The 57,671-nt window shown below is 71.2% G+C and carries 52 protein-coding genes and 1 riboswitch (2 of these 53 only partly in view); of the genes, 36 read left to right on the top strand and 16 right to left on the bottom strand.

The features are described 5' to 3' along the window. Window positions 1–674: the 5' portion of a class I SAM-dependent methyltransferase gene (locus ADK65_RS21560; RefSeq protein WP_053671975.1), read on the bottom strand. The gene continues 28 nt to the left of window position 1, outside the view; the window shows 674 of its 702 coding nt (coding positions 1–674); it begins with the start codon at window positions 672–674; its stop codon lies off the left edge, out of view. Window positions 675–757: 83 nt separating this feature from the next. Further along, on the bottom strand, window positions 758–1,357 hold the full coding sequence (locus tag ADK65_RS21555; RefSeq protein ID WP_053671974.1) for a DUF3043 domain-containing protein: 600 nt from the start codon (window positions 1,355–1,357) through the stop codon (window positions 758–760). A 319-nt stretch (window positions 1,358–1,676) separates the two neighbouring features. Here ADK65_RS21555 and ADK65_RS21550 point away from each other — a divergent pair, with 319 nt between their 5' ends. From ADK65_RS21550 to ADK65_RS21525, 6 genes are all read left to right on the top strand, one after another. Beyond that, complete coding sequence (locus ADK65_RS21550) at window positions 1,677–2,462, top strand: PspA/IM30 family protein (protein WP_260461168.1); 786 nt, start codon at window positions 1,677–1,679, stop codon at window positions 2,460–2,462. Between the two features lie 23 nt (window positions 2,463–2,485). Continuing rightward, the gene (gene pspAA, locus ADK65_RS21545) at window positions 2,486–2,764 is read left to right on the top strand and encodes a PspA-associated protein PspAA (protein WP_053671972.1); all 279 of its coding nucleotides are present in this window, start codon (window positions 2,486–2,488) and stop codon (window positions 2,762–2,764) included. Window positions 2,765–2,900: 136 nt separating this feature from the next. Continuing rightward, a complete protein-coding gene (locus ADK65_RS21540; RefSeq protein WP_053671971.1) occupies window positions 2,901–4,121 on the top strand; it encodes a sensor histidine kinase in 1,221 nt (406 codons plus the stop codon). Then, the gene (locus ADK65_RS21535; protein ID WP_053671970.1) at window positions 4,118–4,801 is read left to right on the top strand and encodes a response regulator; all 684 of its coding nucleotides are present in this window, start codon (window positions 4,118–4,120) and stop codon (window positions 4,799–4,801) included. Before ADK65_RS21540 ends, ADK65_RS21535 begins: the two co-directional genes overlap by 4 nt. A gap of 159 nt (window positions 4,802–4,960) precedes the next feature. Next, window positions 4,961–8,080 carry an efflux RND transporter permease subunit gene (locus ADK65_RS21530; protein WP_053671969.1) on the top strand — a complete coding sequence of 1,040 codons (3,120 nt, stop codon included), beginning with the start codon at window positions 4,961–4,963 and terminating at the stop codon, window positions 8,078–8,080. Between the two features lie 118 nt (window positions 8,081–8,198). Beyond that, window positions 8,199–10,439, top strand: coding sequence for a protein kinase domain-containing protein (locus ADK65_RS21525; protein WP_053671968.1), 2,241 nt, complete (start codon window positions 8,199–8,201; stop codon window positions 10,437–10,439). A gap of 18 nt (window positions 10,440–10,457) precedes the next feature. Here the strand turns inward: ADK65_RS21525 and nadA are convergent, their stop codons facing one another. Further along, window positions 10,458–11,642: a quinolinate synthase NadA gene (gene nadA, locus ADK65_RS21520; RefSeq protein WP_053672260.1), complete on the bottom strand. Its 1,185-nt coding sequence runs from the start codon at window positions 11,640–11,642 to the stop codon at window positions 10,458–10,460. A gap of 282 nt (window positions 11,643–11,924) precedes the next feature. On the opposite strand from nadA, the gene ADK65_RS21515 reads away from it, so the two are divergent. Further along, window positions 11,925–12,281, top strand: coding sequence for a HesB/IscA family protein (locus ADK65_RS21515; RefSeq protein ID WP_031109243.1), 357 nt, complete (start codon window positions 11,925–11,927; stop codon window positions 12,279–12,281). Window positions 12,282–12,369: 88 nt separating this feature from the next. On the opposite strand, the gene ADK65_RS21510 is transcribed toward ADK65_RS21515, so the two are convergent. Both ADK65_RS21510 and ADK65_RS21505 read right to left on the bottom strand, forming a co-directional pair. Further along, window positions 12,370–14,292, bottom strand: a complete 1,923-nt coding sequence (locus tag ADK65_RS21510; RefSeq protein WP_053671967.1) for a hypothetical protein — start codon at window positions 14,290–14,292, stop codon at window positions 12,370–12,372. 146 nt (window positions 14,293–14,438) lie between these two features. Next, on the bottom strand, window positions 14,439–14,645 hold the full coding sequence (locus ADK65_RS21505; protein WP_053671966.1) for a hypothetical protein: 207 nt from the start codon (window positions 14,643–14,645) through the stop codon (window positions 14,439–14,441). A gap of 131 nt (window positions 14,646–14,776) precedes the next feature. On the opposite strand from ADK65_RS21505, the gene ADK65_RS21500 reads away from it, so the two are divergent. Further along, window positions 14,777–15,751, top strand: coding sequence for a carbohydrate kinase family protein (locus ADK65_RS21500; RefSeq protein WP_053671965.1), 975 nt, complete (start codon window positions 14,777–14,779; stop codon window positions 15,749–15,751). An 84-nt stretch (window positions 15,752–15,835) separates the two neighbouring features. Here ADK65_RS21500 and ADK65_RS21495 read toward each other — a convergent pair whose 3' ends face one another. Next, entirely contained in the window at window positions 15,836–17,215 is a 1,380-nt protein-coding gene (locus tag ADK65_RS21495; RefSeq protein WP_053671964.1) for a cysteine desulfurase/sulfurtransferase TusA family protein, read from the bottom strand. 265 nt (window positions 17,216–17,480) lie between these two features. Here ADK65_RS21495 and coxB point away from each other — a divergent pair, with 265 nt between their 5' ends. The 4 genes from coxB to ADK65_RS21475 all read left to right on the top strand — a co-directional run bounded on the left by coxB (window position 17,481) and on the right by ADK65_RS21475 (window position 21,960). Beyond that, window positions 17,481–18,446, top strand: coding sequence for a cytochrome c oxidase subunit II (gene coxB / locus ADK65_RS21490; RefSeq protein WP_053671963.1), 966 nt, complete (start codon window positions 17,481–17,483; stop codon window positions 18,444–18,446). Further along, window positions 18,443–20,179 (top strand): cytochrome c oxidase subunit I, encoded by a 1,737-nt coding sequence (gene ctaD / locus ADK65_RS21485; RefSeq protein WP_053671962.1) that lies wholly within the window; start codon window positions 18,443–18,445, stop codon window positions 20,177–20,179. The genes coxB and ctaD overlap by 4 nt, the downstream gene beginning before the upstream one ends. Continuing rightward, complete coding sequence (locus ADK65_RS21480; protein WP_053671961.1) at window positions 20,176–20,574, top strand: cytochrome c oxidase subunit 4; 399 nt, start codon at window positions 20,176–20,178, stop codon at window positions 20,572–20,574. Before ctaD ends, ADK65_RS21480 begins: the two co-directional genes overlap by 4 nt. 132 nt (window positions 20,575–20,706) lie before the next feature. Continuing rightward, window positions 20,707–21,960 (top strand): L,D-transpeptidase, encoded by a 1,254-nt coding sequence (locus ADK65_RS21475; protein WP_053671960.1) that lies wholly within the window; start codon window positions 20,707–20,709, stop codon window positions 21,958–21,960. Between the two features lie 94 nt (window positions 21,961–22,054). Here the strand turns inward: ADK65_RS21475 and ADK65_RS21470 are convergent, their stop codons facing one another. Further along, window positions 22,055–22,456, bottom strand: a complete 402-nt coding sequence (locus ADK65_RS21470; RefSeq protein WP_053671959.1) for a response regulator transcription factor — start codon at window positions 22,454–22,456, stop codon at window positions 22,055–22,057. A gap of 144 nt (window positions 22,457–22,600) precedes the next feature. On the opposite strand from ADK65_RS21470, the gene ADK65_RS21465 reads away from it, so the two are divergent. The 6 genes from ADK65_RS21465 to ADK65_RS21440 all read left to right on the top strand — a co-directional run bounded on the left by ADK65_RS21465 (window position 22,601) and on the right by ADK65_RS21440 (window position 29,709). Next, window positions 22,601–23,221, top strand: coding sequence for a cytochrome c oxidase subunit 3 (locus ADK65_RS21465; RefSeq protein WP_020272940.1), 621 nt, complete (start codon window positions 22,601–22,603; stop codon window positions 23,219–23,221). A gap of 81 nt (window positions 23,222–23,302) precedes the next feature. Further along, window positions 23,303–24,115, top strand: a complete 813-nt coding sequence (locus tag ADK65_RS21460) for a c-type cytochrome (RefSeq protein WP_053671958.1) — start codon at window positions 23,303–23,305, stop codon at window positions 24,113–24,115. Next, complete coding sequence (locus ADK65_RS21455; protein ID WP_053671957.1) at window positions 24,112–25,185, top strand: ubiquinol-cytochrome c reductase iron-sulfur subunit; 1,074 nt, start codon at window positions 24,112–24,114, stop codon at window positions 25,183–25,185. The genes ADK65_RS21460 and ADK65_RS21455 overlap by 4 nt, the downstream gene beginning before the upstream one ends. After that, window positions 25,182–26,804: a cytochrome b gene (locus ADK65_RS21450; protein ID WP_053671956.1), complete on the top strand. Its 1,623-nt coding sequence runs from the start codon at window positions 25,182–25,184 to the stop codon at window positions 26,802–26,804. The genes ADK65_RS21455 and ADK65_RS21450 overlap by 4 nt, the downstream gene beginning before the upstream one ends. Window positions 26,805–26,941: 137 nt before the next feature. Then, window positions 26,942–28,006, top strand: coding sequence for an anthranilate phosphoribosyltransferase (gene trpD / locus ADK65_RS21445; RefSeq protein WP_053671955.1), 1,065 nt, complete (start codon window positions 26,942–26,944; stop codon window positions 28,004–28,006). Between the two features lie 85 nt (window positions 28,007–28,091). After that, window positions 28,092–28,208, top strand: a riboswitch (SAM riboswitch). Between the two features lie 133 nt (window positions 28,209–28,341). Next, window positions 28,342–29,709 (top strand): aminotransferase class V-fold PLP-dependent enzyme, encoded by a 1,368-nt coding sequence (locus tag ADK65_RS21440; protein ID WP_053671954.1) that lies wholly within the window; start codon window positions 28,342–28,344, stop codon window positions 29,707–29,709. A 10-nt stretch (window positions 29,710–29,719) separates the two neighbouring features. On the opposite strand, the gene ADK65_RS21435 is transcribed toward ADK65_RS21440, so the two are convergent. The 3 genes from ADK65_RS21435 to ADK65_RS21425 form a co-directional block, all read right to left on the bottom strand. After that, a complete protein-coding gene (locus ADK65_RS21435; RefSeq protein WP_053672259.1) occupies window positions 29,720–30,250 on the bottom strand; it encodes a hypothetical protein in 531 nt (176 codons plus the stop codon). A gap of 163 nt (window positions 30,251–30,413) precedes the next feature. After that, entirely contained in the window at window positions 30,414–30,695 is a 282-nt protein-coding gene (locus ADK65_RS21430) for an Lrp/AsnC family transcriptional regulator (protein WP_030848030.1), read from the bottom strand. Further along, window positions 30,692–31,444, bottom strand: a complete 753-nt coding sequence (locus ADK65_RS21425; RefSeq protein ID WP_053671953.1) for a rhomboid family intramembrane serine protease — start codon at window positions 31,442–31,444, stop codon at window positions 30,692–30,694. Before ADK65_RS21425 ends, ADK65_RS21430 begins: the two co-directional genes overlap by 4 nt. A gap of 159 nt (window positions 31,445–31,603) precedes the next feature. Here ADK65_RS21425 and ADK65_RS21420 point away from each other — a divergent pair, with 159 nt between their 5' ends. The 5 genes from ADK65_RS21420 to ADK65_RS21400 all read left to right on the top strand — a co-directional run bounded on the left by ADK65_RS21420 (window position 31,604) and on the right by ADK65_RS21400 (window position 36,987). Next, window positions 31,604–31,843 (top strand): hypothetical protein, encoded by a 240-nt coding sequence (locus ADK65_RS21420; RefSeq protein WP_003989675.1) that lies wholly within the window; start codon window positions 31,604–31,606, stop codon window positions 31,841–31,843. 36 nt (window positions 31,844–31,879) lie between these two features. Then, window positions 31,880–33,229, top strand: coding sequence for an NYN domain-containing protein (locus ADK65_RS21415; protein WP_053671952.1), 1,350 nt, complete (start codon window positions 31,880–31,882; stop codon window positions 33,227–33,229). A gap of 245 nt (window positions 33,230–33,474) precedes the next feature. Then, a complete protein-coding gene (locus ADK65_RS21410) occupies window positions 33,475–34,515 on the top strand; it encodes a C40 family peptidase (RefSeq protein WP_053671951.1) in 1,041 nt (346 codons plus the stop codon). Window positions 34,516–34,755: 240 nt separating this feature from the next. Next, window positions 34,756–35,769, top strand: a complete 1,014-nt coding sequence (locus ADK65_RS21405; RefSeq protein WP_053671950.1) for a C40 family peptidase — start codon at window positions 34,756–34,758, stop codon at window positions 35,767–35,769. 33 nt (window positions 35,770–35,802) lie between these two features. Next, window positions 35,803–36,987 (top strand): hypothetical protein, encoded by a 1,185-nt coding sequence (locus ADK65_RS21400; RefSeq protein ID WP_053671949.1) that lies wholly within the window; start codon window positions 35,803–35,805, stop codon window positions 36,985–36,987. Window positions 36,988–37,009: 22 nt separating this feature from the next. On the opposite strand, the gene ADK65_RS21395 is transcribed toward ADK65_RS21400, so the two are convergent. Beyond that, window positions 37,010–37,540 (bottom strand): PadR family transcriptional regulator, encoded by a 531-nt coding sequence (locus ADK65_RS21395; RefSeq protein WP_053671948.1) that lies wholly within the window; start codon window positions 37,538–37,540, stop codon window positions 37,010–37,012. A gap of 106 nt (window positions 37,541–37,646) precedes the next feature. Between ADK65_RS21395 and ADK65_RS21390 the strand changes: the two genes are divergently transcribed. Then, on the top strand, window positions 37,647–38,969 hold the full coding sequence (locus ADK65_RS21390) for an MATE family efflux transporter (protein ID WP_053671947.1): 1,323 nt from the start codon (window positions 37,647–37,649) through the stop codon (window positions 38,967–38,969). Here ADK65_RS21390 and ADK65_RS21385 read toward each other — a convergent pair. Further along, complete coding sequence (locus ADK65_RS21385; protein ID WP_053671946.1) at window positions 38,930–40,168, bottom strand: glycosyltransferase family 87 protein; 1,239 nt, start codon at window positions 40,166–40,168, stop codon at window positions 38,930–38,932. The genes ADK65_RS21390 and ADK65_RS21385 overlap by 40 nt on opposite strands. Window positions 40,169–40,285: 117 nt before the next feature. Between ADK65_RS21385 and ADK65_RS21380 the strand changes: the two genes are divergently transcribed. Together ADK65_RS21380 and ADK65_RS21375 are read left to right on the top strand one after the other, a co-directional pair. Next, complete coding sequence (locus ADK65_RS21380) at window positions 40,286–41,428, top strand: glycosyltransferase family 4 protein (RefSeq protein WP_053671945.1); 1,143 nt, start codon at window positions 40,286–40,288, stop codon at window positions 41,426–41,428. A 164-nt stretch (window positions 41,429–41,592) separates the two neighbouring features. Next, the gene (locus tag ADK65_RS21375) at window positions 41,593–43,179 is read left to right on the top strand and encodes a GMC oxidoreductase (protein WP_053671944.1); all 1,587 of its coding nucleotides are present in this window, start codon (window positions 41,593–41,595) and stop codon (window positions 43,177–43,179) included. A gap of 13 nt (window positions 43,180–43,192) precedes the next feature. Here the strand turns inward: ADK65_RS21375 and ADK65_RS21370 are convergent, their stop codons facing one another. Beyond that, window positions 43,193–44,989, bottom strand: coding sequence for an AMP-dependent synthetase/ligase (locus ADK65_RS21370; protein ID WP_053671943.1), 1,797 nt, complete (start codon window positions 44,987–44,989; stop codon window positions 43,193–43,195). A 297-nt stretch (window positions 44,990–45,286) separates the two neighbouring features. Between ADK65_RS21370 and ADK65_RS21365 the strand changes: the two genes are divergently transcribed. The 6 genes from ADK65_RS21365 (at window position 45,287) to ADK65_RS21340 (ending at window position 50,464) form a co-directional block, all read left to right on the top strand. After that, window positions 45,287–46,084, top strand: a complete 798-nt coding sequence (locus ADK65_RS21365) for a metallophosphoesterase family protein (protein ID WP_053671942.1) — start codon at window positions 45,287–45,289, stop codon at window positions 46,082–46,084. Between the two features lie 111 nt (window positions 46,085–46,195). Beyond that, window positions 46,196–46,633: an SRPBCC family protein gene (locus ADK65_RS21360; protein ID WP_053671941.1), complete on the top strand. Its 438-nt coding sequence runs from the start codon at window positions 46,196–46,198 to the stop codon at window positions 46,631–46,633. Between the two features lie 93 nt (window positions 46,634–46,726). After that, complete coding sequence (locus ADK65_RS21355; RefSeq protein WP_053671940.1) at window positions 46,727–47,896, top strand: ArsA family ATPase; 1,170 nt, start codon at window positions 46,727–46,729, stop codon at window positions 47,894–47,896. Between the two features lie 105 nt (window positions 47,897–48,001). Continuing rightward, on the top strand, window positions 48,002–48,502 hold the full coding sequence (locus tag ADK65_RS21350) for a DUF5304 domain-containing protein (RefSeq protein WP_053671939.1): 501 nt from the start codon (window positions 48,002–48,004) through the stop codon (window positions 48,500–48,502). A 133-nt stretch (window positions 48,503–48,635) separates the two neighbouring features. After that, window positions 48,636–49,589, top strand: a complete 954-nt coding sequence (locus ADK65_RS21345) for an ROK family glucokinase (protein WP_053671938.1) — start codon at window positions 48,636–48,638, stop codon at window positions 49,587–49,589. 128 nt (window positions 49,590–49,717) lie between these two features. Next, window positions 49,718–50,464: an endonuclease/exonuclease/phosphatase family protein gene (locus ADK65_RS21340; RefSeq protein WP_053671937.1), complete on the top strand. Its 747-nt coding sequence runs from the start codon at window positions 49,718–49,720 to the stop codon at window positions 50,462–50,464. 10 nt (window positions 50,465–50,474) lie between these two features. Here ADK65_RS21340 and ADK65_RS21335 read toward each other — a convergent pair whose 3' ends face one another. Further along, window positions 50,475–51,110: a hypothetical protein gene (locus tag ADK65_RS21335; protein ID WP_053671936.1), complete on the bottom strand. Its 636-nt coding sequence runs from the start codon at window positions 51,108–51,110 to the stop codon at window positions 50,475–50,477. After that, complete coding sequence (locus tag ADK65_RS21330; protein WP_053671935.1) at window positions 51,103–51,900, bottom strand: alpha/beta hydrolase; 798 nt, start codon at window positions 51,898–51,900, stop codon at window positions 51,103–51,105. The genes ADK65_RS21335 and ADK65_RS21330 overlap by 8 nt, the downstream gene beginning before the upstream one ends. A gap of 202 nt (window positions 51,901–52,102) precedes the next feature. Between ADK65_RS21330 and ADK65_RS21325 the strand changes: the two genes are divergently transcribed. The 4 genes from ADK65_RS21325 to ADK65_RS21310 are packed head-to-tail and all read left to right on the top strand — an operon-like array spanning window position 52,103 to window position 55,963. Next, window positions 52,103–52,939 carry a lysophospholipid acyltransferase family protein gene (locus tag ADK65_RS21325; RefSeq protein ID WP_053671934.1) on the top strand — a complete coding sequence of 279 codons (837 nt, stop codon included), beginning with the start codon at window positions 52,103–52,105 and terminating at the stop codon, window positions 52,937–52,939. A gap of 29 nt (window positions 52,940–52,968) precedes the next feature. Next, complete coding sequence (gene macS, locus ADK65_RS21320; RefSeq protein ID WP_053671933.1) at window positions 52,969–54,195, top strand: MacS family sensor histidine kinase; 1,227 nt, start codon at window positions 52,969–52,971, stop codon at window positions 54,193–54,195. Then, the gene (locus ADK65_RS21315) at window positions 54,192–54,881 is read left to right on the top strand and encodes a response regulator (protein WP_053671932.1); all 690 of its coding nucleotides are present in this window, start codon (window positions 54,192–54,194) and stop codon (window positions 54,879–54,881) included. Before macS ends, ADK65_RS21315 begins: the two co-directional genes overlap by 4 nt. Window positions 54,882–54,934: 53 nt before the next feature. Beyond that, window positions 54,935–55,963 (top strand): 6-phosphofructokinase, encoded by a 1,029-nt coding sequence (locus ADK65_RS21310; RefSeq protein WP_053671931.1) that lies wholly within the window; start codon window positions 54,935–54,937, stop codon window positions 55,961–55,963. A 51-nt stretch (window positions 55,964–56,014) separates the two neighbouring features. Here ADK65_RS21310 and ADK65_RS21305 read toward each other — a convergent pair whose 3' ends face one another. Further along, window positions 56,015–57,671, bottom strand: the 3' portion of a protein-coding gene (locus tag ADK65_RS21305; RefSeq protein WP_053671930.1) for an anthranilate synthase family protein. The gene runs 209 nt beyond the window's last position; only the last 1,657 of its 1,866 coding nucleotides appear in the window; its start codon lies beyond the right edge, outside the window; its stop codon occupies window positions 56,015–56,017.

Raw genomic sequence — 57,671 nt, 5'->3', positions numbered from 1 at the left:
AGCGCGGCCACCCCGCGGTACGGATCCGTCCGCCCGGCCTTCTCCTCCACCGCCAGCAGCGTCTCCACGTCGGCCGGCACCTCGGCGCCGTCCGCCGCCGTGTCGGTGAACACGCGCACCCCGTACCAGGCGTGCAGCGGCGCCCCGATCCCCGCGAGCGTCGACGTCAGGTCCTTCAGCCGGTCGGCCCGTACGTCGAGGCCCAGCCGGTTGCGATAGGAGACCGTGTCGAAGGCCGTCAGCGCCCCGGACCAGTCACCGGACAGGCCCGGCCGGATCGCGAGCGCGTCCCCGTTGCGCACCAGCAGGGACAGCAGCCCGCCGGGCGCGAGCATCCGGGCGAGCCCCGCCAGCAGCGGGTCGGGCTCCTCGACGTACATCAGGACGCCGTGGCACAGCACCACGTCGAAACTGCCCGGCAGGAAGTGCACGCCGGTGTCCCGGCCGTCGCCCTCGATGATCCGCATCCGCTCCCGGATGCCCTCCGGTTCCCCGGCGAGTGACTCCCGGGCCACGGCGACCATCGTCGCGTCCTGCTCCAGACCGGTCACCTGGTGCCCGGCCCGGGCCAGTCGCAGCGCCTGCGTGCCCTGGCCCATCCCCACGTCGAGCACCCGCAGGCGCCGGCCGACCGGGAACCGGCCGACTATCTGCTCGTCCAGCTGGCGGGCCACCAGCTCCTGGCGGACGACATCGCGCAGCCCGCCCAGCTTGTCCAGCCAGGCGTCCGCCGCACCCCCGGAGAACGGCGTCGTGGTCAGGGCCGCTCTCCACGCTTGACCTGCGGCTTCGGCAGCCGGAGCCGGCGCATCTGCAGGGAGCGCATCAGGGCGTAGGCGACGGCGCCGCGCTTGTTCTCCCCCGCGAAGCGCTCGTTCAGCTGCTTCTTCAGACGGAACGACGTCACGAACGAGTCGAGCACGATCAGCACGATCACCACGAGCCACAGCAGCAGCGCGATGTTCTGCAGCGCCGGTACTCGCACCATGCTCAGCACGAGGATGACCACGGCCATCGGCAGGAAGAACTCCGCGATGTTGAAGCGGGAGTCGACGAAGTCGCGCGCGAACCGGCGGACCGGCCCCTTGTCACGCGCGGGCAGATACCGCTCGTCGCCGCTCGCCAGCGCCTGGCGCTGCCGCTCCATCGCGGTACGGCGCTCCGCGCGCTGTCGCTTGGCGGCCTCCTTGCGCGTCGTCGACGTGTTGGCCACGCTGCGGCGCTGCGACTGGGCCGCACTGCGCTTGGGCGTGGGGCGGCCCTTGGGGGCCTCGGGGTGACGGGGCTGACTGGAGTCGGTCACCGGCGCCTTGTCGGCGTCCTGGGCCTTCTCATCCTTCGCACGGCTACGGAACACAAAACCCAAGGGTAAGGGCTTCCGGGCATGGACCCCAGCCCGGTGGGGAACGATCCGGCAACACCAGTCGTCAGTAAGGGGACAGAGGGGACGTTGCGTACGCCTCGGGACGTCCCCGCGGGGCGTACGGCTCCGGCGGACCCCGGGGGCCACCTACTCCCTACGCCGGAGCGGGAGCGCACGCAGTCGTCCTTGGGGATGAGCGCATGCGTCCCCGAACAGTGCGGTAATGGATGCAGGGCCCGTACTGTGGGTTCTGTCGCAGGAGCAGCTGCCGGAGTCGGTCAGAAGGGGGCGCGCGAAGCCCATGAGCGGTGTCATGAAGCGTATGGGGATGATCTTCCGCGCGAAGGCGAACAAGGCCCTTGACCGGGCCGAGGACCCGCGCGAGACCCTCGATTACTCGTACCAGAAGCAGCTGGAGCTGCTGCAGAAGGTCCGCCGCGGCGTCGCCGACGTGGCGACCTCCCGCAAGCGCCTGGAGCTGCAGCTCAACCAGCTGCAGTCGCAGTCCGGCAAGCTGGAGGACCAGGGCCGCAAGGCACTGGCGCTGGGCCGCGAGGACCTGGCCCGCGAGGCGCTCTCCCGCCGCGCCGCGCTCCAGCAGCAGGTGACCGACCTGGAGACCCAGCACGCGACGCTCCAGGGCGAGGAGGAGAAGCTCACCCTCGCGGCCCAGCGGCTCCAGGCCAAGGTCGACGCCTTCCGCACGAAGAAGGAGACCATCAAGGCCACCTACACGGCGGCGCAGGCGCAGACCCGGATCGGCGAGGCCTTCTCCGGCATCTCCGAGGAGATGGGCGACGTCGGCCTGGCGATCCAGCGCGCCGAGGACAAGACGGCCCAGCTCCAGGCCCGCGCCGGCGCCATCGACGAGCTGCTCGCCTCCGGCGCCCTCGACGACCCCTCCGGCATGCACAAGGACGACATCCAGGCCGAGCTGGACCGGCTCTCCGGTGGTACGGATGTAGAGCTGGAACTGCAGCGTATGAAGGCCGAGCTGGCCGGCGGCTCGGGCAGCGGTCAGCAGGCCATCGAAGGCGGCTCGAACGGGCAGCAGTCCCAGCAGCAGCCGCAGGACACTCCGCGCTTCGACAAGCAGTAGGGGTCCACGCCTAGGAGGGCGACATGATCGTACGGATCATGGGGGAGGGCCAGGTGAGTCTGGCCGACGGCCACCTCGCCGAGCTGAACAGGCTGGACGACGAACTCCTGGCGGAGATGGAGAACGGCGACGGCCCCGGCTTCCGCCGCACTCTCCAGGCCCTCCTGGCCAGGGTCCGCGACCTCGGAGACCCCCTCCCGGACGACTCCCTCGAACCATCGGAACTGATCCTGCCGTCTCCCGACGCGACCTTGGAGGAAGTCCGGGAGCTCCTGAGCGACGACGGCTTGATCCCGGGTTAGTGGTCCGCGGGCAGCACACCGCTGCGCCGGGCTGCGGACCCACCCGACCTCACCCCGCACGCCGAGCACCTCACAACCAGCCTTGCGACCCCGCCCCCATACCCCCGCACACCCACCCCGGCTACCGTGAACCCCCGTGAGCACCCTCGCGCGGGCCAAACACCAGGCCAAGGCGCACCCCCTGGCCCTGGACGCCGTCCTCGCCCTCGCCGTCCTGGTCTGCATGGTCGCCGGCTCGTTCGTCGAACCCCGCCACCGTGACAGCGTCAGCTGGGCCCTGCGCACCCCCGACCCCCTCAGCCTCGTCCTCATGGCCCTCGGCGCCGCCGCCCTGGTCTTCCGCCGCCGTGCCCCCATGACGGTCCTCGCCGTCACCGGCACCCTCTCCGTCGTCGAGTCCCTCACCGGCGACCCCCGCACCCCCGTCGCGATGTCCGCCGTCATCGCGCTCTACACCGTCGCCTCCACCACCGACCGCCCCACCACCTGGCGCGCCGGCCTGCTCACCATGACCGTGCTGACCGGCGCCGCCATGTCGGCCGGCTCCCTGCCCTGGTACGCCCAGGAGAACCTCGCGATCTTCGCCTGGACCGGCATCGGCGCCACCGCGGGTGACGCCGTCCGCAGCCGCCGCGCCTTCGTCCAGGCCATCCGGGAGCGCGCCGAACGGGCCGAGCGCACCCGCGAGGAGGAGGCCCGCCGCCGCGTCGCCGAGGAACGCCTGCGCATCGCCCGGGACCTGCACGACGTCGTCGCCCACCACATCGCCCTGGTCAACGTGCAGGCCGGGGTCGCCGCCCACGTCATGGACAAGCGCCCCGACCAGGCCAAAGAGGCCCTCGGGCACGTCCGCGAGGCCAGCCGCTCCGCCCTCAACGAACTCCGCGCCACCGTGGGCCTGCTCCGGCACTCCGACGACCCCGAGGCCCCCACCGAACCCGCCCCGGGCCTGGACCGCCTCGGCGAACTCACCGGCACCTTCCGCAACGCCGGCCTGCACATCGAGGTCGCCCGCGCCGACCAGGGCACCACCCTGCCCGCGGCCGTCGACCTGGCCGCCTACCGGATCATCCAGGAGGCCCTCACCAATGTGCAGAAGCACGCCGGGCCCCAGGCCAAGGCGGAGGTCAGCGTCGTCCGCGTCGGACCGCACATCGAGATCACCGTGCTCGACGACGGCGGCGGCGAGCCCGATACCCAGGACAGCGGCGGCGGCCACGGACTGCTCGGCATGCGCGAACGCGTCACGGCACTGCGCGGCACCCTCACCACCGGTCCCCGCTACGGAGGCGGTTTTCGCGTCCATGCCATCCTGCCGGTGAAGAACCGCACACCGACCGGAGAGGACCCCGCATGACCATCCGTGTCCTGCTCGCCGACGACCAGGCGCTGCTGCGCAGCGCCTTTCGCGTGCTCGTCGACTCCGAGCCCGACATGGAGGTGGTCGGCGAGGCCTCCGACGGCGCGGAAGCGGTCCGGCTGACGAAGGAGCAGCAGGCCGACGTCGTGCTCATGGACATCCGCATGCCCGGCACCGACGGTCTCGCCGCGACCCGCATGATCAGCGCCGACCCCGACCTCGCCGACGTCCGGGTGGTCATCCTGACGACCTTCGAGGTCGACGACTACGTCGTGCAGTCGCTGCGGGCCGGCGCCTCCGGCTTCCTCGGCAAGGGCGCCGAACCCGAGGAGCTGCTGAACGCCATCCGCATCGCCGCGGGCGGACAGGCCCTGCTCTCCCCGGCGGCCACCACGGGCCTGATCGCCCGGTTCCTCGCCACCGAGGACCCGGCCGACGACGACCGCGACCCGGGCCGCGGCGAACGGCTCGACTCGCTCACCGTCCGCGAACGCGAGGTGCTCGTCCTGGTCGCCGGCGGGCACTCCAACGACGAGATCGCCGAGCGCCTCGAAGTCAGCCCGCTGACCGTGAAGACGCACGTCAACCGGGCCATGGCCAAGCTGGGTGCCCGGGACCGCGCCCAGCTCGTCGTCACCGCGTACGAGTCCGGCCTGGTCCGTCCAAGGGTGGAGTGAGCCCGGCCCGGCCGTACTGCGGCCGGAGTAGGCGCCGCGTAAGGATTTGGACCTGGGGCCTACGAAACCCGGTCCCCCCATGGCTCAGGGTGTAGGGGCGGGCGCTCATCTGCGCGCCCGCTGCCGCTTCTGCCGTTAACAGAAGAGAGACCCTCACCCATGTCCTGGCTGTCGAGATTCAGCCTCGCGCAACGAGCCCTCATAGGGCTGATGTCGATCATCGCGCTCGTCTTCGGGGCGATCGCGATACCCCAGCTGAAGCAGCAGCTGCTGCCCACCATCGAACTGCCCGTGGTGTCGGTGCTGGCGCCGTACCAGGGCGCGTCCCCGGACGTGGTCGAAAAGCAGGTCGTCGAGCCCATCGAGGACACCCTCGAAGCCGTCGACGGCATCAGCGGCGTCACCTCCACCGCCAGCGAGGGCAACGCCGTGATCATGGCGTCCTTCGACTACGGCAACGGCACCGAGCAGCTGGTCGCCGACGTCCAGCAGGCCGTCAACCGGGCCCGCGTCCAGCTCCCGGACGACGTCGACCCGCAGGTCGTCGCCGGTTCGACGGACGACATCCCGACCGTCGTCCTCGCCGTCACCTCCGGCCGCGACCAGCAGGCCCTGGCCGATCAGCTCGACAAGACCGTGGTGCCGGACCTGAAGAGCATCGACGGCGTCGGCCAGGTCACCGTCGACGGTGTGCGCGACCTCCAGGTCACCGTCACGCCCGACGACGCGAAGCTGGCGAAGGCGGGCCTGACCTCGCAGTCCCTCTCCCAGGCCCTCCAGGCGGGCGGCGCGACCGTCCCGGCCGGGTCCTTCGACGAGGACGGCGCCAACCGCACGGTCCAGGTCGGCGGCGGCCTGACCTCGCTGAAGCAGATCCAGGACCTGATGGTCACGGCCGGGCCCGGCAAGGGCAAGCCGGTGCGGCTCGGTGACGTCGCCGCCGTGAAGCAGCAGGAGGCCACGGCCGACTCCATCACCCGCACCGACGGCAAGCCCAGCCTCTCCGTCGCCGTGACGATGGACCGCGACGGCAGCGCGGTCGCCATCTCCGACGCCGTCCAGGACAAGCTCCCGGAGCTCCGCAAGGACCTCGGGTCGGGCGCGAGCCTCACGGTCGTCAGCGACCAGGGCCCGGCCGTGTCCAAGTCCATCAAGGGCCTGACCACCGAGGGCGCGCTCGGTCTGCTCTTCGCCGTCCTGGTGATCCTCGTCTTCCTGGCCTCGATCCGCTCGACCCTCGTGACGGCGGTGTCGATCCCGCTGTCCGTGGTCCTCGCCCTGATCGTGCTGTGGACGCGCGACCTGTCGCTGAACGTCCTCACCCTGGGCGCCCTGACCATCGCCGTCGGACGCGTCGTCGACGACTCGATCGTGGTCCTGGAGAACATCAAGCGCCATCTCGGCTACGGCGAGGAGCGTCACTCGGCGATCCTGAACGCGGTCCGCGAGGTGGCGGGCGCGGTGACGTCCTCGACGCTCACCACGGTCGCGGTGTTCCTGCCGATCGGCCTGGTCGGCGGCATGGTGGGCGAGCTGTTCGGCTCGTTCAGCCTCACCGTCACGGCCGCGCTGCTGGCGTCCCTCCTCGTCTCCCTGACGGTCGTGCCGGTCCTGTCGTACTGGTTCCTGCGTCCCCCGAAGGGCACCCCCGAGGACGCGGCCGAGGCCCGCCGGATCGCCGAGGAGAAGGAGGCCAGGAGCCGCCTCCAGCGCCTCTACGTCCCCGTCCTGCGCTTCGCGACCCGCCGCCGCCTCACCAGTGTGGCCCTCGCGGTCGTCGTCCTGATCGGCACGTTCGGCATGGCGCCGCTGCTGAAGACGAACTTCTTCGACCAGGGCGAGCAGGAGGTCCTCACCGTCAAGCAGGAGCTGAAGCCCGGCACCAGCCTGTCCGCGACGGACGCCCAGGCCAGGAAGGTCGAGCGGCTGCTCGCCGGCACCAAGGGCGTGAAGGACTACCAGGTCACGGTCGGCTCGTCCGGCTTCATGGCGGCCTTCGGCGGCGGCACGGACACCAACCAGGCCTCGTACCAGGTCATGCTCGACGACTCGGCGTCTTACGAGGACGTCCAGGACGGCATCGAGAAGGGCCTGGCCGGACTGAAGGGCATCGGCACGACCACCGTCGCCGCCGGTGACGGATTCGCCAGCCAGGACCTCAGTGTGGTCGTGAAGGCCGCCGACGCCGGCGTCCTGCGCACGGCGGCCGAGGAGGTCCGCAGGACGGTCGCCTCGCTCGACGACGTCACGGACGTCTCCAGCGACCTCGCGACCAGCGTGCCGCGCATCTCGGTCAAGGCCGACGACAAGGCGGCCGCGGCCGGTTTCGACGACCGGACGCTCGGCGCCGCCGTCGCCCAGGCCGTCCGCGGCACCACCGCCGCCAAGGCGGTCCTGGACGACACCGAGCGCGACGTCGTCATCCGCTCGGCCAAGCCCGCCAAGACCCTGAAGCAGCTTCAGGACCTGCGCCTCGGCGGCACGGTGAGGCTCGGCGACATCGCCACGGTGAAGCAGGTCGACGGCCCGGTCTCGATGACCCGCATCGACGGCCAGCGGGCGGCCACCATCACCGCGAAGCCGACCGGCGACAACACCGGCGCGGTCAGCGCCCAGCTCCAGTCGAAGGTCGACGCGCTGAAGCTCCCGGACGGCGCCACGGCGTCGATCGGCGGTGTCTCCGAGGACCAGGACGAGGCGTTCGCCAACCTGGGCCTGGCGATGCTGGCGGCCATCGCGATCGTCTTCATGCTGCTGGTCGGCACCTTCAAGTCCCTGGTCCAGCCGCTGATCCTGCTCGTCTCCATCCCGTTCGCCGCCACCGGCGCGATCGGCCTGCTGATCGCCACCGGCACCCCGATGGGCGTCCCGGCGATGATCGGCATGCTGATGCTGATCGGCATCGTGGTGACGAACGCGATCGTGCTGATCGACCTGATCAACCAGTACCGCAAGCAGGGCCACGGCGTCGTCGAGGCCGTCATCGAGGGCGGCCGGCACCGGCTGCGCCCGATCCTGATGACCGCCCTGGCGACGATCTTCGCCCTGCTGCCGATGGCCCTCGGCATCACCGGCGAGGGCGGCTTCATCGCCCAGCCGCTCGCCGTGGTCGTGATCGGCGGTCTGGTCACCTCGACGCTGCTGACGCTGCTGCTGGTCCCGACGCTGTACGCGATGGTCGAACTCCGCAAGGAGCGCCGGGCGAGGAAGCGCGCGGCGAAGAAGGGCCTGCCGGCCCAGCGGACGGACGCGACGGAACCGGAGCACGCGCGGGCGTGACGGCGTGACCCGGCGGCGGCCGGGCACCGGACCTCCCCGTCCGGTGCCCGGCCGCCGCCTTGTCCGGTTACGTATCCTGTGGCTCTCGAACGGCTTCACGGGGGAAGGGGATTCGGGCGTGCCGCTGCACAGCGACGACCCGAAGTCGGTCGGTGGCTACCGGCCGCTCGACCGGCTCGGGGCCGGGGGGATGGGCGTGGTCTACCGGGCCAGGGCCCGTTCGGGCCGTGTCGTGGCCCTCAAGGTCGTGCATGCCCAGTACGCGGCGGACGCCGTCTTCCGCACCCGGTTCCGGCAGGAGATCGCGGCGGTCCGCAAGGTCAGCGGAGCCTTCACGGCGCCGGTCCTGGACGCGGACCCCGACGCGGCGCGGCCCTGGATGGCCACCCAGTACGTGCCCGGCCCCTCGCTCGCCCGGCGGATCCGCGACCGGGGCGCCCTGCCGGAGGCCGAACTGCGCGGCATCGCCCTGGGGCTGGTGGAGGCGCTGCGCGACATCCACCGGGCGGGGGTGGTCCACCGGGACCTGAAGCCGGCCAACGTCCTGCTGGCCGAGGACGGCCCGCGCGTCATCGACTTCGGCATCTCCCGCGCGGCCGGGGACCACCAGACGCTCACCGAGACCGGCCAGATGATCGGCACACCGCCCTTCATGTCGCCCGAACAGCTCGTCGACGCCCGGGCGGTCGGCCCCGCCTCGGACGTCTTCTCCCTCGGGTCCCTGCTGGTGTACTCCGTCACCGGGCGCGGCCCCTTCGACGCCGACAGCCCGTATCTGACGGCGTACCGGGTCGTCCACCACGAACCCGTGCTCGACGGGGTGGAACCACGGCTGCGCGCCCTGCTGGAGCGCTGCCTGGCCAAGGACGCCCCGGACCGGCCCGGACTCGACGAGCTGGCAGGGGAGTTCGCGGCCCTGCTGCCCGAAGCCGCGGACGGAGCCACCCTGACCCTCCGGGCCGGTCGGCTCGCGGCCGTCGACGCCGTCCGCCCGGCGTCCGCCGCCGGCTGCGCTCAGGCCGCCCCGCCCCTCGCCGAGGGGGATCCACCGGAGGCGGGACGCCCCCGCCGTCGGGTCCGGCCGATGCCGGTCGTGACGGGCGCGGTGGGTGCTGTCGTCCTCGGCCTGACGGCCTATCTGACCCTGGGCCCCGGCTGGGCGCTGAGCGGTGACCCCTCCGCGCAGTCCCGCTGGGCGGCGCCGCCGGCCGGATGGCGGCCCTGGCAGACGACGGTCTATGAGACGGCCGCGCGCGGAGTGCGCACGGTGCCCGAACGGCAGGAGGGCGGAACGCGGGGCGGTCCGCAGTGCCACGTCCACGAGCGCGCCGTGTTCTGCGCGGGCGACGGGATCCTGCCCGTACGGTTGGACGGCAGGACGGGAGCGACCGTCTGGCGTGCCGGTCCGGCGGCGTCCGTCACCGGTGACGACTTCTCCAGGTTCAAGATCCTCGGTGTCCGGGACGACGCGGTGGTGGTGCAGCAGGAACCGCAGGGCGAGGGGCCGAACCGGATCCTCGCCTTCGACACCGGCACCGGTGACCGGCTGTGGCAGCGCGCGGTGAACGCCGAGTGGATCGATCCGGTGCTGTCCGCCGGCCTCGTCGTGCTCCCGGAGGGCGACGGCACCTCCGTGACCGCCCGTTCGCCCCACAGCGGAGCCGCGCGCTGGACGCAGCGGCTGCCCGTGCGGCACTACTGCGGGACCACGGGAGCGGGCGAGCGGCTGTACCTGCAGTGCGCCCCGGAGGCGTCCGGCCCCTCCCTGGTCGTCGAAGCAGGCCGGGCCGACGGTCCGCACCGGCAGTTGACCGTCCCGGCGAAGGCCAACCTCCTCGGTGCCTTCGACGGCCGACTCCTCTTCCTGGACCTCAGCGAGGACGAGGACGGCAACCTGCTCATGGGCCAGGACGTTCCCTACGCGGCCATCCGGACGGTGGACCCCCGCACGGGTGCCCACCGCATCACGAAGCTGGCCGAGGAGTACGGGGGACAGGTGTCGCCGGCGGACGGCACGTTGTGGTTCGCCTCGTCGAACGGGCAGGTCACCGCCGTCTCCGCCGGGACGGGCAAGCCGCTGTGGCAGACCTCGACCAGCCTGGAGCGGCCGAGCGAGGCGACGTACGACCCGCGGACCCGGGCGGTGTACCTGGCCAGTGCCACCGGCCGGGTCGGTGCGCTCGACGCGAAGAAGGGCACCCTGCTCTGGGAAACGCTGCCGCGGGCCGTGCGTGACGACACCGACTGGGGCGCCACCGAGGTGCGGACGCTCGACGGCGCGTTGGTCGCCGCCACCCCCGGCGGCACGGTCTTCAGCCTCGACCCCGCCCACCCCGAGCGGAAACCGCGCTCGGGGTGACGGCGGGCCGGACGACGGCTACGGCAGCGCCAGCATCCGCTCCAGGGCCAGCTTGGCGAACGCCTCCGTCTCCTTGTCCACCTCGATGCGGTTGACGAGGCTGCCCTCGGCCAGGGACTCCAGGGCCCAGACCAGGTGCGGGAGGTCGATGCGGTTCATGGTCGAGCAGAAGCAGACCGTCTTGTCGAGGAAGACGATCTCCTTGCCCTCGGGAGCGAAACGGTTCGCCAGGCGGCGGACCAGGTTCAGTTCCGTGCCGATGGCCCACTTGGAACCGGCCGGCGCGGCCTCCAGGGCCTTGATGATGTACTCCGTCGAGCCGACGTAGTCCGCCGCGGCCACGACCTCGTGCCTGCACTCGGGGTGCACCAGGACGTTGACGCCCGGGATCCGCTCGCGCACGTCGTTCACCGAGTCCAGGCTGAAGCGGCCGTGCACCGAGCAGTGGCCGCGCCACAGGATCATCTTCGCCGCGCGCAGCTCGTCGGCCGTCAGCCCGCCGTTCGGCTTGTGCGGGTTGTAGAGGACGCAGTCCTCCAGGGACATGCCCATGTCCCGCACGGCGGTGTTGCGGCCGAGGTGCTGGTCGGGCAGGAAGAGGACCTTCTCGCCCTGCTCGAAGGCCCAGTCCAGAGCCCGCTTGGCGTTGGACGAGGTGCAGATCGTGCCACCGTGCTTGCCCGTGAACGCCTTGATGTCGGCGGAGGAGTTCATGTACGAGACGGGCACGACCTGCTCGGCTATCCCGGCCTCGGTCAGCACGTCCCAGCACTCGGCGACCTGCTCGGCCGTCGCCATGTCGGCCATCGAGCAGCCGGCGGCCAGGTCGGGCAGGACGACCTTCTGGTCGTCGGACGTCAGGATGTCCGCCGACTCCGCCATGAAGTGCACGCCGCAGAACACGATGTACTCGGCCTCCGGACGGGCGGCGGCGTCCCGGGCGAGCTTGAACGAGTCACCCGTCACGTCGGCGAACTGGATGACCTCGTCACGCTGGTAGTGGTGGCCGAGCACGAAGACCTTGTCCCCGAGCTTCTCCTTCGCCTTGCGGGCGCGCTCCACCAGGTCCGGGTCGGACGGCGAGGGCAGGTCGCCGGGACACTCCACACCGCGCTCGCTCTTCGGGTCGGCCTCACGGCCGAGGAGCAGCAGGGCGAGGGGCGTCGGCTGGACGTCGAGCTCCTGGGTCTGGGCGGTGGTCACGACACGCACCCTTTCTGTTTCTGCGACTTTTCGTCGATTTGACGCTATCTATCATAACCGCTTCACGTCACTTTGACGATGGCCATAGCGTCTGTGTGACGTGAATCCCGGCGAGCCGCCGTTCATTCCCGGGAAGACCCGGAAAGAGCCGTTTTCCGGTTCCCGGCGCGTGTGCGAGCATGAAAGGAGCCGAGATCGAGCGCCCGGCCCCGGAATGAATCCGCGGCCCCGCCGGTTGCAACCGTCGGCAAGCAGTCTCCGTACAACCCGGGAGAGATGTAGATGTCCGTATCGGACGAGACCAGCACCGTCACCGACGGCATCATCCTGACCGACGCCGCCGCGTCCAAGGTCAAGGCGCTGCTCGACCAGGAAGGCCGCGAAGACCTCGCGCTGCGGGTCGCCGTCCAGCCCGGCGGCTGCTCCGGCCTGCGCTACCAGCTCTTCTTCGACGAGCGCGCCCTCGACGGCGACGTCGAGAAGGACTTCGGCGGTGTGAAGGTGGTCACCGACCGCATGAGCGCCCCGTACCTGGGCGGTGCCACGATCGACTTCGTGGACACCATCGAGAAGCAGGGCTTCACGATCGACAACCCGAACGCGACGGGCTCCTGCGCCTGCGGCGACTCCTTCAGCTGAGCCTGCCGAGCCGCTCCGGCGGCCGCGGACACGACGAAGGCGGCGGCCCCCTCAGGGGGGCCGCCGCCTTCGCGCTGCGTCTTTCGGCCTACCGCTCCTGCGTCGGGGGAGCCGGCAGCCGCGCGCCCTCCTTCGCCAGCGGCACCGCCTTGCCGTCCGCGTTCACGACGGCCCGGTCACCGAGCGGCTCGTCCAGCCGCACGGTCTTCTGGAACTGCTTGGCGATCATGACGCAGACCTTGTCCGGCCACGGGGTCGACGTCACGGTGACCGTCACCTCGTCGCCCTTCTCGCTCGCCTTCACGTCGTAGTCCGCGCACACGCCGCCCGTGAAGGTCACCGTCAGCTCCGCGCCCTCGGCCCGGTAGCCGTCCACCTTCACCTCGCGTGGCCCGGGAGCCGACGTCGGCCGGTCACTCGGCGCGCTCGGCTCGGGCGAGGCCAGGTACTTCGGCTCCACCGCCGGGTACGTCACCGTGAACGGGTCCTTCGCACCCGGCGCCGTCACCTCGAACAGCCAGGACGGCACCAGCGCCCGCCGTCCGTCCACGTCGTGCGCGGCCAGCCCGAACACCGCCTTCTCGACCGTCACGGTGTCCTGCTCGGGAGCGCCGCTCGCCGGCTGCCCGCAGGGCTGCTCCAGCCGGTCCTTCAGCGGCACGGGGCTGGCGCAGCCACCGATGCCCATGCGGTGGTCGCCCTTCGGCTGCCCTTCCATCAGCTTCAGAGCCTTCCCGGCACCGACCACGGGGTAGGTGTCGCCCTTCACCGGCGCCGCCAGATGTCCGCTGCCGCCGACGACCTCGCCGTCCGCGCCGACCGTGATCCCGGTCGTCCAGCCGTATGTGGGCAGTCCGCCGACCGCGGGATCGGCGTTCACCACCCGCTGGGCCCCCATGACCTGGCTCGCGTCGACCTTGGCGTCGAGCTGACCTACCGCCTTCAGCACCGGCGCCGCGGCCTTCTCGGCCGCCTCCTCGCTCACGGGTGTACCGCCGGACCGCGGGGCCGTGCAGGTGGCGGTGCCCTTGCAGTCGTCCGTGCCGGGGGCGTACCGGCTGAACGTCCACGATCCCGGTGCCTGCCGGTTCACCTGGAGGCTCGGCCCGGACCCGTCCTGGCCCCCGATCCTCCAGGCCTCGCCCTGCGCCACCGGCGCCCCCTCGACCCCGAGGGCCTTCGCCAGCCGGGCCACGTCCGCCTTGCCGACCTCGCCCCGCGCCCGGTACACCGGCGCCTCGCCGGGGCCATCGGGCAGGGTGGTGTCGACGCGGTAGGTGGCGCCGTAGGGGTTGGGCTCGCCGGGCGCGATGCCGTTGCCGCCGCCGGCGGTGGACTCCGAGTAGCCGTCGAGCGCGAGGGGCGGGGGAGTGCCGTCCCCACCGGGCGCACCGGACGTCGCGCCGCCGCCCGGCCCACCGGCGGCGTTGGAAGCGAGCCAGGCCCCGCCACCGCCGATCAGCAGCACGGCGGCGGCGACGGAGGCGATGATCGCGGGCGTGCGGGGACGGCCACCGCCGTGGCGGGCCAGGTCCTCTTCGTCCCGGGGGACATCACCCACCTGCGCCGGAGCGGCACCGGTACGGGCTTCCTCCTCGACGCCCACGGCGTCCGCGGCGACTTCGCCCGCCGGGACCGGGGCCGGCTCGGCGTCGTCCCGCGAGCCCCCGGGCGTACCGGCCTCCGGGGAACTCGGCTCGTCGGCCGCCGGGGCCGCCTCGCCCTCGCTGCCCCCTTCGGCCCGCGCATCCTCACCCGTCGCCTCAAGCGCCTCTGAGGCCTCGGGGGTCTCTGTGGCCTCGGCCGCCTCAGTGGCCTCCGTTGTCTCGTCGGAGTCAGCGGCACCCGGCGACACCCCGGCCTCGGCCGGCACCTCGGCGTCTGCCGACGCCTCGGCCCCCGCCGGAGTCCCGGCGCCGGCCGTCCCCGGCTCCTCGGCCTTCGGGGCGTCCGCGGTGGCGCCGGCCGCTTCCCTGGCGTCGGCGTCGTTGTCGGGTCGCTCGGTGTTCACCGCATCGCTCCTTCGGCTGCACAGCTGTCCCATGGGACCCTGCCCGGTCGCACACGGACCGCTGGTGGGTCGTATCCCGCCTCCCCTTTACGGGGGACAGCGATGGGACGCAGCGGGGGAGCACACGGTTCCCGCGTGTGCGCCGGTCAGTCCCCGTAGTCGGACATGGCGTCGAGCAGCCGCGCCGACGCGGGGGGTACGGACACGCCGTGGATCAGGGCCGGGGAGACCGGCCGGGAAGCGACCCGGGGCACCGCCCAGTGCGGAGCCATCCGCGCCCCGTCACCCGGCAGCGACGCCAGATCGCCTTCGAGATCGACCGGAACGGGCGCATGGACCTTGAGGTTCGTCATAGCGGCACCGTATGCACGGCCGAGCTCACCGAGAAAGATCTACTATCGGGTAGTTTCGCTGCCTTCAGCGCTGCCGGCCCACCCGATAGCGTGAACCGTCAAGGTCCGCCTCCCTCAGGAGAATCCACGCCGTGCGCATCGCAGTCACCGGCTCCATCGCCACCGACCACCTCATGACCTTCCCCGGCCGCTTCGCCGACCAGTTCGTAGCGGACCAGCTGCACACGGTCTCGCTGTCGTTCCTGGTCGACAAGCTGGACGTCCGCCGCGGCGGCGTCGCCGCGAACATCGCGTTCGGCATGGGGCAGCTCGGCACCCACCCGATCCTGGTCGGCGCGGCGGGCGCGGACTTCGACGAGTACCGGGCCTGGCTCGACCGGCACGGCGTCGACACGGAGTCCGTCCGCATCTCCGACACGCTGCACACCGCTCGCTTCGTCTGCACGACCGACGCCGACCACAACCAGATCGGCTCCTTCTACACCGGTGCCATGAGCGAGGCCCGCCTCATCGAGCTGAAGACCGTCGCCGACCGCGTGGGCGGGCTCGACCTGGTGTCCATCGGCGCCGACGACCCGGAGGCCATGCTCCGGCACACCGAGGAGTGCCGCTCCCGGAAGATCGCGTTCGCCGCCGACTTCTCCCAGCAGATCGCCCGGATGGACGGCGAGGAGATCCGCATCCTGCTCGACGGGGCGACCTACCTCTTCTCCAACGAGTACGAGAAGGGCCTCATCGAGTCCAAGACCGGCTGGAGCGACGCGGAGATCCTCTCCCGCGTGGGCCACCGGGTGACCACCCTCGGCGCGCGCGGCGTACGCATCGAGCGGGCCGGCGAGGACCCCATCGAGGTGGGCACGCCCGACGAGGAGCGCAAGGCCGACCCGACGGGCGTCGGCGACGCCTTCCGGGCCGGGTTCCTCTCCGGTCTGGCCTGGGGGGTCTCCCTGGAGCGTGCCGCGCAGGTCGGCTGCATGCTGGCGACCCTCGTCATCGAGACGGTGGGCACGCAGGAGTACCAGCTGCGGCGCGGGCACTTCATGGAGCGGTTCACCAAGGCGTACGGGGACGAGGCCGCGGAAGAGGTTCGTGGTCATCTCGGCTGATGTGCCGTCTGCGGGGGTGTGGGGGCTGGTCGCGCCCCCGCGGCGGCGGCCGCATGTCGACACAGCCCCGCACCCCCGAGGCGTTCAGCTCACCCGGCGGACCACGTACGCCGTTCCCTTTTCCGCCGGCTCCTCGCCCACGTACTCCTGGCCCCGCATCTCGCACCACGCCGGGATGTCCAGGCGGGCGGCCTCGTCGTCCGACAGGACCCGGACCAGGCCGCCGACGGGGACGTCACCGATGACCTTGGCGAGTTCGATGACCGGGATCGGGCACCTCTTGCCCAGGGAGTCCACGACGAGCACGTCGGCCTCCCGCACCACCGTCTCCGAGACCGGCGCCCCCAGCTTCTCCCGCACCGCAGCCACCGCCCGGGGAAGCACCTCCAGGAACCTCTCCACATCCTCCTCGGCCGCCCCGAGCGGCAGCGAGACCCGCACATTCCCTTCACTCAGCACGCCCATCGCCCGCAGCACATGGCTCGGCGTCAGCGTGCTGCTCGTGCAGGACGATCCGGACGAGACCGAGAAACCCTCGCGGTCCAGCTCGTGCAGCAGCGCCTCGCCGTCGACGTAGAGACAGGAGAAGGTGACGATCCCGGGCAGCCGGCGCTCCGGATCACCCACGACCTCGACGTCGGTCACCAGGCGCGGCACCCGCGCCCGGATCCGGTCCGTCAGCTCCCGCAGGCGCACCGCCTCCTCGGCCGCCTCGGCCCGTACGGCCCTGAGCGACGCGGCCGCCGCCACGATCGCCGGGAGGTTCTCGAAACCGGGCGCCCGCCCCGACTCCCGCTCGTCCACCGGCCCTTGCGCCGCGAACCGCACCCCCTTGCGCACGACCAGCAGCCCCACCCCGGACGGCCCGCCCCACTTGTGCGCACTGCCCGTGAGCAGCGACCAGCCCCCTTCCACCGGCCCCCATCCCAGGGACTGCGCCGCGTCCACCAGCAACGGCACCCCGGCCTCCCGGCACAGCTCCGCCACCGCCGTGACCGGCTGCTCCGTGCCCACCTCGTGGTTGGCCGACTGCAGACACGCCAGCGCCGTGTCCGCGCGCAGGGCCTCGCCGTAGACGACCGGGTCCACCGCCCCGCCCCGGTCGACGGACACCTCCGTGAGGGTCCCCCCGGCCGCCTCGTGCAGCTCGGCCGAATGGAGGACAGAAGAGTGTTCGACCGCTGACACGATCAGGTGGCGCCCGACGCGTCTGCGACCGGCCAGCGCCCCGGCAATCCCCGTGTGCACGGCACGGGTTCCGGACGAGGTGAAGGTCAGTTCGTCCGGCCGGCATCCCACCGCCTCGGCAGCGGCCTCCCGTGCCGCGTCCAGCAGCACCCGGGCCCGCCGCCCCTCCCGGTACAGCCGCGCAGGATCCGCCCACCCTTCATCGAGCGAGGCCAGCAGAGCCTGCCGGGCAACAGGATGAAGGGGAGCACCGGAAGCAGCATCGAAGTAACCCACAGGGCAACGCTAGAACGCCCAGCGCACAGACGTCCCCCAAGGGGCGCGGGGAACGGCGCGAACAGCCACAAAACACCCGCAGCCGCCAATTCAGCGAACCACCCGACTGAGTAGGCACCCCTCCCCGAGAACCCCCGGAGGGCGTCGGCTAGGGTTTGGTCCGCATAAACATCCAAACCCCTGCCCGACGCAGGGCCGCGACCGACCAGCGAGAAGGCCAGGCCGCAGCCGATCCGCGCGGGCGAGACTCTCGGGAAGGCGCTACGTGAGTCCCAACGGCTCCGACCGCTCGCCGCGGCGCCCGATGCGGCGGAAGCTGCTGCAGGCACTGACCGCGGGCCTGGTCTTGGCGACAGCCACCGGTTGCTCGTACAACTGGGAAGACTTCCCCCGCCTTGGTATGCCCACCCCGACCACGGAAGAGGCTCCGCGGATCCTCTCCCTGTGGCAGGGTTCCTGGGCGGCTGCGCTCGCCGTCGGCGTGCTGGTGTGGGGTCTGATCCTGTGGAGTGCTTTCTTCCACCGGCGCAGCCGCACCAAGGTCGAAGTTCCTCCGCAGACCCGGTACAACATGCCCATCGAGGCGCTGTACACCGTGGTCCCGCTCATCATCGTCTCGGTGCTGTTCTACTTCACCGCCCGTGACGAGTCCGAGCTGCTCAGCCTCAAGAAGAAGCCCGACGTCACGGTCAACGTGGTCGGCTTCCAGTGGAGCTGGTGCTTCAACTACATCGAGCCGGTCGCCGGTTCCACCGGGGACGCCAAGACCTCGAAGGACCTGGACGCGATCCCGGACCGGTTCAAGAAGGACTTCCCGGCAGGCGCCGGCGGTGTCAACGACTGCGGCACCCCGGGCACGCGGAACCCGCAGACGGGCAACCCGGGCCCGACCCTGTGGCTGCCCAAGGGCAAGACGGTCCGCTTCATCCTCACCTCGCGTGACGTCATCCACTCCTTCTGGGTGGTGCCGTTCCTCATGAAGCAGGACGTCATCCCGGGCCACACCAACGCCTTCGAGGTGACCCCCAACAAGGAGGGCACCTTCATGGGCAAGTGCGCCGAGCTCTGCGGCGTCGACCACTCTCGGATGCTGTTCAACGTGAAGGTCGTCTCCCCCGAGCGCTACGAGCAGCACCTCAAGGACCTCGTGGACAAGCAGCAGAACGGTTACGTTCCTGCCGGCATCGCGCAGACGAGCCACGAGAAGAACCGGGAGACGAACAACCTGTGAGCATCCTCAACGAACCCCAGGGTGCCGCGGCAGCAGGGTCCCACTACCAGGACGAGCTGCCGGTCAGGCGCCAGAACCGCGGCAGTGTCGTGGTCAAGTGGCTGACGACGACGGACCACAAGACGATCGGCACGATGTACCTCGCCACGTCTTTCGCGTTCTTCGTCATCGGTGGCGTGATGGCGCTGCTCATGCGCGCCGAGCTCGCCCGGCCTGGTCTGCAGATCATGTCGAACGAGCAGTTCAACCAGGCGTTCACGATGCACGGCACGATCATGCTGCTGATGTTCGCGACGCCGCTGTTCGCCGGCTTCGCGAACTGGATCATGCCGCTCCAGATCGGCGCGCCGGACGTGGCCTTCCCCCGGCTGAACATGTTCGCCTACTGGCTCTACCTGTTCGGCTCGCTCATCGCGGTCGGTGGCTTCCTCACCCCGCAGGGCGCGGCCGACTTCGGCTGGTTCGCCTACAGCCCCCTGTCGGACGCCGTCCGCTCCCCGGGCATCGGCGCCGACATGTGGATCATGGGCCTGGCCTTCTCCGGCTTCGGCACCATCCTCGGCTCGGTCAACTTCATCACCACGATCATCTGCATGCGCGCCCCGGGCATGACGATGTTCCGCATGCCGATCTTCGTGTGGAACGTGCTGCTGACCGGTGTCCTGGTCCTGCTGGCCTTCCCGGTCCTGGCCGCGGCCCTGTTCGCCCTGGAGGCGGACCGCAAGTTCGGCGCCCACGTCTTCGACGCCGCCAACGGCGGCGCGTTGCTGTGGCAACACCTCTTCTGGTTCTTCGGCCATCCAGAGGTGTACATCATCGCGCTGCCGTTCTTCGGCATCATCAGTGAGGTCATCCCGGTCTTCTCCCGCAAGCCGATGTTCGGTTACACGGGTCTGATCGGCGCGACCATCGCGATCGCGGGCCTGTCCGTGACGGTGTGGGCCCACCACATGTACGTCACCGGCGGTGTGCTGCTGCCGTTCTTCTCCTTCATGACGTTCCTCATCGCCGTACCCACAGGCGTGAAGTTCTTCAACTGGATCGGCACGATGTGGAAGGGCTCGTTGTCCTTCGAGACACCGATGCTCTGGGCGACCGGCTTCCTGATCACCTTCACCTTCGGTGGTCTGACCGGTGTCATCCTGGCCTCGCCGCCGATGGACTTCCACGTCTCCGACTCGTACTTCGTGGTGGCCCACTTCCACTACGTCGTCTTCGGCACCGTGGTGTTCGCGATGTTCTCCGGCTTCCACTTCTGGTGGCCGAAGTGGACCGGCAAGATGCTGGACGAGCGCCTCGGCAAGATCACTTTCTGGACGCTGTTCATCGGCTTCCACGGCACGTTCCTGGTCCAGCACTGGCTGGGTGCCGAGGGCATGCCGCGTCGTTACGCCGACTACCTGGCGGCCGACGGCTTCACCGCGCTCAACACGATCTCGACGATCAGCTCGTTCCTGCTCGGCATGTCGATCCTGCCGTTCTTCTACAACGTGTGGAAGACGGCCAAGTACGGCAAGCCGGTCGGCGTCGACGACCCGTGGGGCTACGGCCGCTCCCTGGAGTGGGCGACCTCCTGCCCGCCGCCGCGGCACAACTTCATCACCATGCCGCGGATCCGCAGCGAATCCCCGGCGTTCGACCTGCACCACCCGGAGATCGCTGCTCTCGACCAGCTCGAGAACGTGGGCCACGGCGACAAGGCCCTCGCTGGCGGCAAGGAGGCCGGCAAGTGAAGATCCAGGGCAAGATGTTCATGTGGCTGAGCTTCTTCGTCCTCGTCATGGCGGTCGTCTATGGCGTGTGGTCGAAGGAGCCGGCCGGTACCACGGCCCTCTTCCTGACCTTCGGCCTGTGCATCATGATCGGCTTCTACCTCGGCTTCACGGCCAAGCGGGTGGACGTCGGCGCGCAGGACAACAAGGAGGCGGACGTCGCGGACGACGCCGGCGAGGTCGGGTTCTTCAGCCCGCACAGCTGGCAGCCGTTCTCGCTGGCCATCGGTGGTGCCCTGGCCTTCCTGTCGGTCGCCATCGGCTGGTGGCTGATGTACTTCTCGCTGCCGATCATCCTGATCGGCATCTGGGGCTGGGTGTTCGAGTACTACCGCGGTGAGAACCGCACCCAGTAACACGCACCGTGCGCCGAAGGGGCCCGGACACTCCGACAGGAGCGTCCGGGCCCCTTCCTTCTGCCGTCATGGATGTCACTCGTACGAGTCGTTCGGCGTGCCGCTCTTGACGTCCGTTCCTAGCGTGAGGTCATGAGCCACACAGTGATCTCCCGCCCCCGCACCGTCGTCAGTTGCACGCTGCTGGTGATAGCCCTCAGCGCGGGCGTCACCGCCTGCGGCTCCGACGGCAACCCCCTGGCCGCCCGCCCCTACGACGCGGCGGACCAGATCTCCTTCAACGCCCCTGACGGCGACCGCAAGAAGGCGGATCCGGACAAGCCCCTGGAAGTCGTGGAGGACTCCGACGGGCGCATCACGGACGTCACGGCCCACGACGCCTCAGGACGCTACGTGGCGGGCGAACTCGCCGCCGACGGCAGCCGCTGGCACAGCACCTCCCCGCTCGCCGCCAACGCCAGCTACACGGTCCGCGTGAGCACCGAGGACGAGGACGGGGCGCCCGGCCGCAGGGTCGTCACCTTCGACACCGGCAAGCCCACCACCAAGAAGCGCCTGGACGTCACCTTCGGCCCCCAGACGGGCACCTACGGCGTCGGCCAGCCCGTCACGGCCGAGCTGAGCCGGCCCGTCAAGGACAAGGCCCAGCGGGCCGTCGTGGAGCGTGCCCTCAAGGTCTCCTCCACGCCCGCCACGGACGGCGCCTGGCACTGGGTGGACGACAAGAAGCTGCACTACCGCCCGAAGGACTACTGGCCCGCCCAGGCCACCGTCCAGGTCCGCAGCAACCTGCAGGGCATCAAGATCGGCGACCGGATGTGGGGCGGCAAGGCCAAGCCGCTGACCTTCACCACCGCGGACAAGCTCATAGCCGTCACGGACGCCGCCGCCCACCAGATGACCGTCTACAAGAACGACGAGATCATCCGGCAGATACCCGTGACCACGGGCAAGCCCGGCTACGACACCCGCAACGGCGTCAAGGTCGTCCTCGCCAAGGAGGGCACCGTCCGCATGACCAGCGCCAGCATCGGCTCCTCGGACTTCTACGACCTGATCGTCCACCACTCCGTCCGCGTCACCAACAGCGGCGAGTACGTCCACGCCGCCCCCTGGTCCGTCGGCTCCCAGGGCTTCGCCAACGTCAGCCACGGCTGCACCGGCATGAGCACCGAGAACGCCGCCTGGTTCTACGACACCGTCCGCGAGGGCGACATCGTCCAGGTGATCAACTCCGGCGGCGACGAGATGGCGCCGTTCGGCAACGGCTACGGCGACTGGAACCTCGACTGGGCGAAGTGGCGCACCGGCAGCGCCCTCCTCGGCGGCACCCCGGACGGCCCGACAGAGGCCGACAGGGCCCGCCTGAGGCCCCAGAGCGTCTAGACGCCCTCAGGGGCACGTCCCTCAGGGGCGCGGGGAACTGCGCGAACAACCCCCACGCGCCCGCAGTCGCCGAACGACAAGGCGAACCGCCCCCCTAGGCGTTCAAAGCCGCCTTGTCCCGCAACAGAGAAGCCAGCGCGGAGGCGAACTCCACCGGCTCCACCGGCAGGGTCACCGCCGCCTCCGCCCGACTCCACGTCGCCAGCCACGCATCCTGAGGCCGCCCGATCAGCAGCAGCACCGGCGGACACTCGAACACCTCGTCCTTGATCTGCCGGCAGACCCCCATGCCCCCCATCGGCACGGCCTCACCGTCCAGCACACAGACGTCGATCCCACCCCGGTCCAGCTCCGTGAGCACGGCGGCAGGAGTCGCGCACTCCACGAACTCCACCACGGGAACGTCCGGAGCCGGCCTCCGTCCCGTGGCGAGCCGCACCTGCTCGCGGGTGTTGGAGTCGTCGCTGTAGACCAGCACCGTGGCGGTCGGCTGCATTGTTCCTCCGTGACGTCAGCGTCGTAAGGACAGGCCCGTGGGCCGGATGCTACTCCCTTGAACACCACGTCAACACCGGTACGAACGGTGAAGACACTCCGAACGGCACCCCCCGGAGTGAGGGCGGGATAAGCGACCGACATAATGTCGGTCGTGGCGACAGCAACGACAGTAGAAACCGGGCACGCGCACCCGTCGGTCAATCGGCCGAACCTCACCAGCGTCGGAACGATCATCTGGCTGAGTTCCGAGCTGATGTTCTTCGCGGCCCTCTTCGCGATGTACTTCACCCTGCGATCGGTGACGGGTCCCGATCACTGGAAGGAGATGGCCGCCCATCTCAACTTCCCGTTCTCGGCGACGAACACCACCATCCTGGTGCTCTCCTCGCTCACCTGCCAGCTCGGCGTCTTCGCCGCCGAGCGCGGTGACGTGAAGAAGCTCCGGATGTGGTTCATCGTCACGTTCGTGATGGGTGCGATCTTCATCGGCGGTCAGGTCTTCGAGTACACGGAGCTGGTCAAGGACGCGGGCCTGTCCCTGTCCTCCGACCCGTACGGCTCGGTGTTCTACCTGACCACCGGCTTCCACGGCCTGCACGTGACGGGCGGTCTCATCGCCTTCCTGCTGGTCCTGGGCCGGACCTACGCGGCCCGGAGGTTCACCCACGAGCAGGCGACGGCCGCGATCGTCGTGTCCTACTACTGGCACTTCGTCGATGTCGTCTGGATCGGTCTCTTCGCCACGATCTACATGATCAAGTAGCAGGGCCCGCATCCGCGCGTGCTCGACGAAGCGCGCATCCCAGAAGCATCGACGCAGAAGATCCTGACACCGGGGTAATCCGTGAAAAAGCTCTCCGCACGACGACGCCACCCGTTGGCGGCGCTCGTCGTCCTACTCCTCGCGCTGGCATGCACCGGGGGGCTGTACGCCGTGTTCGCACCCGCGGACAAGGCGCAGGCCGACGAAACCGCCCAGTCCCTCACCATCGAGGAGGGCAAGAAGCTCTACTCGGTCGGCTGCGCCAGTTGCCACGGCACCGGCGGTCAGGGCACCTCCGACGGGCCGAGCCTGGTGGGTGTGGGCGCCGCGGCCGTCGACTTCCAGGTGGCCACCGGCCGTATGCCGGCCGCCACCTCCCAGGGCCCCCAGGTCCCGGCGAAGAAGAACATCTACTCGCAGGCCGAGATCGACCAGCTCGCGGCGTTCATCGCCTCGCTGGGCGCCGGTCCGTCCGTCCCGACGGAGGAGCAGTACGGCCCCGAGGGTGCCGACATCGCCAAGGGCGGTGAGCTGTTCCGCACCAACTGCGCGCAGTGCCACAACTTCACCGGCAAGGGCGGCGCGCTGACGCACGGCAAGTACGCGCCGACCCTCGAGGGCGTCTCCCCGAAGCACATCTACGAGGCCATGCAGACCGGCCCGCAGAACATGCCGTCCTTCCCCGACACCACGCTGTCGGAGAAGAACAAGAAGGACATCATCGCGTACCTCGACGCGGTCAACAGCGAAAAGACCGAGAGCCCCGGCGGCCTCGAACTGGGTGGCCTCGGGCCGGTCAGCGAGGGCCTGTTCGGCTGGATCTTCGGTCTCGGCGGTCTGATCGCCGTCGCCGTGTGGGTCGCCGCCCGGACCGCAAAGGCCAAGAAGTCATGAGTAGCCAAGACATTCCAGAAGAGAACCTGCCTGCCGCGCAGTCCGCAGGACATGACGAGCACGGGCACGGCGCGGTGAGCGTCGCGGACGACAAGAACCCGTTCGCCGACCCGGGCCTGCCTCCTCACGAGCACCGAGTCCAGGACATCGACGAGCGGGCCGCCAAGCGGTCCGAGCGTTCGGTCGCCCTGCTGTTCACGGTGTCGATGCTGGCCACCGTCGCCTTCATCGCCTCCTTCGTGGCGATCCCGGTCGACAAGTCGGTCTTCATCTTCCCGCTGGGGCACATCAGCGCGCTGAACTTCGCGCTGGGCCTCTCGCTCGGCATCGCGCTGTTCTGCATCGGTGCCGGCGCCGTCCACTGGGCGCGCACCCTGATGTCCGACGTGGAGGTCGCCGACGAGCGGCACCCCATCGAGGCGTCGCCCGAGGTCCGCGAGAAGGTCTTCGCCGACTTCAAGCAGGGCGCCAAGGAGTCCGCGATCGGCCGCCGCAAGCTGATCCGCAACACCATGCTCGGCGCGCTCACGCTGGTGCCGCTCTCCGGTGTCGTGCTGCTGCGTGACCTCGGTCCGCTGCCGGGCACCAAGCTCCGCCACACGCTGTGGTCCAAGGGCAAGCTGCTCGTCAACATGAACACCAACGAGCCGCTGCGTCCCTCCGACGTCGCGGTCGGTTCGCTGACCTTCGCCAAGCCCGAGGGCCTGGAGGAGCACGACCACGACTTCCAGAACGAGATCGCCAAGGCCGCCCTGATGATCATCCGGATCCAGCCGGAGGACATCAAGGACAAGCGCGAACTCGAGTGGTCGCACCAGGGCATCGTCGCGTACTCGAAGATCTGCACCCACGTCGGTTGCCCGATCTCCCTGTACGAGCAGCAGACGCACCACGTGCTCTGCCCGTGCCACCAGTCCACCTTCGACCTCTCCGACGGTGCCCGAGTGATCTTCGGTCCCGCCGGTCACGCCCTGCCGCAGCTCCGCATCGGCGTGAACGACGAGGGCTACCTCGAGGCGCTCGGCGACTTCGAAGAGCCCGTCGGCCCTGCTTTCTGGGAGCGCGGATGAGCACTGCACAGACACGCCGCAAGGCGCCCGCGGGTGAGCGGGTCGCCGACTGGGCCGACGGCCGCCTCGGGATCTACTCCCTGGCCAAGGCCAACATGCGCAAGATCTTCCCGGACCACTGGTCCTTCATGCTCGGTGAGATCTGCCTCTACAGCTTCATCATCATCATCCTCACGGGTGTGTACCTGACGCTGTTCTTCCACCCGTCGATGAACGAGGTGGAGTACCACGGCAGTTACGTCCCGCTCCAGGGGCAGCTGATGTCGGAGGCGTTCGCCTCCACCCTGGACATCAGCTTCGACGTCCGCGGCGGTCTGCTCATCCGGCAGATCCACCACTGGGCGGCGATCATCTTCCTCGCCGGCATGTTCGTGCACATGATGCGCGTCTTCTTCACCGGCGCGTTCCGCAAGCCGCGCGAGATCAACTGGCTGTTCGGCTTCCTGCTGTTCGTCCTGGGCATGTTCACCGGCTTCACCGGCTACTCGCTCCCGGACGACCTGCTCTCCGGCACCGGTGTCCGCTTCACGCAGGGCGCGATCCTGTCCGTGCCGATCGTCGGCACGTACATCTCGATGTTCCTGTTCGGCGGGGAGTTCCCGGGCACCGACTTCGTCGCCCGGTTCTACTCGATCCACATCCTGCTGCTGCCGGGCATCATGCTCGGGCTCGTGGTCGGCCACCTGATCCTGGTCTTCTACCACAAGCACACCCAGTTCGCGGGTCCCGGCCGGACCAACAAGAACGTCGTCGGCATGCCGCTGCTGCCGGTCTACATGGCCAAGGCCGGAGGCTTCTTCTTCCTGGTCTTCGGTGCCATCGCGGCCCTGGCCGGCATCGCGACGATCAACCCGATCTGGGTCCTCGGCCCGTACCGGCCCGACCAGGTGTCGACCGGTGCCCAGCCCGACTGGTACATGGGCTTCGCCGAGGGTCTGATCCGTGCCATGCCGGGCTGGGAGATCAACCTCTGGGGTCACACGCTCGTCCTGGGCGTGTTCATCCCGCTGGTGCTCTTCGGTGTCTTCCTCGCGATCATCGCCCTCTACCCGTTCATCGAGTCGTGGGTCACCGGGGACAAGCGCGAGCACCACATCCTGGACCGGCCGCGCAACGCCCCGACCCGCACCGGTGTCGGTGTCGCGTGGGTCACCGGCTACATCATCATGCTGATCGGCGGTGGCAACGACATCGTCGCCACGCACTTCCACCTGTCGATCAACTCGGTGACCTGGTTCGTCCGGATCGGGTTCTTCCTCGGCCCGGTCATCGCCTTCGTCGTCACCAAGCGCATCTGCCTCGGCCTGCAGCGCCGGGACAAGGAGAAGGTGCTGCACGGCCGCGAGTCGGGCATCATCAAGCGCCTGCCGCACGGTGAGTTCATCGAGGTGCACGAGCCGCTCAGCCAGGAGCAGATGTACACGCTCACGGCGCACGAGCAGTACAAGCCCGCCGAGATCGGCCCGACGGTCGACGAGAACGGTGTCGAGCGCAAGGTGAAGGGCTCCGAGAAGCTGCGCGCCAAGCTCAGCGACGCCTACTACGGCGAGGGCTCCCAGATCCCGAAGCCCACCGCCGAGGAGTACCGGGAGATCACGAGCGGCCACGGCCACCACTGATCACTGCTTCGCCACGCCACAGAAGGGCCCCGTCCGACGTTCGGACGGGGCCCTTCGTGCAGCCCCCGGGCTGGATAGGGTGGACCTCGTTGAGACTCTCGTCCCGCAGTGCGGGACGCCTGACCCTGGAGCGGCTTATGAGCGCTGTGACCCCCGCTGGAGGCGACACCGCGGCGGGCCGCTCCTGGCCCCTGCTGCTGAACGGCCTGCTGGACGGCAGGCACCTGAGCGCGGACGACACCGCCTGGGCGATGGACCGGATCATGCGCGGCGAGGCGACCGAGGCACAGATCGCCGGGTTCGTCGTGGCCCTGCGCGCCAAGGGCGAGACCGTCGAGGAGATCAACGGCCTCGTCCGCACGATGTACGCGCACGCCAACGTCATCGAGGTGCCCGGGGCGACGGTCGACATCGTCGGCACCGGCGGCGACGGCGCGAAGACGGTCAACATCTCCACGATGTCCTCCATCGTCGTCGCCGGCACCGGCGCCAAGGTCGTCAAGCACGGCAACCGGGCCGCGTCCTCGGCGTCCGGGGCCTCCGACGTGCTGGAGAAGCTCGGGGTCAACCTGGAGCTGCCGCTGCACCGGGTCGCGGAGGTCGCCGACGAGGCCGGGATCACCTTCTGCTTCGCGGTGAAGTTCCACCCGGCGCTGCGCCACGCGGGCGCCGCCCGCGGCCAGTTGGGCATCCGCACGGTGTTCAACGCCCTCGGCCCGCTCACCAACCCGGCCCGCGTCCGCGCCCAGGCCGTCGGCGTGGCGGACCCCCGCATGGCGCCGATCGTCGCGGGCGTCTTCGCCGAGCGCGGCAACTCGTCCCTGGTCTTCCGGGGCGACGACGGCCTCGACGAGCTGACCACCACGGCCACCTCGCGGGTGTGGACCGTCCGGGACGGCAAGGTGACCGAGGAGGCCTTCGACCCGCGTGACGTGGGCCTCGAACTCGTTCCCGTGGAGGCGCTGCGCGGCGCGGACGCCTCCTACAACGCCGAGGTCGCCCGTCGGCTGCTGGACGGCGAGACAGGACCGGTCCGCGAGGCGGTCCTGCTGAACTCGGCGGCGGCCCTGGTGGCCCTGGAGCCCACCGCGGCGCCCCTGGCCGAGCAGATCGCCGCCGGGATGGCGAAGGCGGCCGAGTCGATCGACTCGGGGGCGGCCAAGCGCACGCTGGAGCGCTGGGTGGCCGCGAGCAACGCGTAACGGACCTCGCAGGCCAAGGGACAGGCGTCCCGCGATCCGGACTCGGGTTGCGGGACGCCGATCTCTTCGCGTACGTTCCTGAACAGGTCATGAGTGACAGTCATGAGGCCCCGGCCGACTGTCCGGCAACCCTCCGTCCGTGGCGGGGTGCCCCGGGTGAAGACCGGGCCGCAGGCAGCGAGGTCTGCGGCAAGCGCGTGACGAGGAGTCTTCCGTGAACCAGCGAATGCGATAGGGCCGCAGAGCCCCGCCTCCGCATCCCCTTTTCCTTTCACCCCCGCTCGAGCCGTACGCGCTCGCGGGCGGATTCCACCTGCTGTCACGGGAGTTCCGTCATGTCTGTCTCCACCCTTGCCGCCGACCGCTCCGTTTGTGCCCCGCTGCCCGTTCTGGGGCGGGACGTCACCGTGCCGCTCGTGACCGGAGGTGAGGTCACCTACGCCGCGCTCGACTACGCCGCCAGCGCCCCTGCGCTCCAGCGGGTCTGGGACGACGTCGCCGCCTACGCGCCGTACTACGGCAGCGTGCACCGCGGGGCCGGGTACCTGTCCCAGCTGTCGACCGACCTGTTCGAGAACGCCCGCCGGACCGTGGCCGAGTTCCTCGGCTGCCGTGAGGACGACCAGGTCGTGTTCACCCGCTCGACCACCGACTCCCTCAACCTCCTGAGCGCCGCGCTCCCCGCCGACTGCCAGGTCTTCGTCTTCGAGACCGAGCACCACGCCTCCCTGCTGCCCTGGCAGGAGGCCCGGGTCACCTACCTGGACGCCCCGCGCACCCCGCGGCAGGCCGTCGAGACCCTGGAGCGTGCCCTGGCCGACCGTGACCCCTACGGACCGGCGCTGGTCTGCGTCACCGGCGCCTCGAACGTCACCGGCGAGCTGTGGCCCGTGCGGGAGCTCGCGGCGGCCGCGCACGCCCACGGTGCGCGGATCGTGCTGGACGCCGCCCAGCTGGCCCCCCATCACCCCGTGTCCGTCGCGGACCTCGACGTCGACTGGGTCGCCTTCTCCGGGCACAAGCTGTACGCGCCCTTCGGCACGGGCGTCCTGGCCGGACGCGCCGACTGGCTGCGCGCGGCCGAGCCGTACCTCGCGGGCGGCGGCGCCAGCCGCAAGGTCAGCCGGCGCGAGGACGGGGGAGTGGACGTGGAGTGGCACGACAGCGCCGCGCGCCACGAGGCCGGCTCGCCCAACGTGATCGGTGCCTACGCCGTCGCCTCGGCCTGCAAGGCGCTGACCGAGGCGGGCTTCGACACCCTCGTCGCCCGTGAGCAGCACCTGGTCCGCACGGTGCGCGACGGTCTCGCCGACGTGCCCGAGGTGCGCTTCCTGTCCCTCTTCGGGGACGACGCGCCGCGCGTCGGCGTGCTCTCCTTCGTCGTCGAGGGATGGAACAGCTCCCACTTCGCCGCCGCCCTGTCCGCCGAGTACGGCATCGGCGTACGGGACGGGTTGTTCTGCGCCCACCCGCTGCTGCGCACGCTGCTCGGCAGCGACCCGCAGGCGCAGGGCGAGTGCGGGTCGCCCGAGGCCGCCCCCGGGGAGAAGTCGCTCAACGCCATCCGGGTCAGCTTCGGCGCCGGCACGCCCGACGAGCACGTGGAGCGGTTCGTGCGGGCGGTGAAGGAGCTCGTGACGGACGGCGCGAAGTGGAACTACCGCACGCAGGACGGCCGCTGCGTGCCGGACACCTCCGCCTGAGCCGGCCGCCTCAGGGGACCGACGGTGGGCTGGTGCGCGTCTGTGCCCGGTGCCGCTTCGCGTACGACCAGGTCACCGCGGTCATCAGGGCCGGGATGGCGAACAGCGGGGCGAAAGCGAACCCCCAGACGGTCTGTGCCGTACCGCTCGACATGTACGTCCTGCTCTCGACGGTGAAAGCGACGACGAGTTGCCACAGCGCCACCAGGAGCAGGACGCCCGAGGCGGTCCAGGCCAGCGGGGCGAGGACCCCGGGGTGCATCGGCCGCCACCGGTCGGTGACGAGCAGCAGCGGAAACAGAGCGGCGAGCTCGGTCAGGACGGAGAGGCCGACGACGTACGCGATGCCCCAGCCCGGGATGTCGAAGACGTCGTGCAGCACGCGGTCGCTGTAGCCCACGTAGACGCCGGATGCCATGGCGATGCGCCACAGGCCGGAGGGGACGGCGCACAGAGCGATGGCGTGGGCGGCGCGGCGAGCCCAGACGGGCGCGGGTGCGGAGGCGGGGCGCGGGGCGGTCGCTGTCGTCATGACACACATGCTGGCCCTGGGCATGGCGGCGACGCCTCGTCCGCCGGGGCGGACCATGTCCACCCTGCGGATGAGGCCGCACCCGCTGCGGGGAGACCTGAGGAGGGCTCAATCGCCGGGCGGGCCGGGTTGTCCAGCCGTCCGGCGATCGGATGGTCCCCTCGATCCGGCCCTAGTTGTCGAGCCCGATCGAGAAGGCCGCCTCCAGGTCGTGCTGGGAGTACGTGCGGAACGCCACGTGCGTGTCGGTTCCCTCCACGCCGGGGATCTTGCTGATCCGGCCCGGGATGACCTCCGCCAGGTCCTCGTGCTCCTTCACCCGGACCATCGCGATCAGGTCGTAGGTGCCGGTGACGGAGAAGACCTCGCTGACGCTGTCCAGCGCCGCGATCGACTCTGCGATCTCGGGGATCCGGTCCACGCTGGTCTTGATGAGGACGATCGCGGTGATCACGGCTGGTTCTCTCCCTCGGGAGCCGGAGCAGGGGCGCCCTTCACTCTAGTGGGGCCGGTGGGGCGGCCGTAGCGGACCGACGCGTAGCCGAAGCCCAGACCGAAGCCGATCAGGTGGGCGAGGTAGGCCACCCCCGGCGCGGCCGGGGCCCGCCCCGCCGCCAGCCACTGCAGCGCCGCCCAGAACGGCAGGACGACCCATGCCGGGAAGCGCACCGGCAGGAAGAACAGGAACGGCAGAAGACTGGTCACCCGGGCCCGGGGGAACAGGTACAGGAATGCACCGAGGACCGCCGAGATCGCCCCCGAGGCCCCGACCAGGGACTGATCGGAGTCCGCGTTGGCGACGGCGTAGCCCAGCAGGGCCAGGTAGCCGCAGCCGACGTAGAACAGGATGAACTGCACCCGGCCCATCCGCTCCTCGGTCATCGCCCCGAAGACGTAGAGGAAGAGCATGTTGCCGAGCAGGTGGACCCAGCTGCCGTGGACGAAGAGCGCCGTCGCCGGGGTGAGGGCCGCGCCCGCGGACCCCTCGAACAGTTCTGCGGGGATCACTCCCCAGCGCCGGAAGTAGGCCCGCTGCACGGCCAGCACCTCGTCGCCGGTGCCGTACGCCGGATTGAGTCCCGAGGCGGGTCCTGCCAGGAAGACCGTGCAGCACACGGCGATCAGTGCGTATGTCACCGGCGCCGAGGACCCCCGGACCGATCGGCCGGCCCGGATGATCGACGCGCTCCACTTGCTGATCATGGATACAGAGCATGACGTAACCGGACGCAACCGCACAGATCGCCTCGCCGCCGTGGACGCGCGGGCGGCGAGGACCCGCCAGGCCGTAGGGTTACGAGCCACACGCACCGGGGATGCCGGTCGCGTCACGGACACTAGAAGGAAAGAGAACAGGTCACGATGACGGTTCCCCTGCCGACCGCCGAGACGCGGTGGCGCTGCACCCTCTGCGGCAACCTCACGAGGTTCGACGTGACCCGCTCGTCGAAGGTCGTCGAGTACGTCCACCTGGACCTGGCCGGAGAGCCGAAGGTCGAGGAGCGCGAGGTGCTCAGTGAGACCATCGAGTCGGTGCGCTGCCGCTGGTGCAACGCGGTGGACCAGGTGGAACTCGTGGACAGGCCGGGCGCCGGCTCCTGACGGGAGCAGGCCCCGCACAGCATTGGGGTGTGACGGATGGTGGAGACCACAGGCGGGGGGCCGGGCGACGGCGCCGCCGAGGTGCTCGACCGTCCGCTGCCCGACGGCGTCCGCCGCAGAGTCGTGCAGATCGTCTCCGACGGCTTCGGCTCGCTGACGGTCGGCGAGCTGCCCGCGCAGCTCAGGCAGTACGCCAGGTTCGCGCCGAACCGCCGGGCGAAGTTCGCGGGCAACGCGATGGCGGCCGCGCTGGAGACGGACCCGCTGTTCCGCCAGCGCATCGGGGAGAAGCTCAGAGAGGCCCAGCCGGAGCTGACCGGCGCTCTCGACTCAGGCTCCCCGCCCCCGGCCGCGGACCCGCTCGACGTGGCGGCCGCGGCCTACGTACTGCGGCCGGCCGGCTGGGTGAAGCTGGTGGCCGCCGCCGGTGAGGAGGCCCAGCGGGCCGACGCCGAGCGTGCCGACGAGGAGAGCCGGGCCGAACTGGAGCGGCTGCGTGCCGAGCTCGACCGGGCCCGTGAGCACACCCGGGCCGAGACCGAGCGGCTGCGCACGGAGCTGGAATCGGCCAAGAAGGAAACCGAGGCGCTGCACCGCAAGCTGCGCGCCGCCCTCAGCGACGTCAAGCGCGGCGAGGCCGCGCTGCGCAAGGCGCACGGCGAGATCGACGCCGTCCGCGCCGAGGGGCACGCCCAGGTGTCCGCAGCCGAGAGTGAGACCCGGCGGCTGAAGTCCCGGCTGAGCGAGTCCGAGGCCGCTCTGGAGGCCGCGCGCCGGGCCGCCCGCGAGGGCCGCAGCGTCGAGGACATGCGGGTACGGCTGCTGCTGGACACCCTCCTGGACGCCACCCAGGGGCTCCGCCGTGAACTGGCCCTGCCGCCGGTGTCGGTGCGGCCCGCCGAGACCGTGGACGCCGTCGAGCCGGGCCGGATGACCCCGAAGGACATCGCCGCCCGCGCCCTGTCCGAGAACGACCCGCAGGTCCTCGACCAGCTGCTGGCGCTCCCGCAGGCCCATCTGGTCGTCGACGGCTACAACGTCACCAAGACCGGCTATCCGCAGATGCCGCTGGAGAAGCAGCGCCTGAGGCTGCTCGGACAGCTCTCCCAACTGGCCGCGCAGAGCGGCGCCGAGGTGACCTGCGTCTTCGACGGCGCCGAGCTCGCCGCACCGGTGCTGCTGGCCCCGCCGCGCGGCGTACGCGTGCTGTTCTCGAAGCCGGGCGTCACCGCCGACGAACTCATCCGCCAGTTGGTGCGCGCCGAACCGCCGGGCCGTCCGGTCATCGTGGCGTCCACCGACCGCGAGGTCGCCGACGGCGTGGCCCGGGCCGGTGCCCGCCCGGTGGCCTCGGCCATGCTGCTCAAGCGCCTTTCGCGCGCCTAGGGTACGTACGCCCGCTCTGTAACCTCCGGGCGCGATGCCCGGATTGGTGGGGCCGGTGAGCCACGGTGAGTCAAACGGGTCTCACCGCCTGTGAGTCCAGGGGAAAAGATGGCCTACCGTGACGCAATTTTTCATCTGAGGATTTGAACTGATCACAGGAAGGTCACTAGGGTCGGGCCGAACCTCCGCTCGGGTGATCACTCATCGGGAGAGACGGCGGAGGGGCCAGAAGGAGCTTTTCACCCGTGGCGTCCCACCGTCGTCCCAAGCAGCCGAGCCGCGCACGTGTGACCGTGCTGACCACAGCCGCCGCCGCTGCCGTCGCCTTCAGCTCGCAGGCCGCCAACGCGGCGCCCAGCGAGAAGCCGAGCAAGGACGAGGTCAAGACCAAGGTCGACAAGCTCTACGAAGAGGCCGAGCAGGCCACCGAGAAGTACAACGGTGCCAAGGATAAGCAGGAGAAGCTCCAGAAGGAGATCTCCACCATCCAGGACAACGTGGCCCGTGGTCAGGAGGAGCTGAACGAGCTCCGCGACAGTCTGGGACTCGCCGCCGCCTCGCAGTACCGCACCGGCTCCATCGACCCCTCGGTCCAGCTCTTCCTCTCGGCAAACCCCGAGGACTACCTCGACAAGGCCTCCACGCTCGACCAGTTGAGCAGCCAGCAGGTCGAGGCGCTGAAGAAGGTCCAGGAGAAGCAGCGCGAACTCGCCCAGGAGCGCGCCGAGGCCTCCGAGAAGCTCAAGGACCTCGCCGCCACCCGGACCGAACTCGGCAACAAGAAGAAGGAAGTCCAGGGCAAGCTCGCCTCCGCGCAGAAGCTGCTCAACAGCCTCACCGCCGCCGAGAAGGCCGCACTCGCCGCCGAGCAGAGCCGCGCCAGCCGGGCCAGCGAGCGCGACGCCCTCGACGTCGACGTCCCGCCCGGCTCGGGACGCGCCGCGGCCGCGTTCGCCTTCGCCCAGAGCCAGCTCGGCAAGCCCTACGTGTACGGCGCCACCGGCATGAGCTCCTTCGACTGCTCCGGCCTCACCTCCCGGGCCTACGCCTCCGCCGGCATCCAGATCCCGCGCACCTCCGAGGCTCAGTCCCAGATCGGCACCAAGATCTACTCGACCAGCCAGCTCAAGGTCGGGGACCTGGTCTTCTTCTTCAACGACCTGCACCACGTCGGCCTCTACGCCGGAAACGGGCAGATCATCCACGCCCCGCGCACCGGCACGGTCGTCCGCTACGAGTCGATGAGCACCATCGGCGGCCCGTTCATGTTCGGCGTCCGCGTCTGACCCCGTCCCCCGAAGCTCGCCGGGCCGTCCCGAGGTCCCTTCGGCGCCTTCAAGATCAGGACACCGTGTCCGCCGTTCGGGCGATTCATGACCGCCCGAGTGAGCCCACGCCCCGCCATTGACCTGCGTCAGCGGCGGGGCGCACTGCTGGACACCCACGGATGGTCGTTGGCGGCCCCCTGCCACGGGGCTACTGTCTGCCGCGTTCCAAGTCCGTCAGCGGAAGGAGAGCGGCTTCCCGTGGGGTCCCATCGCCGCCTTGCACCGTCCGGGTTCGACCGGGGCGCCGGTGCCGCCGTCAGCATCCTGTCCGTCGCGGCCGCCGCCCTGGGCACGGCACCCGCCGGCGCGGCACCGCACGACGACACCCGGGCCACGGTGGACCGGCTCTACGCGCAGGCCGAGAAGGCGACCGAGGCGTACAACGAGGCCGACGAGCGGGCCGACCTGCTGCGCGCGGAGTCCGGCACCGCCCGGGACCGCGTCGCCCGGCAGCAGCAGCGGGTCAACAACCTGCGTGAGTCCCTCGGTTCGCTCGCCGGCGCCCAGTACCGCTCGGGCGGCATCGACCCGTCCCTGGCCCTGCTGCTCTCCGACGACCCGGACGACTACCTCGACCGCGCCACCCGGCTCGACCGCCTCACCACCCGTCAGGCCGGTGAGCTGAAGAAGCTCCAGGAGGCCCTGCGCGACCTCGCCCAGGAGCGCGAGGAGGCCGCCGGCAAGCTCCGCGAACTGGAGAAGAGCCGCACGTCCGTCGCCGCCCACAAGAAGACCGTGGAGCGCAAACTCGCCGCGGCCAGGCGCCTGCTCAACTCCCTGCCGGACGCCGAGCGCGACGCCTACGCCCGTGCCTCCCGCTCCGGCCGCCCGGGCATGCCCGGCCTCGGCGGTGCCGGCGCCGCCTCCGAGCGCGGGTCCGCAGCCGTCGCCGCCGCCCGCAGCGCGCTCGGCAAGCCCTACGTCTGGGGCGCCAACGGGCCCACCGGCTTCGACTGTTCGGGCCTGATGCAGTGGTCGTACGCACAGGCCGGGGTCGCCCTGCCGCGCACCTCCCAGGGCCAGCGGTACGCAGGGCGGCAGGTCCCGCTGTCCGAGGCGCGTCCCGGAGACCTGGTCCTCTACCGGGGCGACGCCAGCCATGTCGGGATGTACATGGGCGACGGCCAGGTCATCCACGCGCCCTACCCCGGCGCGCCCGTGCGCTACGACCCGGTCGGGATGATGCCCGTCTCCTCGGTCACCAGGGTCTGACCGACAGGGCCCGGCGCCCGTACGATCGGGGACGTGGCTGGTCGAAGGTCGGGGCGTGCGCTGGTGGCGCTCGTCGTGCTGCTCGCCTCCCTGGCCGGGTGTGGCGGGCGGCCCACGGCCGACAGCGCCACGGCCGACGTCCAGCGTCTGCTGGACCGGCGGGCCGCCGCGGTCCTGGACCGCGACGAGCGGGCCTATGAACGGACCGGCGAGGGGACGGACTTCGCCAAGCTGCGTGCGGTCCCCGTGGCCGCGTGGTCGTACCGGGTGACAGCGGTGCACCGCACCGGCGACACGGCCACCGCCGACGCCGAACTGCGGTACCGCGTCGCCGGGTACGACCGGGCGCCGGTGACCGCGGGGCGCACCCTCCGGCTGGTCCGGGACGCGGACGGGCGGTGGTCCGTCGACACCGACCGGCCGGCGAGAAAGGCCGCACAGCAGCTGTGGGACCAGGGAGCGGTGCAACCGGTCCGGGGCCGGCACAGTCTCGTGCTCGGCGTCGGGCAGTCCGGGCGGGCGCTGCGGGACTTCGCGGACCTGGCCGACCGTGCCGTACCGGCCGTGTCGGAGGCCTGGGGCACGGACTGGAGCCGGCGGGTCGTCGTGCTCGTGCCCGAGTCGGTGGAGGGGATGGCGGGGCTGCTCGGCTCACCCGCCTCCTCCTACCGCGGCATCGCGGCGGTCACCACCGGCGAGACGGGGGCTCCGGCCCGGGCACCGGCGGACCGGATCATCGTCAACCCGGACGCGTTCGCGCTCCTCGGCGGCCTGGGCGAGCAGGTCGTCGTCACCCACGAGACCACCCATGTCGCCACCCGCACCCGGACCACGGCCGCCACGCCGCTGTGGCTGTCGGAGGGGTACGCCGACTGGGTCGGCTACCGCGCCGCCGGCCGCACCCCCGCCGAGGCCGCGCCGGAACTGTCCCGGGCCGTCCGCGACGACCGCCTCCCCGCCGCTCTCCCCGACGACGGGGACTTCGGCTTCACCGGCGACGCGAGCCGCCTGGCCCGCTCCTATGAGAGCGGCTGGACGGCATGCCGGCTGATCGCCGACCGCTGGGGCGAGGCCCGGCTGGGCGCGTTCTACCGGGCCGTCGGGGAGCACCGGCAGCGCGCCGGGGCGTTGGAGGACGCGATGCGGACGGTCCTCGGGACCACACCCGACGCCTTCACGGAGGACTGGCGGGCGTATCTGCGGGACCAGCTGGGCTGATCCGGACCGTCCGCCCGCCCCCTTACTCCGGCCGCTCCAGCACCTCGACGGCCTCCCGCAGCCAGGCCCGCTCCGCCTCGCCCGTCGCCCGGGCCACGCGCAGCATGCCCTGGCGGAACAGATCCTCCGCCTCCTCGGCGCTGACCGGCCTGCCGGAGTCGTAGAAGAAGCTCGTCGGCGCCTCGAGGAAGTCCAGCCGGCGGCGCAGCACCGCGGCCTGCTCGTGCCGGTCGGGCAGGTGGCGCAGGAAGGCGAGGACCGTGTTGAAGCGGACGTGGTCGGTGATCTCCGTCTGCTTGGGGGCGCGCAGTCGCGCCAGCAGTTCCTCCCTGCCCTTCTCCGTGAGGGCGAGAATCCGGCGCGGGGCCGCGCTCGCACCCGGCTCGGTGCGCTGGTCGAGCAGGCCCGCCGTGGTGAGCCGGGTGATCGCCGGGTAGAGCGCGCCGTCGCTCACCGGCCGGACATGCCCGGTCAGCGCCTTGATGCGCTCCTTCAGCTCATAACCGTGCAGCGGCTGCTCGGCCAGGAAACCCAGGATCGACAGCTCCAGCATGGCCCTCCTTGCGGGTGGTCGACACCGCATGCTACCTCTTAACGAGCTACCTCGATTCGAGATAGCTCGAATCGAGGTTCGTCGCAGCCTCAGGGGGACCGCCACCGTGAACACGCACCGCACGCAGCTCCTGCTGCTCGCCCGCCCCGTCTACTTCTCGCTCCTCGCCTCGGTCGCCGCCGGGATCATCAACACCGTCTGGGTCGCCCGGCTGGGCGGTCCGGCCGTGGCCGCCGTCGCCGTGGCGACCAGTACGGAGAACGTGCTGCTCGGTGTCGCCCTGGTCTTCGCCTCCGGCACCACCGTGCTGGTCGCCCACGGCCGGGGCGCCCGTGATCCGGGGGCGGTACGGGCCGCCGTGCGCGGCGGATGGGCGCTGTGGGCACTGGTGACACCCCTGGTGGTGGCGGGCGGCCTGCTCGCGCGTGAACCGCTGGCCCGGCTGGTGCTGGGCGGGGCGGACGGCGCGGCCCTTCCGCTCGCCGTCGCCTACTTCACGCTCTCCATGCCCGGCATGGCCGTCTTCTTCGCCCAGCAACTCGTCGACGGCCTCCTCAAGGGCACCGGCGACACCCGCACCCCGATGCGGCTCGCGCTGTTGGCCAACGGTCTGATCCTCGTCCTGGACCCGCTCCTCATCCATCTCCATGGCGTCCGGGGTGCCGCTGCCGCCACAGTGCTGGCCCGGTCCGTGGCGCTCGGGGCGGGGCTCGTGGCGCTCCGCCGCAACGCCCTGCTGCGCACCGTCCGGCGGGCCGAGCCGGGGGAGAGCCCGGCCGTCTCCCTGCGCCGGACGCTGACCACCGGCCTGCCGATGTCCTTTGACTTCACCGTGCGGCAGACGGGCGCCCTGGTTCTGGTCGCGGTCGTGGCGCGGCTCGGGGTGACGGCCGTCGCCGCGTACGCGATCGCCTACAAGGCCATGTACGTGGCGACCATGGCCTTCTACGCCGTCCGCCAGGCCGCCGCCATCCACACCGCTCATACGCGCGGCGCCGGGCGGGACGGGCGGCGGGCGATCGGGAGGCAGGCCGTGCTCCTCTCCGTGGCCCTCGGCCTCACCGCGGCCGTCCTGCTGGCCGTCGGCGCCCCCTGGATCATGGCCGCCTTCGGCGCCGGGCCCGCTGTCGCACACGAGGGGGTGGTGTTCTTGCGTTGCGTGGGGCCCTACCTCGTGCTGATGGCGGGCCTGATCGCGCTCGGCGGTGTCTTCGAGGGCAGCGGAGACGCTCCCGCGCTGCTGCGCGTCACCGCGCTCGGGACCGCGGTCCAGCTGGCGTTCGCGTACGGACTGACGGGGCTCGGACTGCCCGGCGTGTGCCTGGCGCTGGCGTCCGCGGCGGCGGTGCAGTGTGCCCTGGCGGGGCTGCTGTTCCGGCGGGTCCCGGTTCAGGAGGAGACGGGGGTCTCGTCCGTCCGGGTCGGCTGAGGGGGTACGGGGGCGGGCGGGGTGACGGTCGGTACGGTCTGCCGCCACAGGGCCCGGGCCGCGATCAGCGCGGCTGCCACCAGCAGACCGTTGCGCAGGAACAGCAAGGTGATCCCGAGGCCGTTGCCGGCCACCACGTCGGCGAAGTAGAACGGGAACTCCAGCACCGTCACGAAGCACGCGACCAGCACCAGGGCGACCGGCAGCCGCATCCGGCTGCCGGGGAAGTACAGGCACACCGCCGCGAGCCCCACCAGCCACACCATGTACTGAGGGCTGATCACCCGGCTGGTGGTGGTGAACATCAGCACCGCCACGAAGGCCGCGTCGGCGAGCGTGTGCTCCTCGAAGCGCCGGGCCAGCAACCGCCACAGCACCAGCCAGCCGAAGGCCGCCCCCGTCAGGAACAGCGCCCCCGTGCTGACCTCGCTCACATACGGCCCGAGGAACTCGATCGAGCCGTAGTTCAGCCGCACCTCGCCCTGCCAGCCGAAGTGCCGGGCGACGTGGAAGACCAGCGCGCCCAGCGACTCCACCTCGGTGCCCCGGTCGCGCTGGAACGTCAGGAAGGCGAAGGCTCCGGGCATGGCCAGGGCGAAGGCGCCCGTCACGGCGATGCCGGTCACCAGGGCCGACACCCAGGCGCTGCGGCGGCGGGCGGCCAGGAGCAGCATCGCCGGCCAGACCTTCAGCAGCGCGCCGAAGGCGGCCAGGGCGCCCATGGCCCTCGGATGGCGGGCCCCCGCGAGCAGCGCGGCCACCGCCACCGCCGTGACCATCACGTCGTAGCGGGCGTACACCGTCGGGCCGAGCAGTGGTACGCCGATCACCCACACCCAGGCGCCGCGCAGCGAACGGCCCGGGCGGCGTCCCGCGTACGCCATGAGGGCCAGCACGGCCAGGTCGGTGACGCAGACCAGCACGAAGAAGGCCGTCGCGTAGTCGAGGAAGGGCAGCAGGCCGGGGGAGAGGATCGCCAGGGCGGCGGCGGGCGGGTACTGCCAGGTGACGTCGGCCAGCGGGAAGGTCCCGGTGCTCAGGACGCGGTACCAGCCCTGGTAGATCACCTGCACGTCACTCGTGACGTCCGGGCCCGGGAAGACGTACACCTTCAGGACGAACAGCAGCAGCAACAGCCTCGTGAGACACCAGACCACCGGCAGCCATGCCAGGGACCGCCTCGTGCCCGTCGTCTTCACGTGATCCCTGCCCGTTCGCGCGCCGTGTTGATGGGGCCATGATGGGCCCACCGGCTGTGAGCGTGCCATATGTGCTTCCGCACAGGGCGGTGAGGGCGGTTCGGTAGGGTCGGCGGCGTGCGCAAGACCCTGATCGTGACGAACGACTTCCCGCCCCGGCCCGGCGGCATCCAGGCCTTCCTGCACAACATGGCGCTGCGGCTGGACCCGCAGCAGCTGGTCGTCTACGCCTCGACCTGGAAGCGGACCCGGGAGGGCGTCGAGGCGACCCGCGCCTTCGACGCCGAGCAGCCATTCACCGTCGTACGGGACCGTACGACCATGCTGCTGCCGACGCCCGGCGCCACCCGGCGGGCCGTCGGCCTGCTGCGGGAGCACGGGTGCGGCTCGGTGTGGTTCGGGGCGGCCGCCCCGCTCGGCCTGATGGCCCCGGCGCTGCGCGCCGCGGGCGCCGAGCGGCTGGTCGCCACCACGCACGGCCACGAGGCCGGCTGGGCGCAGCTGCCCGCCGCCCGGCAGCTGCTGCGCCGGATCGGCGAGGCCACGGACACGATCACCTACCTCGGCGAGTACACCCGCTCGCGCATCGCCTCCGCCCTGACGCCCGAGGCGGCCGCCCGGATGGCGCAGCTGCCGCCCGGCGTCGACGAGAAGACCTTCCACCCCGGCTCGGGCGGCGACGAGGTCCGGGCGCGGCTCGGCCTGACGGACCGCCCTGTGGTGGTGTGCGTCTCCCGGCTGGTCCGGCGCAAGGGGCAGGACACCCTGATCCGGGCCATGCCCCGCATCCTGGCCGCCGAGCCCGACACCGTCCTGCTGATCGTCGGCGGCGGCCCCTACGAGCGGGATCTGCGGCGGCTCGCGCACGAGACCGGCGTCGCCCCGGCCGTCCGCTTCACCGGTGCCGTGCCCTGGTCCGAGCTGCCCGCCCACTACGGTGCCGGCGACGTCTTCGCGATGCCCTGCCGCACCCGCCGCGGCGGCCTGGACGTCGAGGGCCTCGGCATCGTCTACCTGGAGGCCTCAGCGACGGGCCTGCCGGTCGTGGCCGGCGACTCGGGCGGCGCCCCGGACGCGGTCCTCGACGGCGAGACGGGCTGGGTGGTGAGGGGCGGCTCCCCCGAGGAGGCCGCCGACCGCATCACCACCCTCCTCGCCGACCCGGAGCTGCGCCGCAGGATGGGCGAGCGGGGCAGGGAATGGGTCGAGGAGAAGTGGCGCTGGGATTTGCTCGCGGAGAACCTCAAAAGCTTGCTTTAGGGCAAGAGGGGCGCGGGGAACTGCGCGAGAAACCACAAACAACCCGCGCCCGCCCGCAAGGATCAAGTCGCACCCCACTAGGCGGAACCCGATAATCCGCCGATGCTGCGCCCATGACATCTAACCTGACGCATCGTCATCTGACAAGACGTCAAATCCTGGGCATGGCAGCCCTGCAAACCGCAGCCACCCTCGGCTTCACCCGCATCGGCCTCGAAAGCGCCCGAGCCGCCCAGCCCGACGCAGTCGACACCGCCCCCGCCATCGTCGTCGGCTCCGGCTACGGCGGAGCGGTCGCCGCCCTCCGCCTCGCCCAGGCCGGCATCCGCACGATCGTCCTGGAGATGGGCCGCCTCTGGAACACCGCGGGCCCCGACGGCAAGGTCTTCTGCACCACCAGCGCCCCCGACCACCGCTCCATGTGGTTCCGCACCCGCACCGAGGCCCCCCTCGGCACCTTCCTCTGGCTGGACGTCGTCAACCGGGACATCGGCCGCTACCCGGGCGCCCTGGACCGGGTGCACTTCGACGAGATGTCCGTGTACGTCGGCCGGGGGGTCGGCGGCGGCTCCCTGGTCAACGGGAGCATGGCGGTCACCCCGCCCCGGTCCTACTTCGCCGAGCAGTTCCCCACCGTCGACGCCGACGAGATGTACGGCACGTACTTCCCGCGCGCCCGCGCCGCCCTCGGTGTGAACACCGTCGACCCGGCCTGGTTCGAGTCGACGGAGTGGTACCGCTTCACCCGCGTCTCCCGCAAGCACGCCGAGAAGACCGGCCTGCGGACCACCTTCGTGCCGAGCGTCTACGACTTCGGCCACATGGAGCGAGAGGCGGCCGGCACCGCCCCGAAGTCGGCTCTCGGCGGCGAGGTCATCTACGGCAACAACCACGGCAAGCGCAGCCTCGACAAGACCTACCTCGCCGCCGCGCTCGGCACCGGCAACGTCACCCTCCATACCCTGGAGAAGGTGCGTGCGATCAGCCGCGCGCCGGACGGGACGTGGATCCTGACCGCCGACCGCATCGACGAGACCGGCGAAGTCGTCGAGACCAGGGAGTACGGCTGCAGGTACCTCTTCCTCGGCGGCGGCAGCATCGGCACCACCGAACTCCTGCTGCGCGCCCGGGAGACGGGCACGCTCCCCGGCCTCGACGCCGACGTCGGCGCCGGCTGGGGCACCAACGGCAACGTGATGCTGGGCCGGGCCAACCACCTGTGGGACACCGTCGGGGCGAACCAGTCGACCATGCCGGTCATGGGCATCGACGACTGGGCGAACACCGCCAACCCGGTGTTCGCCGAGATCGCCCCGCTGCCGACGGGCCTGGAGCACTGGGTGAGCCTCTACCTGGCGATCACCAGGAACCCGGAACGGGCGTCCTTCTCCTACGACACCGGCTCGGGCCGGCTGCGGCTCGGCTGGACGGCCGCCCACAGCGCGGTCTCCGTCGCCATGGCCAAGAAGCTCTTCGACCGCATCAACGCGGCCAACGCGACGATCTACCGGTACGACCTGTTCGGCTCGAAGAACAAGGTCTTCGCCGACGACTTCACCTACCACCCGCTCGGCGGCTGCGTGCTGGGCAGGGCGACCGACGACTACGGGCGGGTGAGGGGGTACCCCCGGCTGTACGTCACCGACGGCTCGCTCGTGCCCGGATCGCTCGGGGTCAACCCCTTCGTGACCATCACCGCGCTCGCCGAACGCACGATGGCGCGGGTCCTCGCCGAGGACACCGCGCCATAGCCGACCCGAGGGGTCACTTCGCGTAGATCGCCTCGATCTCGTGCGCGTAGTCCTTCGCCACCACGTTGCGCTTCAGCTTCAGCGACGGCGTCAGGTGGCCCGACTCCTCCGTGAACTGGGAGTTCAGAATGCGGAACTTCCGCACCGATTCCGCCTTCGACACCGCGGCGTTGCCGTCGTCGATCGCCGCCTGGATCGCGGCCAGCAGGTCCGGGTCCTCGCTCAGCGACGCCGCGGTGGCACCCGCCGGCTTGCCGTGGTCGGAGCACCAACGGCCCAGGAACTCCTCGTCGATGGTGATCAGCGCGCCCACGAACGGCCGCCCGTCGCCCACCACCATGCACTCGGCGACGAGCGCGTGCGCCCGGATGCGGTCCTCGATCACGGCCGGGGCGACGTTCTTGCCGCCCGCGGTGACGATGATCTCCTTCTTGCGGCCGGTGATCCTGAGGTAGCCGTCCTCGTCGAGGGTGCCGATGTCACCGGTGTGGAACCAGCCGTCGGCCAGCGCCTCGGCGGTCGCGCCGGGGTTGTTCCAGTACTCCTTGAACAGGTGCTCGCCGTGCAGCAGCACCTCGCCGTCGTCGGCGATGCGCACCACCGAGCCGGGCAGCGGCTGGCCGACCGTGCCGATCTTCTGCCGGTCCCAGGGGTTGAACGCGGTGGCCGCGCAGGACTCGGTCAGGCCGTAGCCCTCCAGCACCGTGAAGCCGATGCCGCGGAAGAAGTGGCCGAGGCGCTCGCCGAGCGGGGCGCCGCCGGAGATGGCGAACTCGCCCCGGCCGCCGAGGACCGCGCGGAGCTTGCTGTAGACGAGCTTGTCGAACGTCTTGTACTTGATCTTCAGGCCGAGCGACGGGCCCGACGGGGTGTCCAGCGCCTTGCTGTACGCGATGGCGGTGTCGGCCGCCTTGTCGAAGATCTTGCCCTTGCCGTCGGCCTGGGCCTTGGCGCGCGCCGAGTTGTAGACCTTCTCGAAGACGCGCGGCACACCGAGGATCAGCGTCGGACGGAACGCGGCCAGCTCGTCGGTGAGGTCCTTGATGTCGGGGACCGTGCCCAGCTTGATCGGCGCCATCATGGGCGCGATCTGCACCAGCCGGCCGAAGACGTGCGCGAGCGGAAGGAAGAGCAGCACCGAGCACTCGCCCGTGCGGAACAGCGGACGCAGCCGCTCCACGATGTTGCCGCACTCGGCGAAGAAGCTGCGGTGGGTGAGCACACAGCCCTTGGGGCGGCCGGTGGTGCCGGAGGTGTAGACGATGGTCGCCGGGTCGTCGGCCTTGGCGAACGAGCCGCGCTCCTCGACCGTCTCGTCGGTGACGTCCTGGCCGAGCCGGCCCAGCTCGTCGACGCCGCCGCCGTCGATCTGCCATACGTGCTTGAGCGCCGGGAGCCGGTCGCGCACCGACTCGATCGCGGCCGCGTGGGCGTCCGACTCCACGACGCAGGCGGTCGCGCCCGAGTCGCCGAGGATCCACTGCACCTGCTCCGCCGAACTGGTCTCGTACACCGGCACGGTCACCGCGCCCGCGCTCCAGATCGCGAAGTCCAGCAGCGTCCACTCGTACCGGGTGCGGGACATCAGGCCCACCCGGTCGCCCGGCTGGACCCCGGCGGCGATCAGCCCCTTCGCGGCCGTGTGCACCTCGGCGAGGAACTCGGTGGCCGTGACGTCCTGCCAGCTGCCGCCGACCTTGCGGGCGATGACGGCGACGTCCGGGTGCTGCGCGGCGTTTCTGCGGACGATGTCGGTCAGATTTCCGTCCGCAGGGACCTCGTACAAAGCCGGAAGGCTGAACTCGCGCAAGACTGCTGCTCCTCATAGGGCGCCGGCGCCACGACGGTGTGTGCTGCGACGGTGCGGTCCAAGGCTCGGGGAAGTGCTCGCGCATTCACTTGTTGAAATGCAGAGCACGACTGGACTGGCCGGACGTTACCCGCCGGTATGGCTTCTACGACAGGGGGTCCCGTCGAGATGTTCGCTGCGTCACACAGTTGGGTATTCCTTTGCGCACAGTAGTCCACCTGCTAACTGACTGGCCAGTAACCGCAGGTAGGGCCGCCACTGTTCACCACCGCACCGCGCGACCTACGCTTGATCGTCATGGCACCCACACCAGCCGGAAACCACCGGACGCGCGTCCACGTCGTGAGCGACGTGCACGGCAACGCCCGCGACCTGGCCAGGGCGGGCGAGGGCGCCGACGCCCTGATCTGCCTGGGCGACCTCGTCCTCTTCCTCGACTACGCCGACCACTCGCGCGGCATCTTCCCCGACCTGTTCGGCGTCGAGAACGCCGACCGCATCGTCGCGCTGCGCACCGCCCGCCGCTTCGAGGAGGCCCGGGTGTTCGGGGCCGGGCTGTGGGCCGGCCTCCAGGGGGACCGCGCCACCGTGATCGAGAAGGCGGTGCGCAAGCAGTACGCCGAGCTGTTCGCCGCCTTCCCCACTCCTACGTACGCCACCTACGGCAATGTCGACATGCCGCCCCTGTGGCGCGAGTACGCGGGCCCCGGAACGACCGTCCTCGACGGTGAGCGCGTCGAGATCGGTGGCCGGGTCTTCGGCTTCGTCGGCGGCGGCCTGCGCACGCCGATGCGGACGCCGTACGAGATCAGCGACGAGGAGTACGCGGCGAAGATCGAGGCCGTGGGCGAGGTCGACGTGCTCTGCACCCACATCCCGCCCGAGGTCCCCGAGCTGGTCTACGACACCGTCGCCCGCCGCTTCGAACGGGGCAGCCGGGCCCTGCTGGACGCCATCCGCCGCACGCGGCCCCGCTACTCGCTCTTCGGGCACGTCCACCAGCCGCTGGTGAGGAGGATGCGGATCGGGGCCACCGAGTGCGTGAACGTGGGGCACTTCGCGGGGACCGGGACGCCGTGGGCCCTGGAGTGGTGAGGACGCCCCAGGTCGGGTGAGATCCACGGGGCCCGTGCGCGGTAGCCTTCACGCTGCACACACGTGCGCACGACGACCTCATACCGGCCCTTATCTGGAGGAGCCACGGCGATGGCGGAACACACCAGCTCGAGCATCACCATCGAGGCGGCCCCGGCCGACGTCATGGCGGTCATCTCCGATTTCGCCCGCTACCCGGACTGGACCGGCGAGGTGAAGGAGGCGGAGGTCCTCAAGACCGACGCCCAGGGCCGCGCCGAGCAGGTCCGCCTCGTCATGGACGCGGGCGCGATCAAGGACGACCAGATCCTCGGATACACCTGGACCGGCGAGAACGAGGTGTCCTGGACCCTGGTGAAGTCCCAGATGCTGCGTTCCCTGGACGGCTCGTACATCCTCAAGCCGTCCGGCACCGGCGGCACGGAGGTCACCTACCTGCTGACCGTGGACGTCAAGATCCCCATGCTCGGCATGATCAAGCGCAAGGCGGAGAAGGTCATCATCGACCGGGCGCTGGCGGGGCTGAAGAAGAGGGTCGAGTCTGCCTGATCGCCGGCCGTCGGCCGGGTGCCGGCGCGCGGCGGCTGGTCGCGCAGTTCTCCGCGCCCCCAGGTCTGCCGCACCCGGGTACCGTTCGATCTCATGCGCACCATCCTGATCACCGGCCCCGGCGGCAGCGGTCGTACCACCCTCGCGGCCGCGACCGCCCTGGCCGCGGCGGCCGAGGGCGATCGCACCCTCGTCCTCGGCACCGACCGCACCGACACCCTCGGTGCCGCCTTGGGCGTGCCCACGGGAGCGAGGAGGGTGGAGGCCGCACCCCGCCTCGCCGCCTGGCGCCCCGACCCCGCCGGTGACTTCCGCAAGGACCTCGTCGCCCTCCAGGAGCGCGCCTCCTCCGCTCTGGACCTCCTCGGCGCCTCCCGCCTCGACCCCGACGAACTCACCCCCTTGCCCGGGGCCGAGGAACTCACCTGGCTGCGTGCTCTGCGCGACGCCGCGCTGTCGGATAAGTACGACACCGTCGTCGTCGACCTCCCCCCGGCCCCGCAGGCCCTCGCCCTGCTCGCCCTGCCCGAGGAACTCCGCCGCTACCTGCGCCGCCTCCTCCCGCCCGAGCGGCAGGCCGCCCGCGCCCTGCGCCCCGTCCTGGGCCGCCTCGCCGGCGTCCCCATGCCCGCCGAGTGGCTCTACGAGACGGCGGCCCGCCTGGACCTGGAACTCGCCGCCGTCGAAGCGGTCGTCGCCGACCGCGGCACCGTCGTGCGCCTGGTCGCCGAGCCCGGCCCGGCCGGTGCCGAGGCGCTGCGCGCCACCCGCCTCGGACTCGCCCTGCGCGGTCTGCGCACCGATGTCGTGGTCGCCAACCGCGTGCTGCCCGAGGCGTCCCCGGACACCTGGCTCGCCGGGCCGGTCGCCCAGCAGCGCAAGACACTGGAGGAATGGCGGGAGACCTACGACGTCCGCACCGTCGCCCACCTCGGGCGCGACCCGCGCGGCGCCGACGACCTCACCGCCCTCGCCGTGCCCGGCACCGGGCAGACGGCCCCCGCCGCCGACTGGCCCGTGACCGACCGGCTCGGCGAGGACGGCGTGCTCGTCTGGCGGATCCCGCTGCCCGGCGCCATACGCGAGGAACTCGACCTCGTCCGGCGCGGCGACGAACTCGTCGTCACGGCGGGGCGGTTCCGCCGGATCGTCCCGCTGCCCTCCGTGCTGCGCCGCTGCACCGTCGACGGGGCCGCCCTGCGCGAGGGCGAGCTGCGGATCCGCTTCGCGCCCGACCCTCGGCTGTGGCCGCAGGGCCGGTGAGACAGAGCGGGCTGAACGGGGCGCAGCAGTGGCCGGCACGGCCCGTGAACCCGGTACGCCCGTTCGGGTAACGTCGTAAAGACGAACCGTAGTCAGGAGTCCGTGATGAGCGAAGACCTCCCTCCGTCCGGCGCCGCCCGGGAAGGGGCCGCGGACGACGTGCGGGCGACCGACGCCGACGCCTGGGCGACCGCGTGCGCCGAGGACCTCCAGGCGGAGAGGGACCGCCGCCGAGCCGAGTACGGCACGCCCCCCGGCCCCGCGGCCGAGGAACTGAAGAAGCTCGTCGACGCCGTCGCCGAGAAGCTGTCCGGGGTCCAGTCCCCGCTGCTCGGCGCCGTCGCCGGACCCGCCGCCCAGCAGGCCGTGCGACAGGTCGTGCAGCAGGCCAAGGACGCCGTGGAACCCGTCATCGAGCGCAACCCGGACGTCTTCGGCCACCTGGCCGCGGCCGGGAACGAACTGCTCGCCGCCTACCGCTCCGCCGTCCAGGCCCAGGAACGCCGCTGGACCGGCCGCGACGACCGGCACGACCCCCGTGACGGGAGCGAGCGCCGGGACGGCGGTGACGACGCCGGCCCCGGGGAGCGCATCGACCTGGACTGAGTCCCCGGCCCCGGCCCGGAAGGCGGCCCCGGCACGGCCTCCCGGGGTGCCCAGCGTGCGGACGACGAGGAACCCGGCGGCATGCCTCGGGTACCGTTGGCCGTAGCGGGGCTCGACCGAAACTGAGGGATTCATGGGACTCACCATCGGCGTCGACATCGGCGGCACGAAGATCGCGGCCGGCGTGGTCGATGAGGACGGCAACATCCTCTCGACCCACAAGGTGCCGACCCCGGGCACGGCTGAGGGCATCGTGGACGCCATCGCTTCGGCGGTGGACGGCGCACGCGTCGGTCACGACATCGTCGGCGTGGGCATCGGTGCCGCCGGCTACGTGAACCGGCAGCGCTCCGAGGTCTACTTCGCGCCCAACATCCACTGGCGCAACGAGCCGCTCAAGGACAAGGTCGAGGCCCGCGTGGGCCTCCCGGTGGTCGTGGAGAACGACGCGAACGCCGCGGCGTGGGGCGAGTACAAGTTCGGTGCCGGCAAGGGCCACCGCAACGTCATCTGCATCACCCTCGGCACCGGCCTCGGCGGCGGCATCATCATCGGCAACAAGCTGCGCCGCGGGCACTTCGGCGTGGCCGCCGAGTTCGGCCACATCCGCATGGTGCCGGACGGCCTGCTGTGCGGCTGCGGCTCGCAGGGCTGCTGGGAGCAGTACGCCTCCGGCCGCGCCCTCGTCCGGTACGCCAAGCAGCGCGCCAACGCCACCCCCGAGAACGCCGAGACCCTCCTCGGCCTCGGCAACGGCTCGCCCGAGGGCATCGAGGGCAAGCACATCTCCATGGCCGCCCGCCAGGGCGACCGGGTGGCCGTCGACTCCTACCGCGAGCTGGCCCGCTGGGTCGGCGCGGGTCTCGCCGACCTGGCCTCCCTCTTCGACCCCTCCGCGTTCATCGTCGGCGGCGGTCTCTCCGACGAGGGAGAACTGGTCCTGGGCCCGATCCGCAAGTCGTACAAGCGCTGGCTGGTCGGCGGCAACTGGCGCCCGGTGGCCGAGGTCCGCGCGGCGGAACTGGGCAACAAGGCGGGGCTGGTCGGCGCGGCGGACCTGGCACGGGAACCCGACCCGATCATGTAAACGACTCGTTCATGTGAACGCCCCCGGGGGACGCGCTTCAGGGGCGCGGGGAACTGCGCGACGAGCCACGCACAACGGGTACTCGCGCACAACCTCGCGTCCCGCCCCGTCGGGCGTAAATTGATCACATGCCGCTGCTCCCCAACTCCCGTACGGAACCCGACGGTTCCGCGGTCATCAGGGTCCTCAGCTACAACATCCGCTCCATGCGCGACGACACCGACGCCCTGGCCCGCGTCATCAGGGCGTGCGAGCCCGACCTCGTCCTCATCCAGGAAGCACCCCGCTTCTTCCGCTGGCGCAAGAAACTCGCCCGCCTGGCCCTCGCCTCCGACCTGGTGATCGTCACCGGCGGCGCCACCACCACCGGACCGGCCGTCCTCAGCTCGCTCCGGGCGAGCGTCGAGCGCACCGAGGACATCCTCCTGCCCCCCACCCCCGGCCTGCACCGCCGCGGCTTCGCCACCGCGGTCGTCCGCATCGCCGGCGCCCGCCTCGGCGTCCTCAGCTGCCACCTGTCCTTGCAGAAGAACGAGCGCTACGAGCAGTCCGGCATGCTCCTGGACCGGCTCGCCGGCATGGGAGTGGAACACGCGATCGCCGGCGGCGACCTCAACGAACGCCCCGACGGCCCGGCCTTCCGCCGGCTGGCCGAAGGCCTCACCGACTGCCGTGCCGCGGCCCCCTGGGGCGGCGAGCACACCTGGACGCCCAGCGACCCCTACCAGCGCATCGACGCGATCTTCGCGACGAAGGGCATCGACGTGCTGGGCTGCGGTGTGCCGACCGGGCAGCCCGGGGTGTCCGAAGCAGACCTGAGGGCGGCCACGGACCACCTTCCGGTCCTGGCCGCCCTCAGGGTCCCGTCCTCCTAGACGACCGCTCCTAGACGACCGCGCCCCGCCCGGGGTCGTCGTCCTCCTCGTCGTCCGTGCGCATCCGCATCACCAGCGTCGCGAACCCGCCGAGGAACCCGCCGATCCCCAGCGTGGCCAGCCACCAGGTCATGTCCCAGCCGAGCAGCACGGCCAGCAGGAGCAGCACCGGCCCGCCGAGCACGCCGAGCCAGGCGAACTTGGCGGTGGGGTCGGCGGTGGGCAGCGGGGGCGGCTCCGGGGGCACGAAGTGGCCTTCGTCGTCCTCGTCGAAGTCGTCCTCGGCGGGCTCGGGTGTGGTGTAGTCACGCGGGCCGACGCCGGGCGCGAAGGAGACCGAGCCGCCCAGGGGCTTCACGGGCTCGTCCCCGGTGCCGGACCGCTCGGCCTGTTCCGGCTCGACCGGCTTCACGACGTCCCCGGACTTCACGGCCGTGTCGCCCCGGTCGCCGTCCAGTACGGCGTCGTTGGTCCCGGTCGCGGGCAGGGCCAGGTCCTCGATGGGCTTGAACGGCTTGGCGCCCGGCGGGTCCGGCGGCTCCTCGCCGTACCCGGCGACGATCGCCGCCCAGGCGGCCTCCTCGTCGAAGGGCACGCCCTTGTCGTCCGGCTCCCGGCCCTCGCGGTCGGAGTCGTGCTCAGCCACCTGCGGTCGTCCCTTCCTTGCCGAGCCCGGGCTCCTTGCCGAGGCCGGACGCGATGCGGTCGATGAACGCGAGGCTCTCCTCGTGGATCACGTCCGCGTCATGGTCCAACGTGGCGACGTGGTAGCTCTGTTCCAGGACGACCTCTTTCACGTCCGTCGACGAGATGCGGCTGAGGACGCGGGCGGAGTCGGCGGGCGGCACCACGTGGTCCTGCGGGCTGTGCAGCAGCAGCACCGGCTGGGTGACCTGCGGCAGCTCGCCGTCGACGATCCGGAAGAACTGCCGCAGCGAGTGCGCCGCGTGCAGCGGCACCCGGTCGTAGCCGAGCTCCCTGCCGTCCGGCTTGGCGATGTCGCTGGCGATGCCCTTCGTCGCGGGGACGAGGTGGCGCACCACCGGCAGGGCGTGCGCGGCCAGGCCGTGCACCTTGTTCGCGGGGTTGACGACCATGACACCGCGGACGGCGTCGCCGTGCTTCGCGGCCAGCCGCAGGGCCAGCGCGCCGCCCATCGACAGACCGGCCACGAAAACCGTCTCGCGGCGTTCGCACAGCAGGCGCAGCTCCCGGTCCACCTCCGCGTACCAGTCCTGCCAGCCGGTGATCCGCAGGTCCTCCCAGCGCGTGCCGTGCCCGGGCAGCAGCGGCAGGGAGACGGTCATGCCGTGCTCGGCGAGGTGCTCCGCCCAGGGGCGCAGCGACTGCGGTGATCCGGTGAAGCCGTGGCAGAGGAGGACGGCGGTCTCTCCGCCCTCGTGGTGGAACGGCTCGGCTCCGGCGAGGACCGGCACCTTCGGCCTCCTGGTCGTGAGAAGGGACTGGCACGATCACGGAATGTCACGGAACGTCGTGGAAGGGGTCGCACGGCGTTCGCGGGACCTTCACCGTACGCGACCGCACTGACACCGACCAGGGCCGTCGGCTCCTTCGGCAGCGCTCCGGGTTAAGGTCTGATCTACAGATACAGGAGGCACTCGGTTGTTGTACGGCGCTATGAAGGTCGCTGTCGGGGGACCGCTGAAGGTCGCCTTCAGGCCCTGGGTGGAAGGCCTGGAGAACGTTCCCGCCGAGGGCCCCGCGATCCTGGCGAGCAACCACCTGTCCTTCTCGGACTCGTTCTTCCTGCCGGCGGTCCTGGACCGAAAGGTCACGTTCATCGCGAAGGCCGAGTACTTCACCACCCCCGGTGTGAAGGGACGGCTCACGGCCGCCTTCTTCAAGGGGGTCGGGCAGCTCCCCGTGGACCGCTCCGGTGCGCGCGGCGCGGGCGAGGCCGCCATCAAGAGCGGCATAGAGGTGCTGGAGCGCGGTGAGCTGTTCGGGATCTACCCGGAGGGCACGCGCTCGCCCGACGGACGGCTCTACCGGGGCAAGCCGGGCGGCCTCGCGCGCGTGGCGCTCGCCACCGGCGCGCCCGTGATCCCCGTCGCCATGATCGACACGGAGAAGATCCAGCCGCCCGGGAAGGTCATGCCGAAGCTGATGCGGCCCGGCATCCGGATCGGCAAGCCGCTGGACTTCAGCCGCTACCAGGGCATGGAGCACGACCGGTTCGTGCTGCGCGCGGTGACCGACGAGGTCATGTACGAGATCATGAACCTCTCCGGCCAGGAGTACGTCGACATGTACGCCACGGCCATGAAGCGGCAGCTCACGGAAGCGGCGAAGGCGGAGAAGGAAGCCGAGAAGGCGGCCAAGGCCGCTCTCGCCCGTGCGGAGAAGGAACAGGCCGAGAAGGAGAAGGCCGAGCGGGAACAGGCCGCGAAGCAGCAGACCGACCAGCAGAAGCAGGCGGAACAGCAGACGGAGCGGCGGCGGACCGAGCCCTAGCCGGGGCTCGGGTCGGGGGGGCGGGGGAGATGGCCGAGCGTGAACGCGTGATGAGGATGTCGGTCGAGCAGCCGCTGTGGCGTGCGCTCACCGGCTACCGGGTGCTCACGATGCTGTACGCGGTCGGCCTGTTCGCCACCGCCTACGAGGAATTCACCCGCCCCTGGATCGCCGTCGTCTACTACGCGGTGCTGTGCGGCTGGACCCTGGCCACCCTGCCCCGGGTCGCGAACGCGGCCCGCTGCACCAAGCGGTTCCTCGCCGCCGACCTCACCGTCGCCCTGACCGGCATCCTGCTGACCCCCGTCGCCGACGCGCACGAGCGGGTCCAGTCGGGCGGCCCCACCCTGCCGTCGATATGGACCGCGGGCGCCGTCCTCGCCTTCGCCATCAAGGGCGGCTGGCGCTGGGCGGCCCTCGCCTCCGGCCTGGTGGCCGTCGCCAACCTGGTCGAGCGTGGCAGCCCGGCCCGCGACACCGTCCACAACGTCATCCTGGTCTGCATCGCCTCCGTCGCCATCGGCTACGTCGTCGAGGTCGCCCGCGCCTCCGAGCGCACCCTCGCCCGCGCGCTGGAGATCGAGGCCGCCACGCGCGAGCGCGAGCGTCTGGCCCGGGACATCCACGACAGCGTGCTCCAGGTGCTGGCCATGGTGCAGCGCCGCGGGGCCGTCATCGGGGGAGAGGCGGCCGAGCTGGGCCGGATGGCGGGTGAACAGGAGGTCGCGCTGCGCACCCTGGTCTCCGGCGGACTCGTGCCCGTCTCCCGCGTGTCGGAGGACGCCGCACAGGGCGCGGTCGTACGAGCCGTGGACGAGGAGCCGGAGGAGAGCGGTCCCGTCGACCTGCGCGCCCTGCTCGCGCCGTACGCGGCCGCCAAGGTCAGCCTCGCCGAGCCCGGCGCGCCCGTGCCGCTGGCGCCGGTCGCGGCCCGGGAGGTGGCCGCCGCCGTCAAAGCCGCCTTGGAGAACGTCCGCCGGCACGCCGGCCAGGACGCACGCGCGTGGATCCTGGTCGAGGACGAGCCGGACGAGGTGATCGTCACCGTACGGGACGACGGGCCGGGCATCCCGGAGGGACGGCTCGACCAGGCCGAGGGCGAGGGCCGGCTGGGAGTCGCCCTGTCGATCCGCGGCCGACTGCGCGACCTCGGCGGCAGCGCGGAGCTGATCTCGGTGCCGGGTCAGGGCACGGAGGTCGAGCTGAAGGTACCGAAGGACGTGACGAACACACGGGGGAAGGCGGAGCAGCGATGACGGAGACCACTGCGAAGACGCAGGACCCGATCAAGGTCATGGTCGTCGACGACCACCCCATGTGGCGCGACGCCGTCGCCCGCGACCTGGCCGAGTCGGGCTTCGAGGTGGTCGCCACCGCGGGCGACGGCGACCAGGCCGTACGCCGCGCCAAGGCCGCCGCACCCGACGTCCTCGTGCTCGACCTGAACCTGCCCGCCAAGCCCGGTGTGCAGGTCTGCAAGGAGGTCGTCGCCGCGAACCCGGCGCTGCGGGTGCTCGTGCTGTCCGCGAGCGGGGAGCACGCCGACGTCCTGGAGGCCGTGAAGTCCGGCGCGACCGGCTATCTGCTGAAGTCCGCCTCCACCGCGGAACTGCAGGACGCGGTACGCCGCACGGCCCTCGGCGACCCCGTCTTCACCCCCGGCCTGGCCGGACTGGTCCTCGGCGAGTACCGTCGGCTAGCCTCCGAACCCGCTCCCGCCGCCGACACCGACGAACCCAAGGCGCCCCGGCTCACCGACCGCGAGACCGAGGTGCTGCGCCTGGTCGCCAAGGGCCTGAGCTACAAGCAGATCGCCGAACGTCTGGTCATCTCCCACCGCACGGTGCAGAACCACGTCCAGAACACCCTCGGCAAGCTCCAGCTGCACAACCGCGTGGAGCTCGTCAGGTACGCCATCGAGCGCGGCCTCGACGACGAGTGAGGCGCACGTCACACTGACCTTTCGTCAGGTACCTGCGGCGAAGGGACTGTTCCATGCGCGTCGGAGTACTGACCGGGGGCGGCGACTGCCCCGGGCTCAACGCCGTCATCCGGGCCGTCGTCCGCAAGGGCGTGCAGGAGTACGGCTACGACTTCACCGGCTTCCGGGACGGCTGGCGAGGGCCACTGGACGGCGACACCGTCCGTCTCGACATCCCCGCGGTGCGCGGCATCCTGCCTCGCGGCGGCACGATCCTCGGCTCCTCGCGGACCAACCCGCTGAAGGTGGAGAACGGCATCCGCCGGATCGAGGAGACCCTCGCCGGACTGGGGGTGGAGGCGCTCATCGCCATCGGAGGCGAGGACACCCTGGGCGTGGCCGCCCGCCTGTCCGACGAGCACGGCGTGCCCTGCGTGGGCGTTCCGAAGACCATCGACAACGACCTGTCCGCCACCGACTACACCTTCGGCTTCGACACCGCCGTAGGCATCGCGACCGAGGCCATCGACCGGCTGCACACCACCGCCGAGTCCCACATGCGGGTCCTGGTCGTCGAGGTGATGGGCCGGCACGCCGGCTGGATCGCCCTCCACTCCGGCCTGGCCGGCGGCGCCAACGTCATCCTCATCCCCGAGCAGCGCTTCGACGTCGAGCAGGTGTGCACCTGGGTGACCTCCCGCTTCCGGGCGTCGTACGCGCCGATCGTGGTGGTCGCCGAGGGGGCGATGCCGAGGGACGGCGACATGGTCCTCAAGGACCAGACCCTGGACTCCTTCGGGCACGTCCGGCTGTCCGGGGTCGGGGAGTGGCTCGCCAAGGAGATCGAGAAGCGCACCGGCAAGGAGGCCCGTACGACGGTCCTGGGGCACGTCCAGCGCGGCGGCACTCCCAGTGCCTTCGACCGCTGGCTCGCCACCCGCTTCGGCCTGCACGCCATCGACTGCGTCCGTGACCGCGACTTCGGCCGGATGGTCGCCCTGCGCGGCACCGACATCGTCCGGGTCCCCCTCGCGGACGCCACCGCCCGCCTGAAGACGGTCGACCCGGCGCTGTACCAGGAGGTCGGGGTGTTCTTCGGCTGACTGTTGGGCATCCGGTGCCGGTCGGGGCCGTGCGGCCCCGACCGGTCCGCACTACACCGACGGCGCGTTGGTCCCCCGCAGCCGCCCTACCAGCTCCCGCACAATCGCGGCCCCGTTCAGCGTCAGCACCGACTCGGGATGGAACTGCACCCCGGCGAACCCGGGCGCGCGCAGGGCGTGCACCTCACCGTCGGCCGCGCGTGCGACCTCGACCCCGTGCGCCGACAGCTCGGCCGCCGCCTCGTCATCGCAGCGCGCCGCGAAGCTGTTGTAGAACCCGACGGTCTCCCGCCGCCCGAACAGCTCGATCTCCGTCTGCGCCCCCTGGAACGGCACGTCCTTGCGCACGATGTCCAGTCCCAGCTCGGCCGCGATCAGTTCGTGCCCGAGGCAGACGCCCAGCACACCCTGCCGTTCGCCCCTGATCGCCTCGGCGGTGAGGGAGCGCAGGAACCGCATCTTCGGATCCGCCAGGGCGGAGGGGTTCCCCGGCCCGGGCCCCAGCACCACCGGACCCTCGTGCCCGAGCACCGCCTCCCGCAGCCCCGGCTCGTCGTACCGCCGCACGCTGACCTCCAGGCCACCGGCGCGCAGCAGGTGCGCGAGCATCGCCGTGAAGGTGTCCTCGCCGTCGACGACCAGGGCGTGCCCGGCCGGTTCCGGCGAGCGCTCCTGCATCCGCAGCCAGAAGGGCGCGAGCGAGGCCCGGCGTCCGTCCAGCGCGGCCCGCACACGAGGGTCGTCGGCGAGGCGGGGCCGGGTGTGCTCGGCACGCGGCCGGGACGGCCGTACTCCCAGGGCCGCCAGCACGCCCGCCGCCTTGGCGTGCGTCTCGGCCACCTCGCTCGTCGGGTCCGAGCCGCGCACGAGGGTCGCGCCGACCGGCACCCGCAGCCGCCCGCCCGCGTCGATGTCGGCGGTGCGGATCAGGATGGGGGAGTCGAGGGTCTGCACCCCGCCGGCGTCCCGGCCGATCAGGGCCAGGGCCCCCGCGTAGTACCCGCGCCCCCCGCTCTCGTGCCGCTCGATCACCCGGCAGGCGTTCTGCACAGGCGAGCCAGTGACGGTCGCGGCGAACATGGTCTCCTTCAGCACCTCCCGCACGTCCAGCGTGGACCTGCCGCGCAGCTCGTACTCGGTGTGCGCGAGGTGCGCCATCTCCTTCAGCCGGGGCCCGACGACCACGCCGCCCATGTCGCCGACGGTGCACATCATCTTCAGCTCCTCGTCGACGACCATCGACAGCTCCTCGATCTCCTTGCCGTCGGCGAGGAAGTCCAGCAGGTGCTCCGGCGTCGGCCCCTCGGCGGGGTAGCGGTAGGTGCCGCTGATCGGGTTCATGACGACTGTGCCGCCGGACATCCGCACGTGCACCTCGGGGCTGGCCCCGACCAGCGTGCGCTCCCCGGTGTGCACGACGAACGTCCAGTACGCCCCGCGCTCGCCCTCCAGCAGCCGCCGGAACAGCGCCAGCGCGTCGGCCCGGCCGAAGCCGGGGATCTCGCCCTCGTACGTTCGCCGGATCACGAAGTTCGCGCCCTCGCCCCGGCCGATCTCCTCGCGCAGCACGCGTCCGACGATCTCGCCGTACTCCTCGTCGGCGACGTCGAAGCCGCCGCCCTCGACGCGCACGTCGTGCGCCGGGAGCTGCTGCAGCGCGTCAACGAGCGGGACGGTGTACGACTCCTCGGGTGTGAGTGCCAGCAGG

This window comes from Streptomyces sp. NRRL B-1140 (assembly GCF_001280065.1).
Classification (GTDB): domain Bacteria; phylum Actinomycetota; class Actinomycetes; order Streptomycetales; family Streptomycetaceae; genus Streptomyces.
Note: the sequence above shows the minus strand (reverse complement) of the source record. Positions and strands in the feature narration are given on the sequence as shown.

Coding starts and splice junctions, on each gene's coding strand:
- ADK65_RS21470 (WP_053671959.1), bottom strand. CDS start 22,456: ATGCAGCCGACCGCCACGGTGCTGGTCTACAGCGACGACTCCAACACC.
- ADK65_RS21415 (WP_053671952.1), top strand. CDS start 31,880: ATGGTGGAGACCACAGGCGGGGGGCCGGGCGACGGCGCCGCCGAGGTG.
- ADK65_RS21350 (WP_053671939.1), top strand. CDS start 48,002: ATGAGCGAAGACCTCCCTCCGTCCGGCGCCGCCCGGGAAGGGGCCGCG.
- trpD (WP_053671955.1), top strand. CDS start 26,942: ATGAGCGCTGTGACCCCCGCTGGAGGCGACACCGCGGCGGGCCGCTCC.
- ADK65_RS21315 (WP_053671932.1), top strand. CDS start 54,192: ATGACGGAGACCACTGCGAAGACGCAGGACCCGATCAAGGTCATGGTC.
- ADK65_RS21515 (WP_031109243.1), top strand. CDS start 11,925: ATGTCCGTATCGGACGAGACCAGCACCGTCACCGACGGCATCATCCTG.
- ADK65_RS21450 (WP_053671956.1), top strand. CDS start 25,182: ATGAGCACTGCACAGACACGCCGCAAGGCGCCCGCGGGTGAGCGGGTC.
- ADK65_RS21355 (WP_053671940.1), top strand. CDS start 46,727: ATGCGCACCATCCTGATCACCGGCCCCGGCGGCAGCGGTCGTACCACC.
- ADK65_RS21435 (WP_053672259.1), bottom strand. CDS start 30,250: ATGTGTGTCATGACGACAGCGACCGCCCCGCGCCCCGCCTCCGCACCC.
- pspAA (WP_053671972.1), top strand. CDS start 2,486: ATGATCGTACGGATCATGGGGGAGGGCCAGGTGAGTCTGGCCGACGGC.
- ADK65_RS21345 (WP_053671938.1), top strand. CDS start 48,636: ATGGGACTCACCATCGGCGTCGACATCGGCGGCACGAAGATCGCGGCC.
- ADK65_RS21530 (WP_053671969.1), top strand. CDS start 4,961: ATGTCCTGGCTGTCGAGATTCAGCCTCGCGCAACGAGCCCTCATAGGG.
- ADK65_RS21395 (WP_053671948.1), bottom strand. CDS start 37,540: ATGCTGGAGCTGTCGATCCTGGGTTTCCTGGCCGAGCAGCCGCTGCAC.
- ADK65_RS21360 (WP_053671941.1), top strand. CDS start 46,196: ATGGCGGAACACACCAGCTCGAGCATCACCATCGAGGCGGCCCCGGCC.
- ADK65_RS21425 (WP_053671953.1), bottom strand. CDS start 31,444: ATGATCAGCAAGTGGAGCGCGTCGATCATCCGGGCCGGCCGATCGGTC.
- ADK65_RS21440 (WP_053671954.1), top strand. CDS start 28,342: ATGTCTGTCTCCACCCTTGCCGCCGACCGCTCCGTTTGTGCCCCGCTG.
- ADK65_RS21465 (WP_020272940.1), top strand. CDS start 22,601: ATGTCGGTCGTGGCGACAGCAACGACAGTAGAAACCGGGCACGCGCAC.
- ADK65_RS21505 (WP_053671966.1), bottom strand. CDS start 14,645: ATGACGAACCTCAAGGTCCATGCGCCCGTTCCGGTCGATCTCGAAGGC.
- ADK65_RS21455 (WP_053671957.1), top strand. CDS start 24,112: ATGAGTAGCCAAGACATTCCAGAAGAGAACCTGCCTGCCGCGCAGTCC.
- ADK65_RS21535 (WP_053671970.1), top strand. CDS start 4,118: ATGACCATCCGTGTCCTGCTCGCCGACGACCAGGCGCTGCTGCGCAGC.
- ADK65_RS21375 (WP_053671944.1), top strand. CDS start 41,593: ATGGCAGCCCTGCAAACCGCAGCCACCCTCGGCTTCACCCGCATCGGC.
- ADK65_RS21475 (WP_053671960.1), top strand. CDS start 20,707: ATGAGCCACACAGTGATCTCCCGCCCCCGCACCGTCGTCAGTTGCACG.
- ADK65_RS21365 (WP_053671942.1), top strand. CDS start 45,287: ATGGCACCCACACCAGCCGGAAACCACCGGACGCGCGTCCACGTCGTG.
- macS (WP_053671933.1), top strand. CDS start 52,969: ATGGCCGAGCGTGAACGCGTGATGAGGATGTCGGTCGAGCAGCCGCTG.
- ADK65_RS21420 (WP_003989675.1), top strand. CDS start 31,604: ATGACGGTTCCCCTGCCGACCGCCGAGACGCGGTGGCGCTGCACCCTC.
- ADK65_RS21310 (WP_053671931.1), top strand. CDS start 54,935: ATGCGCGTCGGAGTACTGACCGGGGGCGGCGACTGCCCCGGGCTCAAC.
- ADK65_RS21325 (WP_053671934.1), top strand. CDS start 52,103: ATGAAGGTCGCTGTCGGGGGACCGCTGAAGGTCGCCTTCAGGCCCTGG.
- ADK65_RS21550 (WP_260461168.1), top strand. CDS start 1,677: ATGAAGCGTATGGGGATGATCTTCCGCGCGAAGGCGAACAAGGCCCTT.
- ADK65_RS21340 (WP_053671937.1), top strand. CDS start 49,718: ATGCCGCTGCTCCCCAACTCCCGTACGGAACCCGACGGTTCCGCGGTC.